The sequence below is a fragment of the Commensalibacter melissae genome, from assembly GCF_009734185.1.
Lineage (GTDB): Bacteria > Pseudomonadota > Alphaproteobacteria > Acetobacterales > Acetobacteraceae > Commensalibacter > Commensalibacter melissae.
Window position 1 is genome coordinate 182,501 of sequence record NZ_CP046393.1, and the last position, 57,500, is coordinate 240,000.

The following is a 57,500-nucleotide window of genomic DNA, read 5'->3' on the forward strand; positions in this document are numbered from 1 at the left end:
AGCCATCCTTGAAATACCACCCTGAGTTTTTTTGATGTCTAACCAGATCCAGTTAGCCTGGATTGGGACCCTGCATGGTGGGCAGTTTGACTGGGGCGGTCGCCTCCCAAAAAGTAACGGAGGCGCGCGATGGTGGGCTCAAGCCGGTCGGACATCGGCTGTTGAGTGCAATGGCATAAGCCCGCCTGACTGCGAGAGTGACAGCTCGAGCAGAGACGAAAGTCGGCCATAGTGATCCGGTGGTTCCACGTGGAAGGGCCATCGCTCAACGGATAAAAGGTACTCTAGGGATAACAGGCTGATCTCCCCCAAGAGTCCACATCGACGGGGAGGTTTGGCACCTCGATGTCGGCTCATCACATCCTGGGGCTGGAGCAGGTCCCAAGGGTTCGGCTGTTCGCCGATTAAAGTGGTACGTGAGCTGGGTTTAGAACGTCGTGAGACAGTTCGGTCCCTATCTGCCGTGGATGTCGAGACTTGAGAGGATTTGCCCCTAGTACGAGAGGACCGGGGTGAACATACCTCTGGTGTACCAGTTGTTGCGCCAGCAGCACCGCTGGGTAGCTAAGTATGGACAGGATAATCGCTGAAAGCATCTAAGCGAGAAACCCCCCTCAAAACCAGGTCTCATTACGGGCCGTGATAGACCATCACGTCAATAGGTCGGGTGTGGAAGTGCAGAAATGCATGCAGCTAACCGATACTAATAGCCCTTGCACTTACTTGATATAACACATATACACTCATATCGGTCATGTTATGCGGTACTGTATGAAACAGGCCGAAATATCCGCTCTTAACCAACCAATCACATACCAATACAACCCTGCAGGGTATATTGGATGACCTGGTGGCAATGGCGGGGTATGAACCACCCGATCCCATCCCGAACTCGGCCGTGAAAAACCCCAGCGCCCATGATACTATGTCTTAAGGCATGGGAAAGTCGGTCGCCGCCAGGTCTTCCAATATACCCCCATGCAATCCCTTGCAATATTCGACAAAAAACTTTCAGTTCCCGCTGAAACATGCACCGCGAGGGAGCGTAGCCTCCAAGTCTGGTCACCACTTGTCATCCTGACATAAGTCCTGGCAGATCACCATACGCCTTGAATACCGTCAGAAAAAGGCATCCTTGTTATACTAGTGCGGGGTGGAGCAGCCCGGTAGCTCGTCAGGCTCATAACCTGAAGGTCAGAGGTTCAAATCCTCTCCCCGCTCCCAATAACTTCCACTCAAAATCGCTATATCATCACGGACAATATCCTGTCGATCCCGTGTTGAGACGCATCATCCTTGTTGCCGATCCTGCTTCCGCGGGCCAGTGGATGAACCCATGTGGTCTGTTGCCTTTGAAAGCAAAAAAAGCCTTTTATCCATGAAACCGTGAAAAAATGCGTCCTGTATGGCAATCTTGGCAAACAACATGGCCACTGGGCAGTCTTTATTCCGAGGCTGGCGTATCACTTGAAAATATCATGAATTGATGCAAACATAAACTTGCAAAACCAACATGAAATCCAGCGCCAAACCCCTCCCATCCCCTCATGCAAAAAATGAATAAACCACTTGTGAATATCGCATGCCCACCTCTCATATAACGTAAAAAACAAAATAAATATCATAACTTAATAAATATAAAAAATTTTTTATAGAATAATTAAATTAGATTGGCTTGTTTTCAGATCAAGATTTATATTTTAACATTAAAATAATTTCAACATATGTAATTTAAAAAATAATATTAAACTGATGTCTATATCCATTTATAAAAAACATTATGTTTTATTAACATCTATTATTACTTTTATTTATTCTATTCCTTTTTTATTGTCTCCTTATGATTTTGTCGATGATATGTATCGGGCATCTAATGGTGACCTTTTTGTATGGTTCCTTAATGTAAGACCGTTTTCTGTTTGGTTGATCTGTTTATTGAACGGAAGTGCAATAGTTCCCGATCCTTATCCTTTTTCATTTATCATTGCTTTCTTAGCTTTGTATTTAATTTTTCTTTATACAACAGATAAAATAATTCGATCAGAAAATTATTTATTAAAATTAACTATATTTATTTTTCTTTTATGCAATCCATTTTTTTTACAAAATTTATCATATAAATATGATTGTATAATCATGACATGCAGTGTTGCATTGGCATGTCTATTTGTATTTAAAGAAAATAATCAAAATGTGTGTATTGATTATATAATTCGTTCATGCCTATTATTTTCTTTATATTGTTTTTATCAATGTGCTTTGACATTAGTTATTGGACTATTGGCTGTAAAACTATTGAATGATAGTGATCAGGTAGCATTTTCCGGATTGTTCAGGGAACTATTTTTAAGATTATGTAATATATTAACTACATTTTTCATTTATAAAATATGCGTTGTAAATTTTTTGATTACCAACGATTATGGTCCATTAGGAAAGATTATTGTTTTAAATGAATATATATTCATTCATCTTATTGAGAATATAAAAATATATCTATTACTGTTTTTATTGTATATTCAGGAAAACTATATAATAGTATCTTTGATTATTTCATCTGTATTTTTTTTATATACAGTGATAAAAGATTTTTTAAAGAAAAATTATAAAAGAATTTATGTTTTATGCCTGTGTTTTCCTTTATTGCTGGTTGCCTTAACGAGTTCAAATATTATATTAAATATACCCAGTGGTAATACACGTGAAATGATGGGTATATCATCCTTTTTCATTTTTATATTTCTGTATGTTCAAAAGGCTGGTTGTCATTCAAAGATAATGCTTTTGGTTCCAATTTGTTATTTATGGACATCTTTACTTTTGTCATCAGCATTATGTAACCTGAAAAGAATAGATCATCAGAAGAATGCATTAATAGTTCAGGAAATTTTACAATCTATTTATCATTTTGGTAATAAGAAAGTGGAGGGGATTACATTTATTCGCGATGATTTGAGGTTTTCTTCTCAACAAACCATTATGAAAACACATCCATTAACAAGGAAAATTTTTGATTTTGTTGGGTTGTCAAACCCTTGGTATGTAAACGGCTTATTAAATGGGGAGTATTACATGCATAAAAATGTTATTGGCAAAGCCTCTCCAGATTTTCCAAAAGATGCTAAAGATATTTTTTCTGGCTGTTATATTCAATCGACTTTATATGGCGTTATTTTGTATGTTAAAACAGGATCTTATTGCGATAGTATTACCAAAAACTATAATCCAGGAACTTTTTAATCCATATATTAAATATGGATAAGGATTGATTGAACAAGGGATATGTCAATTAATCCCTTATTTTAATTCTGTTATTCTTGTGCGAGTGGTTTTTGGTTGATTTGGGTTTCTTGATTGCCCTGAATATTGGTAATTTCCTTTTTCGTGATTTCAACAGCTTGCCGATCAAGTAAGGCGTTATATCTCAATTTAAACTCAACTGTTTTTCCAGCATGAAGTTTTTTAAGTCTATCTTGTTCACGTTCAATTGTCATAGGATAGGCAAAATTGGTTCCTGGTTCTATGCCTGTGACGTATCCCTGTTTTTCGGTATCTGTGTTCTTCCATAAAGTTAGAAAGGGAAGTTGCTTAGTATTGAATTCTATGGAAACTCCTTTATTTTCGCTTTTATTATGCAACGCGGCCATGGTGCTTCCATCTTTTTTGGTATAGGGAATGATATTAAATACCATTTCATCAAAATCTTTGGTAGGTTCACGATAAGTTTGCCAATTATCTAGCCCATTTTGAGCATAGTTGTTAAAAGGACTTATTTCTTTAACAGGGGCGATAAATTTTGCATCTTTTTCTAATAGAGGTTTGCCGAAATTGCTATGGTAAATAATTTGATAGGGATGCGAGTAATCGGCATGATTGGTCAAGCGATCATGAAGGGTAAAACTGTGGGAGCCAGGAATATAGGATAGCTCTGTTAGAACACGTAAATCGGTTTTTTTGAAAGTGTTTTCTTTAATTAAGCCTTTTATCTTGATTTCGTATGGAAATAGAGTATCGATCTCAACAATAACTTCAGACGCTGGTGTATTTCCTGCTTTTCCATGAAGGCTATAAAGCTCACCATTGGTGTCGGTAAAAGGATGCCCTGACCATTCATAACCGCAACGTACCATCATTTCGTTAAAACCCTCTAACCATCCGGTGCCATTGCGACTTTGAAGATTTATAAAAGTGGGGTTGACTATCTCCTTTACAGGTGAATCCCAACCCAGGCGAATGCCAGGAGCTGTTGCTTCAATCACATTCATTCCTCGTGTTGGGCTCAGGGTGATGGTCAATCCATCAGGACATTTAATTATGATCAGTCTGGAACCTTCTTGTTTTCCTCCATGCAGGCAAATTTGCTGAATAGAAAATAAAACATCCTCAATGCCAAGCTGATGATTGCTAATCTCCCAATTGCCTAATTCAATGTTATGAGCTGCGCTGGTTAGTGTAAAAGATTTGGTCTGATTTTGAGATAATGAAAATTCTAGTGTCATTTTATTCTCCCGGATTTACAAACAGCACTCATGCATTATTTTGAAGATTTATATGATTAATGCAATAATAATTGAATTTGTTCCTTAAAATTATTTTCACTGATGTAGGGGGATTGATAATAAAAATCGTTTTTTGATTTAAAATAATTGGATAGATCAAATAAATTCTCTTGATCAATATCTTTTATTACCAAATTTTTCCAGGAAGGGCGTATAAATTGCTCGACAGCTTGTGACAAAGCACATTGATCAATACACCAATTGGTAAAATTATGAGGATCATAAGCCCGTTTTATATAATGTTCGATAAAATGAAGAATTTTAGGGGTGATTTCTGAATGGTTTAGATATGTAATTCCGGCTCCCAAACACCAAGGTGCCCCCACGAGCTGATCACCATTTTTATCAAAAGCAAAAAGTCTCAAACCAAAATCATAATTACTAAATAAAGGGAATTTTTTACTGAAAAAATCCTCTGTAACGGTGAGATCAATATCAAGAATAAAGGTTTTTGTAGGATAACGTTGATAAAGTTTTTCCGCAAAAAGAAAACGTAAACAGGTAAAATAGGCTGCATCCCGATAAAGTGAGGAACCATAACCATAGGTAATATGCATATTAGGAATGGTGTTATGAATAAATTCAGAGATATCCTTTAGAAATTCTTTTTGTTGAGATGATGGATTTTCCAATGCAAGAGCAAGAACGATTTTACTTTGAAAATCTACCCTTTTATGTGCTTTTACAAGAGTAAAGAGAAATTTGGGTAAATATTTTAAATACCGGGAATCACAACCCAGAATGAATAGTAAATCGGCCTGTTGATCTTTTAGATCAGCATATGACCATTGCCATTTTTCCAGATGAAATGGATCATCATGTTTATTAGCCTGTTCAAAATTTTGGTATCTCTTTTCTGTTAACCAACTATATACACCACTATCTTCATTGTCGAAATAAACGGAAGTTTCAGGGGCCAGTTCTTTGGATTTTTGAAAGTGATAATCTGCCGAGGGTCTATTATGGAGAAGCCACTGCAATTTTCCTGCATTTAGATGATACCAGGTTGTATCTCCATTTAATTCATATTCCTCATCCAGTAATCCTTTTAACAGATCTCTAAAATGTTCTTGAAGTCTGTCACAATAATAGCCCAGATAAATTGCATAACGCTGTTGAATCGTTTGATTTGCGTCGTGCATTGAATAAGGAAAAAGATAAAGGTTAAATTCGGAGGTTGGAATTGGCAATTTATATTTCTGTAAGATATTGGGTAAAAAAAACATATAATAATTGGTAATTTCACCTTTTTCCAATTCGGACATGATATCCCTTGTTAAGAGATCAGAAGAACAAATGAAATTGAGATACTTTTCCAGTTTTTCTAAAGAAGCATCTATATTTTTTTTCAAGAAAAGGATAGTTGCCTTAAAAAAATAGTAGTCCTTATTGTTTGAATCTATCTCTATAAGAAAATTTATTAACGCTTCAGCTAATATATAATTTTTAAAAGTAAGGCAATATTGGCAGAGCTCTTTTAATATTGTTTGGTTAGCCAGGTTATTTTTAAAATTTTCAGTAATTTGCGTTATATTTTTCAATCCGGGATATATTTTTGCTGGAATCGGTTTTACTTGATTTTTTTTTATGAAATCTAGAACATGATATTTAAGAATAGCCATTTCCATTGGTTTTAAAATCTTTCTTGTTTTAATAAATTTGTTTAAATGAGTTCGTTCGATATAGATTTTTCAAAAGAGAAAAATTAAATTCAATGATCGTTTAAAAGTTAAATGGTCTTATAAAAAATAAAATTATTATAATTAATTAAAACATGATCTATATTATATAAAGTTTTTTATAAATATTTTATATAATGATAAGCTTTATATGAATGAATTATTTACGTAACTGGAATGGTAATAATGGATATTTTATCTGCTCGATTGAAAAAAATACAGCCTAGTCAGACACTGGTGATTAGTGCAAAGGCGCGTGCCATGAAAAGTAAGGGTCAGGATGTGATCAGCCTTTCGGCTGGTGAACCTGACTTTGATACGCCGATCAATATTAAGAACGCAGGCATAGCAGCCATTCAGTCCGGACAGACAAAATATACAGATGTTGGAGGGACCCCAGCTGTCCGCCAGGCAGTTGCCCAACGTTTGAAAGCCGATTATAATATTGACTACCAACCTGAAGAAATCATGGTTTCCAGTGGTGGAAAACAGGTTATATTCAATGCGATGATGGCCAGTCTTAATCCAGGAGATGAGGTCATTATCCCTTCACCTTGTTGGGTTTCTTATCCCGATATTGTAACATTGGCTGGTGGAACACCAGTTATCATTCCTTGTAAGGAGGAGCACGCAGGTTTCAAGTTGCAGCCCGAACAACTGAGTGCAGCAATTACGTCTAAAACGAAATGGCTGATTTTGAATTCCCCTTGTAATCCCACAGGTGCTGTATACAGTAAAGAAGAATTGCAGGCTTTATGTGATGTCCTGATGCAATATCCAAATGTATGGGTTTTGACGGATGATATTTATTCCAAGCTTGTTTACGATGGGGTGGTTGCCCCAACAGTAGTCCAGGTTGAACCACGCCTTAAAGAACGCACAATTACAATGAACGGTGTTTCAAAAGCCTATTCGATGACGGGATGGCGTATTGGATATGCTGCCGCCCCTGTAGAATTTATCAAGGCAATGATAAAGTTGCAGGGACAGTCCACAACCAATCCCTGTTCCATTAGTCAGGCGGCAACTGTTGAGGCTTTGACTGGTTCACAGGATTCAGTTGCCGATATGGTGGCTACTTATCAAAAAAGGCGAAATCTGGTTTTGGATAACCTAAATGGCGCACCGGGTCTATCCTGTTTAAAACCCATGGGGGCCTTTTACTTGTTTGTTTCAATGAAAAATTGTTTGGGTAAAACAACCAGTAAGGGGACAAAAATTAATAGTGATCAGGATTTCGTAACGGCCTTACTGGAAGAAGAGGGTGTAGCCACAGTTCATGGAGCAGCTTTTATGATGGATGGATATTTCCGTATTTCCTATGCGACAAATACAGAGTTGCTTAAGGAAGCCTGTTTACGGATTAAACATTTCTGCATGAATTTGAGCTAGGGCTAGATATTGGTTATGAATAATGAGGAAATTGCAATTGAACCCGCTCTTGCCTCAAGAATGAGCGGGTTTGAGACTCCTGCAACCATCGCGATGTCAATGCGGGCAAGGGTTCTGAAAGCAGAAGGAAAAAATGTTATTTCCCTGGCCCTGGGACAGCCTGATTTTTTAACACCCAAAATAGCTATTGAGGGAGGTTATCAGGCGGCTTTGGAAGGAAAAACGAAGTATCCTCCTATAGACGGTTTTTTATCGTTGAAAAAGGCCATACAAAAAAAATTCAAGGAAGAAAATGGTGTCGATTATGCATTGGACGAAATTATGGTTGCAAATGGGGTTAAACAGATTTTGTTCAATGCCTTGATGGCGACTTTAGATCCGGAAGATGAGGTCATTATTCCGGCACCCTATTGGACTAGTTATCCAATTATGGTACGATTTCTGGGAGGGAACCCGGTTCATGTTGTTTGTCCTGAAAAAGATAATTTTGTCTTAAAGGCAAGGCAATTAAAAGCCGCTATTACGCCTAAGACCAAATGGCTGATTTTGAATTCCCCCAGCAATCCAACTGGTGCTGTCTGGACAAAAGAAGACTTGCTGGCATTGGTTGAGGTATTGAGGATTAATCCTCAGATATGGATTTTTTCTGATGAAATTTACGAACATTTGATTTTTGATGGGCAACGCCATCATTCATTGGCGGCTTTGGCACCAGAATTAAAAGATCGTATTTTAACGGTGAATGGGGTTTCTAAAACTTTTGCAATGCCAGGTTGGCGTATAGGCTATGCCGGTGGGGTAAAGCGTTTGATTAGAGCGATGCTTAAAATTCAAAGCAATTCAACCTCTGGTGCCTGCAGTGTCAGTCAGGCAGCTGCTACTGCGGCTTTGCAATATGCGCAAAAAGAAGTTGAATCAATGAAACTGGCTTATGATCGACGTCGTAAAAAAATGACGGCCGCCTTTTCAGCAATGAATGGTATAAGCTGTAATATTCCACAGGGGGCCTTTTATATATATCCAGGTATTGCCGGCTGTATTGGAAAAAAAACAGCTCAGGGAAGGTTGATTGCCAATGATCAGGATTTTGCTGAAGCATTATTGGAAGAGACTTATGTTGCGGTTGTTCCCGGATCAGCGTTTGGTTTAAGTCCCTACTTGCGTATAGCTTATGCCGCTGATGATGTCGTTCTTGAAGAGGCCTGTCAAAGAATTTCCCAGTTTGTGCAAGAGTTATCCTGATCGTATTCATTAATACTCCGGTTTTCTTGAGTATTAATGAAGGGGTTGAAAATTATTTAGATTGAATTTTGTCTTTTTCATCAAATAGTTTGGTGAGTTCGTGAATCATTGTCCCCCCCAATTCTTCTGCCTTGGTGATTGTCACGGCATGTTTGTAGTAACGTGTTACATCATGCCCAATTCCAATGGCTACAAGCTCGATTTCAGCACGATTTTCGATTTTGCGAATCATGCGTTTAAGATGATTTTCAAGATATTCTGATCCATTCGTCGATAAAGTGCTATCATCAACAGGTGCTCCATCAGAAATAACCATTAAAATTTTACGTTTTTCTACACGGGTTTTAAGTCTTTGCCACGCCCAAAAAAGAGCCTCTCCATCAATATTCTCTTTTAACAAGCCATCCTTGAGCATAAGGCCTAAATTACGTTTGGCTCGTCGCCATGGCTGGTCGGCAGCTTTATAAATAATATGGCGTAAATCATTTAACCGTCCTGGATTCTGGGGACGTTTGTCAGCCAACCATTTTTCACGACTGCGTCCACCTTTCCAGGTCTGGGTTGTAAAACCGAGGATTTCTACCTTAACGGAACAACGTTCAAGAGTTCTGGCCAGAATATCTCCACACATTGCCGCAATGGAAATAGGGCGTCCTCGCATGGATCCAGAATTATCGATTAACAGTGTTACAATCGTGTCCTTAAAACCGGTTGATTTTTCTTGTTTAAAGCTCAGAGAATTGGTTGGGTTGGTGATTATTCTTGTTAATTTGCTGGCATCGAGAAGTCCTTCCTCCTGATCAAAATTCCAGCTTCTGATTTGTTGCGACATCAATTTGCGTTGTAAACGATTGGCCAGCTTGGATATGATATTCTGTATTTCCTGTAATTGTTGATCAAGCTGGTTTCTTAGGAAGTCTAGCTCGTTTACGTCGCAAATCTGTTCAGCGGTAACTACCTCATCAAATAATTTTGTGTAAATGTGATAGGATGCATCTTCAACATCAGCTAAAGTATCCGGAGGTTGTTGTGAGGGGCCACCAGCTTTTTCAGATTTATCACTTCCCATAGCTGAATCCGGTTTTTCTTGATCCTCCATATTCAGGGGAATTTGTGAAAATTGCTGTTTAAGTTCGCTTTCTTGCTGTTCTTGTTTTTCTTCAGGGTAATCTGGATTGCTATCTTTGTTTTGATCCGCGGTATCTTGAGAGGATTCTTCCTTGCCATTATCGGATTTTTCCTCTTCTCCTTCTAGTAAACGATAGGCTTGAAGCAATTGTTTGGTAGCTTGTGCATAATGATCTTGGTCAGTCAAAGCCTCTTTCATGGCCTTGAGAGCTTTTTCACCCTGGGGTGTTAATTGATTGCGCCATAATTGCAGAATTTTACGAGATGCTTTTGGTACTGTTTTTCCAGTCAATGTTTCATAAACAAGTAAAGAAAGGGCTTTTGCAGGAGATAATTGTTCCGCCTTGTCCATCCTTGCATGCCCTTCTATATGACTGTTATGTTCCATAACTGCCTGCAGATTGGCGGCAACCCCTGCCATCTTCTTGCTTCCTAATGCCTCCACACGGACTTGTTCCAGGGCATTGAAACTATTTTGTGCATCCTCTGATGTTAAGTCTGGTGGTGAAGGAAGATCATTATCATGATATTTTAGATATAGGGCCAGTGCATCAGCTTGTCCCCTAATGAATTGCAGGGTTTTTGCATCTTGTATTTCTGGTGGTTGTGGAAGATGGACGTTTTCCTTGTTGTTTTTGGATTGATATTGACGATTGTTGACCGTGCTTGAACAGAAATTGATATTGGTTGCCGTATAACCACTTAAAGTATGTATGGTACCAATCAGGGCTTGTTTGAAACGTTCAGGATTATAAGCGGTTTGAAAATTGAGTAAATCAGTCTGTCTGTTCTTTTGATTTTTAGGCATTATAATCCTCTTGTTAAATCGGATAATTTAATATTGTTTAAACCGTTTTAGGATCGGTTGTTAAAAGGTCAACATTAAAACAGCGTTGGTAATATTCTGCTACAATTCCGTGTTCTGACAGGTCGCATTTATTTAGGAAGGTTAGGCGGAAAGACAATGCAAGATCATGAAAGATTGTATAGTTTTCAGCCCAGCTGATGACAGTGCGAGGAGACATTACAGTAGACAGTTCCCCTTCGGCAAATCCAATTCGGGTTAAATTGGCCAATGCTACCATTGATTCAATCTGTTTTTTTGTTTCTGCGTCCTGAGGCTGTACATTCATTTTTGCCATGATTATTTTAATTTCTTGTGGAGGGGGTAAATAATTCAGTGCGGCAACAATATTCCAGCGATCCATTTGCCCCTGATTGATTTGTTGAGTACCATGATACAGCCCGGTCGTATCTCCCAATCCAATGGTGTTTGCGGTTGCAAAAAGACGAAAGGATGGATTAGGGCGGATAACTCGATTTTGATCCAGCAAGGTCAGTTTGCCTTCTGTTTCAAGCACACGTTGAATGACAAACATAACATCAGGACGGCCAGCATCATATTCATCAAAAATAAGTGCACATGGATGCTCTAAAGCCCATGGAAGTAAACCCTCTTGAAATTGTGTAACTTGTTTTCCGTCCTTTAGGATGATGGCATCCTTTCCAATCAAGTCAATACGGGAAATATGGCTATCGAGATTGATGCGAATACATGGCCAATTCAGGCGGGCAGCGATTTGTTCGATATGGGAGGATTTTCCCGTACCATGAAATCCCTGTATCATGACCCGTCGATTATATTGAAATCCTGCAAGAATGGCATGAGTGGTATCTAGATCAAAAAAATAGTTTGGATCCAGATCGGGAACCAGTGAGGTTTTTTTTGAAAATCCCTTGACCTCCATATCAAGATCAATATCAAATGTTTTTCTTACGTTAAACAATTTATCTGGTTTTGATAACATAGAAATGTCAGGTAAATCGGTTTTATCGGGATTAGTTAGGTTTGAAGTTGATCTGGACATAGAAATTATCCTGTGTAGAAGAGTTATTTTAATGATCTAAATGATTTTTTATTTTGCTTCAATCATATTTGTCAAATATGTTCGGAGTAGGGAATAAGCTGCATTAATCTTTTTAAATTTTTCTTCCAAATCCGCGTCACCACCATTTGTATCAGGATGATATTTACGGGCAAGCTTGGTATATCTTTTTTTTAAACTGGCCAACGAAAGTGGCCAGCTAATTTCCAGTAATTGCAAAGCTTTTTGTAATTCTTGGGGGATATTGGGTTTCTGTCCGGTATCATGATGTGTTTTTGTTCTTGTTTTTTGAAAAAGCCGTAGCGGATCATGGAATGATTGCTCATTTAAAAGATTTTTTTTTCCTAATCTACCAAGCTTCCATGAAGGTTTATCCCATACAGCGGCGGAACGCATGTGTTCCTCTATTTGCGCAGTATTCATTCCCCTGAAATAGTCCCAGTTTTTGTTATATTCCCGAATATGGCTAAAACAGAACCAATAATAGTCATGTAACTGGTGACGGGATTTTGGTGCCCGATATTCTGCTGGTTCTCTGCATCCTGGCATGTCACAATAACGGTGCGGTGTTGTTTTTGCATTGTTGGGATCAAACATTGTTGCCCATTTCTTTTTAAACATCATAAGTATTTTGATTTCATAAGAAATAGAATAGAAAAGTAAGGAACATTGTTCTTGGAAGAATATCACAAGAATTGGGGAAAAATGAATTATATTCCAAAAAACGGTTATAATTCAAAGGGCATATTAAAGATATTTTATAATTCTGATATAGAATTAATCATCTTGATATAAAGAGGTAAGGCGATGAGAATAGATAAAATTATGAATGGGATATGCAAAAAAATAATATTGCTTTTTCCGTTTATATTAATGGCATGTCAGGCTAATCAGAAAGCAAGACCTACTTGCGAGCTCGTTTCAATTTCAAGGGTTGAAAGTACCCTGAACGATCCAAGGGGATTTGAGGGACAATTCACGCAAATTTGGTCAAATGGTAATCAATCTGAAGGACGTATCGTATATATACCTGGAAAATTACGTTTAAATTATGAAACCCCTTCCACAATGATTGTTGTTGCAAAGGGTAAAAAAATGGTGGCAAAAAATTTTGACGATCATTCTGTTACACATATTGGATTGGCAAGAAACCCTTTGGGATTAATGCTAAATAGCCCTGTTCATTTATCATCACCCATTCTTGTAACGGCAATACAAAAGGGAACACAGGCTTTGCAAATTTCATTGGCAAGCGGGGATAATCCATCCCAAGGTTTGTTAACTCTACGGTTTCAAGATGTAAATGGTCAGTTAACCCTTGATCAGATGCAAGCTATAGATGTGCGTAAACGGCAAACGATTATGAATATTTCAAATGTTCATATGGGTTTAAATGTTAAAAATAATTATTTTAACTATCCTGATCAACCATAAGGTCAGAAGGTGGTGACCGCAATTTTAAAGAATAGACAAACACTTGCTGCCAGGCTTGACAGAGGACTTGGTCTATCGTATCAAATGAAGTATTAATTCCTAGTTCATGCATGCTCGTAATTCCATATTCCTTCAATCCACAGGGGACTATTCCGGAATAATTTTCCAGTTTGGGATTAATATTCAACGCAATTCCATGCCAGCTGATCCAATGGGATAGCTTAATTCCAATTGCGGCAATTTTTTTCTCTTTTTTTGTAACAGGATCGGTAACCCATAATCCGACACGCCCTTCTTTTTTTTCTGCTGCGATATTGAATTGTTGAAGGGTGAGAATGATCCAGTCTTCAAGTTTGTGAATGAATGCGCGAATATCATGATCGGGAAAAGTGGGATGGGGTTTACGTAAATCCATCATTACATAGATGATTCGCATTCCTGGACCATGGTAAGTCCATTGTCCACCCCGATTAGTATGAAAAACAGGAAAATTCTGTGGATTGAACAAATCGCTCTCTTTTGCCGATGTTCCCGCAGTGTAAAGCGGAGGATGTTCCAAAAACCATAGGCATTCTGCCGCTTTCCCATCAAATATTTTTTGAACGTAATTTTTCATCCATTGAATTGCTGTGGGATAGGGAACAACTTTTTTGCTTTTTTGCAAAAATATTGGTGTGATAGCCATTGCTAGAAACTCTTTCATCGGTTATAGAGAAAGCATATTGGATTGAATTATGAAAATCAATCCCGTGCGACCGTGGCGGAATGGTAGACGCGCAAGCTTGAGGTGCTTGTGGGGAAATACCCCGTGGAAGTTCGAGTCTTCTCGGTCGCACCACATTCTTGTTGCGACTTGGATATAGAACCTATTTTCTTTTCATTTGCCTTTGATATATAATTTTACCAATTTTACAAAGATTTATTTGTAAAAATGTCATGATTGCAATGAAGAGGAAATTATGGATCATAAATTTAAGCAAGATGCATTGGATTATCATGAATATCCAACACCAGGGAAATTAACAATAACACCAACAAAAAGAATGGCGACTCAAACTGATTTGTCCTTAGCCTATTCCCCAGGGGTGGCGGCACCATGTTTGGAAATTAAAAGGGATCCTAGTTTGGCTAGCAAATACACGGCCAAAAGTAACCTGGTTGGGGTTATTTCCAATGGTACGGCTGTTTTGGGGTTGGGAAACATCGGGCCCTTGGCGGGAAAACCCGTTATGGAGGGCAAGGCGGTTTTATTCAAGAAATTTGCTGGTATTGATGTTTTTGATATCGAAGTTGATGCCAATGATCCGGAACATTTCTGTAATGTTGTCTCGGCGCTTGAACCAACTTTTGGCGGAATTAATTTGGAGGATATCAAGGCGCCTGAATGTTTTATTATTGAACAGAATCTAAAATGCAGAATGAATATTCCGGTTTTTCATGATGATCAACATGGAACGGCGATTGTCGTAAGTGCGGCTACCATTAATGCCTTGCGAATTCAGAATAAGAAAATTGAAGACGTTAAATTGGTCACTTCTGGGGCAGGGGCGGCAGCTATTGCATGTGTAAATTTATTGGTAACTCTGGGATTAAAACTTGAAAATGTCATTTTAACGGATATTGATGGAGTGGTGTGGAAAGGCCGCGATCCAAATATGCCAGAAAATATGGCACGTTATGCCAAAGACACGCAGGCTCGCCGTTTGGAGGATGTTATAGCGGGTGCGGATATTTTTCTTGGTGTTTCTGTGGCTGGAGTTCTGAAAAAAGAATGGGTGGCAAAAATGGCATCCAATCCTTTGATTCTGGCATTGGCAAATCCGGAACCTGAAATCACTCCAGAAGAGGTTGGCAGTATTCGATCAGATGCGATTATGGCAACAGGTCGTTCTGATCATCCAAATCAGGTTAATAATGTTTTATGTTTCCCTTTTATATTTCGCGGAGCCCTAGATGTTGGGGCAACCGAAATAAACGAGGAGATGAAAAAAGCCGCCGCTTATGCATTAGCAAATCTGGCGACACAAGAAGCCAATGAGGTTGTCGTGGCCGCTTATGGCGGTCAGGCACCTGCTTTTGGTCCTGAATATATTTTGCCAAAACCTTTTGATCCGCGATTAATTTTGGAAATTGCGCCAGCGGTTGCAAAAGCGGCCATGCAAACAGGGGTTGCCTTACGTCCGATTGATGATTTTAATGGATATCTGGAGCATCTGATGCAATTTGTGTTCAGAACCAGTCAGGTTATGCAACCTGTATTTGCAGCTGTTCATCAACATAAAGGACTGCAAAAGGTTGTCTTTTCTGAAGGCGAAAATGATAGGGTTTTACGTGCTATTCAAACTATGGTTAATGAACAGATGGTTTTACCTTATGTTATTGGAGATCAGAAAAGAATTCATGAAAAAATTACTCAATTGGGGTTAAGCTTAAAAATTGGTAAGGATTTAACAGTTTATGACCCCCAAAAGGATAACGCATTTTTACAAACACTGGAAAAACCTTATCAGAGATTGGTTGAAAGAACGGGTGTTCCTCCGTCTTTGGCGTATGAACAGCTCTATAGAAGAAAATCAATTCTAGCAGCGATGCTTTTAAGGGAGGGTCATGTTGATGCAGCACTTGTTGGTGGATTTGGTGAATGGTATCGTCATTTTAAGACATTGAAAAATATTATCCCCAAACAGGATGGAGTAAAGGAATTCCATACTATTTCTGCTATGATTCAGTCAAATGTAGCGCTTTTTATGGGGGATACTTATTTACATCTGGACCCTACGGCTGAGGAAATTGCTGAATTAACTTTATTGGCTTCTGAAATGGTATCTATGTTTGGTATGGTACCAAGAGCCGCTTTATTATCTTATTCTTCTTTTGGAACGGGAAAATCTGAATCAGCATTAAAAATGAAAAAAGCCCTGGCCATAATACGTGAAAAGAATCCTTCATTGGAAATTGACGGGGAAATGCAGGGTGATGCTGCGTTAAGTGAAACCTTGCGTTCGAGATTAATTGATGATTCACCCTTGAGAGGAAATGCCAATTTGTTAATTATGCCCAGTCTTGATGCGGCAAATATTGGATTTTCCTTGAGTCGTGTGGTTGGAAATGGACTGCAGATTGGTCCTATAACGCTTGGCACAACAAAGCCGCTTCATGTTCTTACGGAAAATACAACGGCACGAGGTATCGTGAATCTGACAGCTATTGCCATTCGCCAATCATTAAGAAAAAAACAATAAATTTGATTGCAATATTAGGAAAATATTGTAATCTTGATCAAGATTACTGAATTTACTGTGTATAAAAGAGTGAGATCCATTTTTTCACTCTTTATTTTTTCATCAAAAATTGCATATTTGCGATTGCTTGTAAAACACGCATTAAAATTTTGGATAAAATATAAAAATTATAATTCTACAATTAATTGTTTAACTTCAGGGGAAACAGTTAGAATTAGATTTCCGTAAGGGTTAAATGTGCCTGAATGAGATGGTACATTATAATTGAAATGAAAGTTATTGTCGTGTTTGCGTAATTCGTACAAGTGGCATTTTAAAGATTTGTAGCTATAATAAATTAAAGGAACCGGGGGAAGCGTTAATCCCATTTTTGGATCTTTATACATTGTTTTGAGTCTTTCAAAAAAACCGGAATTTATTTTTTTGATTTCCAATAATATTTTTGAAATTATAGAAGACAACGGGCTTCGTTGAGGTAGATCTATCGTATTTTTATTATTTGCTGGAAGATATTTATTTTCAAATTCATTTATTTTTTTAAATAATGAATCGAAGTCTATGATAGGTAAACGGTTAAAGCCGATTTCATTTTTAATGATCTCAAATATATCTGTTATCTTATTCTTATCTGAAATGTTGCCGCCCTCAAGCAAATTTAATGGGCTCGGTAAGGTGTCAACGGTTAATCCAGAGTGACAAAGTGGAATAACATTGATATTTTTTTGCCATCCTGCCCCACATTCAAAACTGATCCAGGGACGTTGAATACTTTTGGGACTGCAAAATACAATCATGATGGCACTATTTTTTAAATTTTCTTCAATTTCATCAAACCATCTTTGACCCGGTTTTATGGAGAAACTGGACGTGAAAACATGGACTTGTCCAAAAAAACTGTCTTCGATTAATTGTTGAAATATACTTGTAAGTTCTTTTTCTTCTGTAATATGACTTAGGAAAATCGTTTTTTTGATTAATTCTGGCATTTATAAAGTGACCTTGTTATAATCCCTTTTTTAACATTATGAATAATAATGATAAATTTAGGAAAGTATACATTAATATTAACAAAATGAAATAAAATAAATTGATCAAGTGGAAGCTGATAAATTGTGTAATAAAATTATACACATGAATTAATATAAATTTTATAAAATATGATTTTCTTCATATGATCAAAAAATTGGCAAAATATATCCAAGATTTTATACCATATATTGTTTTCACGATAGATTAGCTGTAAAAAGAAAGTATATTTAAATTATTTAAGCTTTTTTTAAATAAATATTATTTAAAAATAATTTAAGTTATTTAAATAGTAATGGTTTTTTAATTAAGTATAATCTTCCAAAGATGTGTATTTTATTCATCTTTGGTTTTTTTTGATTCACATTATATTTAAAAATTATCCAATTAGATAAATTTAATTCGATGTATTTGTAATAGCAATCATTTCTGGGAAGTTTGGAAAAACAAATTTTTCTGTTAAAATTTAGTTTTATTATGGTATCATTATTGCCCGTAAATTATTAGACATAATTTGATTAAGATTTACATATAGGTATTTAATTAAAAGGGAATTCCGCGTTTAATTATTGAATGTGGCCTCTTTATCATAATTTTTACATATTCTTATCAAATTGTGAAATAATATTTGTTTTGTTCTAAATTAGACATTAGCATATTTGTTTTTTATTATTAAATTTCAAGGTAGAGTTCTGTGATTAAACCTTTAAAAAAAGCTGTATTACCTGTCGCTGGCTTAGGAACACGCTTCTTGCCCGCAACAAAATCAATGCCAAAAGAAATGTTGCCTGTTGTTGATCGTCCATTGATTCAATATGCACTGGATGAGGCGCGTGCGGCAGGAATTGAACAGTTTTGTCTGATTACAGGTCGAGGAAAAGATTCTCTAATTGATTATTTTGATGTTGCTTATGAACTTGAGGATACACTGCGACAAAGAGGTAAAAAAGAGTCTCTAGAGGCTCTCTATCCATCTAGTATCGAGGCAGGTTCTTTAACCGCTTTGCGTCAGCAGTCTCCCTTAGGGTTGGGGCATGCAATATGGTGTGCTCGTACATTTGTTGGCGATGATCCATTTGCCATTTTATTACCGGATGATTTGATTATGGCGACGCCAGGATGTTTGGCGCAAATGGTTGAAGTTTATAATGAATATGGCGGAAATGTTGTCGCTGTTACCGAGGTTCCTCGTGAAAAGACATCCAGTTACGGTATTGTGGATATTGAAAAGGATGATGGAAAACTGGTCACGATTTCCGGGGTTGTAGAAAAGCCGGAGCCTGAACAGGCTCCCTCTAATCTTTCAATTATTGGACGTTATATTTTGTCACCTGAAATTATGAAATATCTTTCTAAAATGGAAAAAGGTGCAGGAAATGAAGTTCAATTGACAGATTCTATGGAAAAATTGATTGGACAAATGCCTTTTCATGGGTTGAGATATAATGGGGTTCGGTATGATTGTGGAAGCAAATCTGGATTTCTAGAAGCTCAGGTTGCCTTTGCTTTGAAACGTCCCGACCTAGCTCCGGCCATGCGTAAGATAATACAGAAATATGCCCATGAAGAGGTTAAATAATGGAACATCAACGTGTAATTAATTCGACAATCCTGCGAGAATATGATATTCGCGGCATTTATGAACAGACTTTTTTTGTCGAGGATGCCTATGCGATCGGACGGTCCTTTGGCAGTTTGGTCGCAAGGAAAAATGGAAAAAAAGTTGTTGTTGGTTATGATGGTCGGGTTAGTTCGCCTGATTTAGAGGCCGCTCTGGTAAATGGATTAAAGAAAAGCGGTTTGGAAGTTGTCCGTATCGGTCGTGGTCCGACCCCAATGCTCTATTTTGCTTCAACAGTTATGCAGGCTGATGGTGCTGTTATGGTTACGGCCAGTCATAATCCCAAAGAATATAATGGGATGAAATTCATGCTGGGTGGCAAACCGTTTTTTGGTAAGCAGATTCAGGATTTAGGGGCACAGGTTGCGGCTGGTGATGTGGTTCCAGAGGGTAATGGTACAGTTCGCAAGGTTGATGTTTCAGAAGATTATATTAATCGGCTTTTGGAAGATTTTGGGGGAACTGAACGGAAATTACGTGTTGTCTGGGATAACAGTAATGGGGCTGCTGGTGATATTCTAACCCGTTTGGTTCAGAAGTTGCCCGGTGAACATATTGTTCTGAATGGAACGATAGACGGCGATTTTCCCGCTCATAGTCCAGACCCTACTGTTCCCAAAAACCTTGTTCAGCTTCAGAAAGAGGTGGCCAATCGCAAGGCTGATATTGGTATTGCGTTTGATGGTGATGCCGATCGTATTGGCGTGATTGATGACAAAGGTAATATCCTTTGGGGTGATCAGCTTATGGTTATTTTTAGTCGTGATATTCTTGCCAGCAATCAAGGGGCAACGATTGTTGCTGATGTTAAAGCAAGCAAAATTCTTTTTGATGAAATTCAAAAAGCGGGTGGAAATCCTTTGATGTGGTGTACTGGACATTCCTTGATCAAGGCCAAAATGGCTGAATCAAAGGCTGTTCTCGGTGGGGAAATGTCTGGTCATATTTTCTTTGCAGATAAATGGTACGGGTTTGACGACGCATTATACGTTGCAGTCAGAACGCTTGATATTGTCGCCCGGTTAAAGGGTCCTTTATCAGAAGTAACAGAGTCTTTACCCAAAGCAATTTCTACTCCTGAAATTCGTTTTGATTGTTCCGATGAGCGTAAATTCACCGTTGTCCGTGAAGTGGCTGAACGGTTAAAGGAAGAGAAGGCCAATGTCGTGACGATTGATGGTGTAAGGGTGAATACAGAAGATGGATGGTGGCTTTTAAGGGCTTCCAACACTCAAGCTGCTTTAGTGGCACGAGCGGAGAGTACATCTGATGAGGGATTGGAGCGATTGAAAAATGCTTTAAAAGCCCAGTTGAAGGCTTCTGGTGTGGAATTTCCAGAAGAATAAATTGAGATTAGAATTTTAACTGGTTTCTATTTTTTTATAAAAAGGATACAGTCTAGCGATTGTATCCTTTTTGTTATCTATCAAATGATATATGCCATGAATGTTCCATTATTATTTAACCGTTCTCTTCTGAAATTGCATCGAGATAGATCTGTTTTATATCATTTTGAAATACAGGATATCTTTCAACAATGTACGGATCGGTTACTGGAACGACTTGACGATATAAATCGTTCCTTTGAATTTGCCTTGGAAATCGGAGGGCGAGGGTATGTTTCTTCCTACTTAAAAAATAGAAAAATAAAGGTGATATCGGCAGATTTGTCGGCAGATTTGGTCTCAATGAATGTAAATTCGAAAATCTGTATGGATGAAGAATTCTTGCCTTTTAAATCAGGATGCTTTGATCTGGTTATTGCGAATTTTAACTTGCATTGGGTTAATGATTTGCCTGGTACTTTATTACAAATTCGAAGAATTTTGAAGCCTGATGGTCTTTTCCTGGCGGCAATTCCTATACTTCCGACTCTTTCTTTATTACGAACCGTAATGGCTGAAGTTGAAATGGAATATTGTGGTGCTGTTTTGCCGCATATTTCTCCATTACCTGATTTAAGATCATGTGCAAGTTTGATGCAACGGGCTGGTTTTGCCTTACCCACTATTGATAAGGAGGCGATTGAAATTGTTTATCGCTCTTCATTGGCTTTATTTCGGGATCTGCGTTGGGCAGGGGAAACAAATTCCTTGCTAATGCATCAGGCTTATTTTGCAAAAAAAACTTTATTTGCCGAATTTATTGCACGTTTGGAAACTTTTAAACCTATTAAAGTTGATATAAATTTTGCCATTTTAACAGGTTGGTCTCCCGACGCGTCACAACCTCAACCTTTAAAACCTGGTCAATTCAAAATGTCTTTGGAAGAAGCGTTGCGGAATAAATAGAATCAGTTTTAATTTACGAATAATATAAAATTGTAAAATTTTGAAAAACTTGGGAAAGATTGTTTAATTTAATTGAAAATAAAATTTTTATTTTGGAATTTAATTTTTTAGATTATATGAAAAAAATCTGATTGTTAATTTTTTTAGAATAAGAAAAAGTTCTGCATAATTTTAAATTTATTGATCTATTTATTATTGAACAATAGTTGTAATAATTTAAGTTATATAAATCAAATAGTTATTAAATATACATTTTTATTCATAATATATTTTTTTTAAAATTTTAATTTTAGGGTTCTTGCAAAGAATGATGATTTAAAAAGCTTTATATTGATGATATAACCGATCATAATTATAGAATTTTGATATGAAAAGTAAGCGGTATGGCACATAAGAATGTAAAAAAAGTTGTTCTGGCCTATTCGGGAGGGTTGGATACTTCTGTTATTTTACGGTGGTTACAAAAAACATATGAATGTGAGGTTGTAACCTTTACGGCTGATTTGGGACAAGGGGAAGAATTGGGTCCAGCCCGTAAAAAAGCGGAAATGTTTGGTGTAAAAGAAATTTTTGTCGAGGATTTGCGTGAAGAATTCGTAAGGGATTATGTCTTTCCAATGTTTCGTGCCAACACGCTTTACGAAGGACAATATTTATTGGGAACCTCAATCGCGCGTCCACTTATTTCTAAAAGACAAATTGAAATTGCCGAACAGGTGGGGGCTGATGCCGTTGCGCATGGGGCAACGGGTAAAGGGAATGACCAGGTTCGATTTGAGCTGGCCTATTATGCATTAAAACCCGATGTCACTGTTATTTCCCCTTGGCGTGAATGGGATCTCACTTCTCGTACCCGTTTATTGCAGTTTGCTGAAGAAAATCAGATTCCGGTTACTCATGACAAACGTGGGGAAGCTCCCTTTTCGGTCGATGCCAATCTTTTACATTCATCTTCGGAAGGGAAAATTTTGGAAGATCCTTCTCTTCCTCCTGATGAAGCTGTTTTTCAGCGAACAATTTCACCGGAAGATGCTCCAGATAAGGCGACTGAAATCAGTATTGATTTCAAAGCTGGTGATCCTGTAGCGATTAATGGAATTGTAATGTCCCCGGCAACTATACTGACCCGTTTGAACGAGTTGGGTAAGGCCAATGGTATCGGGCGTCTTGATCTGGTTGAAAATCGTTTTGTTGGCATGAAATCCCGTGGAATTTATGAAACACCGGGTGGAACGATCTTATTATTTGCCCATAGAAACATGGAATCGATCACTCTTGATCGTGAGGCCGGGCATTTAAAGGATAGTATCATGCCTCGTTATGCAGAATTAATTTATAATGGTTTCTGGTTCTCACCAGAGCGCCGAATGCTGCAGGCCCTGATTGATGAAAGTCAGCATTCTGTTACCGGTCGTGTAAAATTGAAGCTATATAAAGGTAATATTATCTTGATGGGACGTGAAAGTCCGAATAGTCTCTACGATATGCGTGTTGTAACATTTGAAGATGATGAAGGTGCATATAATCAAATGGATGCACAGGGCTTCATTAAATTAAATGCGTTACGACTACGTTTGGGAGCACAGGCAGGTCGACGTGGCGGTGCCTTGTAAAATTTGAATTATCAGGAGTTGAAAATGAAAAAGATGCTTTCTTGGATAGTTCCTGCGGTTTTGGCAATTCCCTTGGTTGCTTGCGCCGGTAGTAAAAAGGAGCAATTAACCCCCGAACAGTTTATGCAAAAGGTTGAGGCTGAACCGGGAGTGAAAACATTACCCAGTGGATTGGCTTACCGTATTATCCAGTCTGGAAACCCTAAGGAAGCCTCTCCTGCTCCAGGGGATCTAATTTTGGCGGAATATGAAGGGCGTTTGCCAGACGGTGTCATATTTGATTCATCAGATCGGCATGGTGGTGGTTTAATGCAAATGCCTGTCGAGGGATTAATACCTGGCTGGATGGAAGCCCTGCCTAAAATGCATCCTGGCGATGTTTGGCAGCTTTATGTTCCGCCTAAATTAGGGTATGGAGAAAAATCTATGGGGATTATTCCTTCAAATAGCCCATTAATTTTTAAAATTCATCTTGTTGGGGTAACCAAAAACCAACCGGATAACTAATAAATAAAGGATTAAGGTGATTTATGAGTGTCAAGCCGTCAGGTAAGCGCGTATTTTCAGGAATTCAACCAACTGGTATCCCGCATTTGGGAAATTATCTGGGGGCCATTCAGTACTGGGTTGATATTCAACAGGATAATGAATGTATCTATTGCCTGGTTGATATGCATGCCTTGACGGTTTGGCAGGAACCCGTATCTCTACGAAAACAGACTTTGGAACAGACAGCTGTTTTATTGGCTGCTGGTATTGATCCCAACAAGCATATCTTATTTAATCAATCAGCTGTATCCGCTCATGCGCGTTTGGCGTGGATTTTCAATTGTGTTGCGCGAATTGGCTGGATGAACCGGATGACACAGTTTAAAGATAAGGCGGGCAAAAACAGGGAGGCCAATTCTGTAGGATTGTATGTTTATCCTAATTTAATGGCCGCTGATATTTTGGCATATAAGGCAACGTGTGTACCTGTAGGTGAGGATCAGCGTCAACATCTGGAATTAACAAATGATATTGCCCAGAAATTCAATCATGACTACAAAACTGGTTTCTTTCCTGTTGTCGAGGGATTTATTCCAAAAACAAGCGCCCGTGTAATGAATTTAAGGGATGGTAGTAAAAAAATGTCCAAATCGGATCCTTCCGAACAGGGAAGGATTGAATTACTGGATGAGGATGATGTGATTACGAATAAAATTAAGCGGGCAAAAAGTGATTCTGAACCCTTACCGTCTGAACAGGAAGGGCTTTCACACCGTTTAGAGGCGTTAAATTTAGTGTCAATTTATTCGGTTTTAGCCAAGCAATCGGTTGAACAGGTGCTCCAGGATTTTGGCGGAAAAGGATTTAGTCCGTTTAAATCCGCATTGTCGGATCTTTTAATTCAAAAAATTGCACCAATCAGAGAGGAAACAAAGAAAATGTTGGCAGATAAACAACATCTACAGACAATTTTGAAACAGGGTGCCGAGAAGGCATCAGCAATTGCTGATCCTATTGTGTCTGAAGCGGAATATATCGTGGGGTTTTTAAAATAAAGAATGAAACAGCAGGTTGGTAAATTGAGTGTTAAAACGCAAGGTCAGGGATTAACCATGATTACGGCTGACCTGTCCAGTTGGATTTTGCGATCAGCCATCAATACTGGCCTGTTAACGATATGGTGTAAACATACTTCAGCTTCTTTAACCGTTCAGGAAAATACGGATATTTCGGTAAGAAGTGATATTCTAAATTATTTTAATGATCTCGTTCCAGAAAATCGCTCCTATCAGCATACTGATGAGGGGAGTGACGATATGCCCGCCCATTTAAAAACGATGTTGACCGAAACCTCCTTGTCTATTCCTGTCATTGATCGGAAATTAAGTTTAGGGCCATGGCAGGCCGTTTATTTGTTTGAACATAGAAAAAGGCCACATATTCGAGAACTGGTTTTACATGTAATGGGGAACTAGAGAATAATGATATTAAGAAAATGCTACCGAAAGCTTATCTTGATATAATTGATTTTTTATTTCCGCCACGCTGTATTTTATGCGGTGTTCATATTCAACGATCTGGATATTTATGCTCTGACTGTTTCAAACAGCTTGAATTTATTGTGGAGCCTTGTTGTGAACAATGTGGAACGCCTTTTCTTTCTGATTCAGAGGCGGGAGAGGATCATCTTTGTTTGAGTTGTCGGGAAGAGCCATGTTTATGGGAGAAGGGGCGGGCAGCTTTTGTATATAACGAAGGGATTAAAAAGTTAATTTTACCCTTAAAATATGCAGATCGGTTGAATGGCTTGAACTTTTTAGCAGGTTCTATTTGGAATATTGCCAATCCCTTTTTTGATAATGCTTCATATATAATTCCTGTTCCGTTATACAAGAAACGTTTGCGACATAGAAAATACAATCAATCGGCCCTGCTGGGAAAAAAATTGGCCAAAAGATCAAATATTCCCCTTTTATTATTGGCCTTGAAAAGAATTAGGGATACACAGTCCTTGGGACATTTGAATAAACAGGAACGACAAGATTTACTGGAAAATGCATTTCAGGTTAATCTAGCCTATTCAAAAATTCTTCAGGGTAAGACAATTATATTGGTGGATGATGTTATGACCACGGGTAGTACCCTGATGGCTTGTAGCAGAATATTACTAGAAGCGGGTGTAAAACGCATATTTGTGGTTGTTATTGCAAAAGTAAGTTATTTCTGAAAATAAAATTATTCATTTATAGTTTATAAATTATAGATTATCATAAATAAGATATATTATTTGTAATTAAATGTTTTTGGGAGAAAAACTATGGCAAAAGTTGAAATATATACACAACCAGGATGTCCTTTTTGTCAAAAAGCTTTGACGCTCTTGAATTCAAAAGGCGTGAAATTCAATCAGATTAATGCTCCTAAAGGTACGGCAGAACGAGAAGAGGCAATAAAACGTTCGGGGGGTAAAACTACTGTTCCGCAAATTTTTATAAATGGCCAGTCAGTGGGTGGATGTGATGATTTGTTAAAGATGGAAGAGACCGGGAAGCTTGATGCATTATTGAAATAAATCAATAAATACTGATTTATTTATTAATAAATGGAGATAATTAAGCAAGTGTTAAATAAAAGTAAAGTTATAACCAAGATCTTAGGTGCTGTGATAGGCGGAATGTTCTTATGTTGTCCCTTTTATGAAAATTACGCGCAAAATCTGAATGAAACCAGATTCATGCCAGAAATTGGATTATGGACAACCAAGGCAGAAGACGGTGTTTTTCAGATATATAAATGTGGTGAGGGTCTTTGTGGCAAATTTGTAGGGATGCAATATAAAGGACCTGTTGCTCCCGTGAGTTCTAAAGGAACTTCCCAGTGTAATTTTTTAATGTTGCGTAATTTTATGCGTAAGGAAAAAAGTAAATATTGGGTAGGAAAAATTATCGATCCCCGGAATGAAAAAATTTATGATGCCAAAATCTGGATTGACGATCATGATCAATTAAAAATCCGGGGTTTTATGGGGATCAGCCTATTTGGTGAAACACATGTTTGGCATCGGTATAATCATGTGATCGATAAAGGTTGTAGAATTAAATAATGTTATTTTATTTCTACAAATAATTATTTTTTATTATTTCAATTGTTATCAAGAGCGTAATTAATAAATCGTAATGATTTATAATGGTTACGCTCTTAATTATTATTATATTTTATATTTCGAATAAATTATTATTAAATTAAAGAATAGATTTTATAAATATTCGTTAAATTATATCAATAATAAATAAATCGTATTAAATTAATGATTTATTCTTTGTATTTTTATTGATATTATTAAAGATAAATTTTATTTGTTGAATCAATTACATATTTTTTATCTTATTTAAAAATCTTTTTATATAAAGATTAGGAAACTGATTTTATATAAAAATGGCGAATTAAAAGGAAATATTATGGCCTATGTATTTACCCAGGTTTTTACCGGTAGGGAAAAATGGATAAAGCTTACAAAGGCAATCAAAGAACAAGTTTTGCAACGCATGATTTCAAGTCTATCAACCTTGGCAGGTGAAAATCGGGTCCAGTTAATCGCTATTGGTCAAATAGACGGAAAAGTTCCTCGTGCAGTGGATGCGGAATATTATGTAACCTGGTCTGTACCAATTAATGAGTTGACTTCATATATAGTTAGACATTTTCAAGAAAGTGAATGGAATGAATATTTTGAATTGGTCAATATTGGGGGGAAAGCTTTGACTATCCCTCAATTTGCGGAAGTTATTTTAAGAGAATAATGCCAGATATATTTAACTAGATCATATTAATCAATTGAACAATATTTAAAAATACCATTGACTTTAATTAAGGATGAAATTAATGCAGCCTACACGTGTACAAGATGCAGCCACATTGAGAAGTGGTGAAGATTCAGTTCCCGTATCTGACGATTCTTCAGTAACTTCCTCCTTAATTTCTTCCTCAAGTTTTGATCATACGTCAACGTTTGCCATGCTTCAGCCAATTCCCGGTGCTACAAGCAACTCTATTGAATATGATCCATCTCAGGCGCATCCTGAATGGGGATCGGGTTATGAACCTGATCCTAATGGGTTTAATGATAATACATTTGCCTTTAATTTTACATCTTTGACATTTTCCATGACAGATCCTACCGACATGATGAGCACGATTGCAGCGGCGGCTGGACAAGGCTGGGATTTGTTTGCAAACGCACTTGATCCTGATTCCTCCAGGATTGTTATCAATGATCCGGGTCAAGGTAATGACCTGTTGATAGGTGATGGATTGCAACTTGTTGTTGGAGCCACGCTTAGGGATCTATTAAAAAAGAATGGGGTTGATATCACTAATCCCATCGTTAGAAAACTTATAAAAGAACAGGATTGGGGGCAAAAATTTCTAAGCCAGATTGATAATTTGATCAGTGCCCAGAATGGTCCAGGACACATGATTATCTGGAATAAAACCGGCGTTATGGTTAGTGCGGGTGACAACAAGGCAACCATGGAAGTGAGGGCTGGCAACAAACTTTATGTGGGAGACACAAACAGTTCAGGATATGATGCCTTTGGAACGGGAAATTTACAGTTAGGTTATAATGAAAAAAGTGCAACGGGTTCCGCATCGCTGATCCTAGATGAAGGGTCATATCTAAGTGTTAATGGATTTTTGGGTGGAGCGGCGGATAAATCCTATGCAGGTCAATCCATTGGTTCAGGTATGGAAAATCAAAGAACAGGTGCTGTTTCAACCCAAAATCATGTAAAAATGGATGTTGATGGAAATTGGGGGCTTGTTGGTGATATTCGACCCGATAAACCAGCCAATTGGACACGTGTAGGCAATAATAACAAGATTAATGTCGGAGGTACATTGGGGGTTTATATGTTGGCCTCCATGACAATTGGAAGTGATACAGAGATAAGTGTTGGATCCAATGGTTGGGCCCATACAGGAAGTGGTGTGTTTGTCGGTTCAGGTGGGTATATGTCCACTGGCTTGGGAAACAGGTTTACCATTGCTGGTGGTATGGGTGCCGGTTATATGGATCTGTCCGCTTCGGGGAAGGCGGCGCAGCTGATAATTGGTGATGATAATGTCATTCATCTTACCAACAGAAATGCCGGCATATTTGCAGCTGAGGCAGGGGCATCCGTTACAGTGGGGGATAATTTGACCTTAACAGGGGCTGAAATATCAGTCGGTTATGGTCAAAATAGTATGGACCGAATTATTGATGAGGATTCCAAGTACCGTACTGCCTATATGTCTATCGGTAACGATGCCAATATTTCTCTAGGTTATGAAAATTTGTATCCGATGGCCAATGCTCCATCCTTTGCAGAGGATGGTGTGATAAGATTAGATGCCAGTAATTCACTTTTACAGTTTGGAACAGGACTTGCGCTTGAAGCGAATATAATTTCCCTGGGACATTATTTAAAAGATACTTCCAATTCAAATTTTATAGACAGTGATGGTAATGCCCTGGCTGAATTCAAGGTCGGTTCAAATAATAGCGTTGTCATTGGCTCAGGGGCAAATATCAGTTTGGGTTCTGGTATTGTTATTAATGAAAACCAGGGATATGTTGATTTGCAGGGAGGTGTTCTGAATGCTGGGTACATTCGTATGGGTCGCTATTATATTGAAAATCTGGAAGTTCCCATAAACGGATCCAGTTATATATACCAGAATAATTCAAGTGCGTCGATTCATATTGGGGACGGTTATCAAGTCAGCTTGACCCAAGATATTACCATTGATGGTAGCTTTGATCGGTTAAATATTGGTGATAATGTCGGCATTCAAGGAAACGGGATGTATCTTGGTGATTTTAGAGGGATTGGTTCAGAAACCAATCATCCTACATCAAGATCATTGATTTCTGCCGGCAATCTAACCTCAATGATAATAAGTGGTGACATCAATCTGAATGGTAATGCAAATTCAGTGATGTTGGGGAGCCAATCTTTATTGGAAACCACTGACGGCAATTTAAATATAGATGGAATAAACCAGCTGTTGACTATAGGAAATGGGGGGATTTTATCCGCTGCAAAAACGCTGCTTCAGAATGGTAGTAAAAGCATTATTTCTGTTGGCAATGAAGGTAGGATTGTCGCGAGTGCTATCCAGCTAATAGGTAATGGTGAAACGTTCACTATCGGTGATAATGCTGGTATTTCTGCAGACCGAATTATTATCGGTTATCGTGGGGGTTCTTTAACGATAGGAAAAAATGTTGATTTTGATGTTCATAATTTTGATGTTAATGTATCCCGAACGGTAACATTAGGGGATGGAGCTACAGGATATATAGGTGATACAACCACGGTAGATAAAACGGTTTTCAATACGGGTAATGCGAATAATCTTGAGTTTGGCAATATATCCCTTGGCGATAATAACAAATTTAATGTTTCAGGATCAATCAAGGGAGCTGGTATAAGCCTGGGTAGCAATACATCATTTACAGCTGCAACAAATGCATCGGTTAATTTTGGTAGTGGTAATATCACGTTATCGAATAAAAATAATAGTTTTAAATTAAATGATAATGTTACTTTTACGGCCGGGACGGTTACTGCTGATTTGAATACGAACAATTTTATTCTAGGCTCGAATGATTTTTATGATCTAAGAGGTTGGAATTTATCAAATACGTCAGGCTCTGCCAAAACATTCACTGTCGGGAATGGAGCTACCGGTAATTTTGGTAATGTAAATTTATTGGGTGAAAATGTCACCTTCAATACGGGTAATGCGAATAATCTTGAGTTTGGCAATATATCCCTTGGCGATAATAACAAATTTAATGTTTCAGGATCAATCAAGGGAGCTGGTATAAGCCTGGGTAGCAATACATCATTTACAGCTGCAACGAATGCATCGGTTAATTTTGGTAGTGGTAATGTCATGTTATCAGGTACCGGTAATAATTTTATACTAAATAATAATGTTGCTTTTACGGCCGGGACGGTTACTGCTGATTTGAATACGAACGACTTCACCCTGGGTTCGAATGATATCTATGATGTGAAAGGATGGAACCTATCGAACTCGTCAAGTCTTGCAAAAAACTTTTCCATTAAGGATGGTGCGGCTGGTAATTTTGGTGACGTGAATTTATCGGGAAATATCACGTTCAATACAGGTAATATGAGTAATCTGACCTTTGGCAATGTCACGTTATCAGGTGCCGGTAATAATTTTATACTAAATAGTAATGTTGCTTTTACGGCCGGAACGGTTACTGCTGATTTGAATATGAACGACTTCATCCTGGGTTCGAATGATATCTATGATGTGAAAGGATGGAATCTATCGAATTCATCAAGTCTAGCCAAGACATTTGCTGTCGCGGATGGTGCTACCGGTAATTTTGGTGACGTGAATTTAACGGGAAATATCGCGTTCAATACAGGTAATATGAGTAATCTGACCTTTGGCAATGTCACGTTATCAGGTACCGGTAATAATTTTATACTAAATAATAATGTTGCTTTTACGGCCGGAACGGTTGCTGCTGATTTGAATGCGAACAATTTCACTTTGGGCTTGAATGATATCTATGATGTGAAAGGATGGAATCTATCGAATTCATCAAGTCTAGCCAAAACATTTGCTGTCGCGGATGGTGCTACCGGTAATTTTGGTGACGTGAATTTAACGGGTATGGTTAACTTTTCTACTGGTTTGGCAAATAATCTTATCTTAGATACAGTAATGTTGAACAAGAATGCATCCATTAATCTGGATGGGACGTATGTCACTGTTCATAACCTGGACATGAGTAATGGTGGTGTCGCAAATCTGAATTATAACAGTGCAGAGTCCAATGTTGTTTCTTTATCCAATGTAATATTGAGCGGTAATGGTCGGATAAAAATCGCACAAAATTCTGAAGTTGATATTGGTTCTCTAACAATGGACGGTGTAAATCCGGGTGTTATAGAATTGGATAATGATGCAGTTTTGAATATCCGTTCAATCAATGCCACCAATGTTGGTACAGATATGCCGACAATCATTATTCATAATGGTGCCCGTGTTATCGTTAATGGTCAACAAATAACAAGGTCAAGTTCTTCAAATGATTTGATTGCTGATTTTAATAATGAAGCCAATGGCGTTTACGAATATCATGGTAGCATTGAAGATGTCGATGGTCATTTGGTGATCAAGAATTTTAAACTCGATGATCATCTGTTATTTGAAAATGATACTGGGTCATCGGATGTTAACACTTTTTATACATGTTATAAGGACGGTATTTTATCCATTATTCACAATGATGGAAAAACATCCAAAACTATTGCCTCTTTTCGTTATGATGCAGGGGACAGCAATCAGGCATTGCCTAATGTAAATATTGTTCGGGGTTCTGATGGTAATTCCTATTTTGATATAACAAAATGCTTTCTATTGGGAACAAACATTCTTACATCTAAAGGTGAAAAACCGGTTGAATCTCTTTCCGTTGGTGATGAGGTTGTGGCTATTTGTAATAATGGAAGGATAAACCGTAAAATTGTTTGGATTGGTAAAACGGATATTTCCGTGGATCAAGGTAAAAATAAAAACGATTTGTATCCAGTTTGTATCAAAGCACACGCATTTGGTCTGAATAAACCGCATCGTGATTTATATTTAACCCCTGAACATACCGTGTATATTGATGGTGGTTTGATTCCTGTCCGTATGTTGGTTAATGGCCGTTCGATTGTTATTGATAAATCCCGGGACAAATTCCAGATTTATCATGTTGAAACAGAACAACACTCGATTTTGCTATCAGAAAATCTGATGACTGAATCTTATTTAAATACAGATGATAAGTATCTATTTGATAACGATATTGTTAATTTCGGTCTGGAGTTTAATGAACATGCAGGTCATAAAAGCTGGGAAAATGACGCAGCTGCACCATTGACTGTTTCCAGAAGCAAGGTTGAACCGATTTGGAATCGTTTGGATCGCAGGGCAACTCAGCTGGGGTATAAACCTATCATAAAAAGAGCGATAACCCGTAATCCTGGTTTATGCCTTATTACTGATAAGGGGAAAAAGATTAAGCCTGTTCATTTCAAGGATAATATTTACAGTTTCTTTATTCCTGATGGTACTTATGTTGTAGCCATGAATTCAAAAACATCTTTACCTTCAGATGTTATTGGACCCTTTATAGATGATAGACGGACACTAGGTGTTTTGGTTTCGAAAATTAGCGTGATTTCTAATAGAACCCTGATTATGTTCCCGACTGATATTTCGGAACTTTCAGGTTGGCATAGCATTGAGCCCGATAGAACAGATCGTTGGACAATGGGATTGGCGCAATTGCCAATTGAGATAACAAGATTTGGCACTGGGAAAAAATTGATCCGGGTTGAGCTGACAGATACAGCTTCTTATTTTGTTGAAGATGATATCAATGAAATGATGAAACTGGCATAAAGCAATTTGTTGATTATCCAGTTAAATAGGGTTAATAGAGCTTTCCTTTTATTATAGCTAAAAGGGAAGCTTTTATTTAAGGGAAAAACAGACGTGTTTGATCGCTTCATAGATTATGTTGCAAAAGTTGCACCGGATAAAATTGCTATCCGTTCATTCGAAGGCTCAATTACTTTTGCGGCAATGAATAGAGACATAAATCGGCTTGCACATGCTTTATTGGACGTTATTGATAATAGTTCCGAAATTGTGGCTGTTAATTATAAGCAAGTACATATTCACTGGATGCTTTTAATGGCGCTAAGCCGAATTGGTGTCGCTTCAGCGTCAGTGTCCAGTAATAGCGAGATTGCTGAAAAGGAGATTGCTATATTGCAGCCTGATGCAATTATTAGCGATACGCTTTTTGATATTGATACGGCAGCTAAAATACACGTGCTTGATTTGAATTGGTATGATCAGGCCATGAAGCGTTTCAAACCTGATCCCATTTATACGCTCTATGAACCGGATCGTATTGTACGTGTTTCAATTGCGGCTGGAACGTCTTTCATGCGGCATAGAATTGATTATACAGCCTCAATGATTGAATCATCTGTCATAAGGATGATTACCCAGGAAAAAATCAGCTGGTCTCTTATGTCGGAAATTCCGAGATATCCAACATTGCTACCCACATTAGCTTTTGGCAGTTTTCATGGATTTTTATGCTATCTAAGCATCTGGTCAATCGGCGGGACAATTATTATGGCTGATCGCGAGCAGTATTTTGCCGCTATTGCCATGTTGTCACCTGATTTGATGGTTATTTCGCCTGCACAGCTTCAATTGATTGCAGAAAATTTGCCAGAAGATATACCCAGACAGGATCATTTAAGATTAATTGTCGTTGCTGGTAATTTTCCTAATGGTTTACGTCATTTTGTTCAGCAACGTCTGACAAAAAATCTGAATGTTACCTATGCGACAAGTGAGGCAGGGGTTATCGCTTCGATCAATATTGATCAAATCAACCATGATGACACAGCGGGGTGGATCATGCCATGGATTGATGTGCAGGTTGTTGATGATCAAGACCATCCACTAACATATGGTGAGATAGGTAATATCCGAATTAAAAGTCCAAATATCGTACAGAAATTTTTCCAAAATGTTCAGGATACTCATAAACAGTTTAAAAATGGTTGGTTCTATCCCGGCGATTTAGGAATATTGAATGAGGAAGGTCTTTTAAGGCTGATTGGTCGTGTAGATGAACTTTACAATTTTGGAGGTGATAAATTTTACGCTAATAAAATTGACGCAGTCATTTGCAGTATAGAAGGTATAAAAGATGCGGCTCTGTTTTCCATGCCTGATAACGATGGAATTCAGCAACCCTGGTTAGCTATTGTTCGCGGAGGTAATTTTGATATTGATCAAATTGCTAGGCTATTGGAAAAAGAATTTTATAACCTGCCCGATGTAAGTGTCTTATGGGTCAATTCCATTCCGAGGGATGAAGAGGGACATGTATTGCGCAATCATCTAGAAAAGCTGGCAATGCAATATATTGAAACCATTTAATAAAAATTCGAGATAGAATATTTTATTAATGAGAAAATATAATAAATAATTATAGAAAAAAGAAAGTGTTATTTTATGGGAAGACTAATAAACAAATATAGTAACGAAGAAATTGCAATCGTTGGTATAGGCTGTAGATTCCCAGGAGATATTTTCAATCTTTCAAGTTTTTGGGAGGCTATTTGTCAGAAAAAAGAAACGGTTAGCCGTATTTTGCCTGATCGTTGGAACTGGCGGACGGCCTATGATCAGGATAATTCAGTTATTGCCAAAAGCTTTTTTCTAAATGCCAGTTTTCTGACACAGCCTATAGTTGAATTTGATCCCTTGTTCTTTGGTATGTCTCCTAAAGAGGCTGTACAATGTGATCCACAACAAAGAATATTACTTGAAGTCGCGTGGGAGGCGCTAGAAGAGGGAGGTCTTGTTCCATCATCCTATGCTGGACAAAAAGTGGGCGTATTTATAGGTGTCTTTGCGACGGACTGGTTAACGAAACACTCTGTTAGCGAAGCGAAAGAAGGGGAAATAGAAAGAAATTTTCTTCCTACAACTTTGCCGATTACTATGCTTTCTGCCAGACTTTCTTATTTTTTTGATTTTTGTGGTCCCTCGCTTGTTCTTGATACAGCCTGCTCATCTTCTTTAACCGCAATTCATCTGGCGTGTCAAAGTCTGAGAAATGGCGATAGTGATATGGCCTTGGCCGGCGGCGTTAATTTGATGATCACGGATCAATCCGGTGCTATTGTCGCCAAGGCCAATTTCATGGCCGAAGATGGAAAAAGTAAAAGCTTTGATGCTTCTGCTGACGGATATGGCAGGGGAGAGGGTTGTGGTATTGTTGTTCTTAAACGGCTGAAAGATGCTGTGCGTGATGGAGATAAAATTCATGCAGTCATTAGCGGGGTTGGAATTAACCAGGATGGACATAATGAAGGATTAACCGTTCCAAATGCGCGTGCACAGGAAAAACTAATTCATCAAGTTGCTCAACAGGCCAATGTACAATTGGGAGATATCGTTTATGTTGAGGCGCATGGAACAGGGACACCTGTGGGAGATCCTTTAGAAGCTCAGGCAATCTCCAATACAATTGGCAAAAGCCGACCGAACGGACAACCTGTTATCATAGGATCTGTAAAGGCAAATATCGGGCATTTAGAAGCGGCGGCAGGTGTGGCCGGATTGATTAAGGCTTGTTTGTGTGTCAAGCATAGAGCCGTGCCACCACAGGCAAATTTAAAAGAGCCAAATCCTAATATCCCTTTTGCTGAGATGAATTTACGCCTGATTCAGGATAAAGTTGTTTCATTAAAATCCTTGTCAGATGATTTATATGTTGCGGTTAATTCCTTTGGTTATGGTGGATCAAACGCAAATGTTATTTTACGGGCTCCTCGTCAAAATGAACAATCATCAGATATCTGTGGCAAAACTGCTTGTTTACCTTCAAATCGGTATATTTTATCGTTATCAACGAAACAATTGCCGTCTTTAAAATTGATGGCACAAAGTTATTGTGAGTATTTCGAGCAGGGAACCGATATATCCCTTGCGGATATCTGTTATTCAGTGGGAAAGCATCGTTCATTTTTTCAGAAACATCTGGTTGTTGTTGCAAAAAACAAAGATGAATTTATTCAAAACCTTCAGGATTTTATACAGGATAAGGTAAATTCGGATGTAATAATTGGTAATCAGCAGGTTAAAACACAAAGCAGGCCTGTTTTTGTTTTTTCTGGCATGGGTCCACAATGGTGGGGAATGGGAAAGTGGCTCTTATCGAAGGGGCCTGCTGAATGTATAACAATCGCTGGGAAATGTGATTCTTATTTTAAGAAATTGTCAGGTTGGTCAATTCTTGAAGAGATGCAGAAAATGGAAACTGAATCTCGTATTCATGAAACGGCGGTGGCTCAACCCGCCATTTTTGTAATTCAAGTTTGTATAGCGACAGCCCTGAAAATTTATGGAATTGAACCATCTGCGATTGTAGGACACAGTGTTGGTGAAATTGCTGCCGCCTATATTTCAGGTGCTTTAAGTTTGAAGGATGCCGTTACCGTCATTTACCATCGTAGTCGATTACAACAAAAATTTTCTGGTCAGGGGGCAATGCTGGCCGTCGGTCTGCCACCTTCATCGGCGGTCAATTTAATCGAAAAATATGCCGGAGATGTTACGGTCGCCGCGATTAACAGTACGCGTTCTTTTACTCTATCTGGATCAAAAGAAAATCTAGAAAAAATTGCACTTGAACTTGATAGGCATTCAGAATTCAATCGTTTTCTTAGGGTGGAACTTGCCTATCATAATCCCATCATGGATCAGATCCGGGAAGAATTTGAGGCGTCAGTGCAAGATATTTGTCCACAAATGCCTGTAATCCCCTTGTATTCGACGGTTACGGGGCGTATTTGTGATGACACCTTCTTTCATGATGAGAATTATTGGTATCGTAATTTACGTCAAACAGTTTTGTTTGCCGAGGCGGTATCCTCTCTTATTCATGATGGACACAATCTATTTTTGGAAATAGGTCCTCATCCAGTTTTATCTTCTTCTATCAAAGAATGTGCTGCAACATTAAACAGTTCGATTGCTGTTACTTATAGTTTGCACCGTTCTGAACCTGAAGAAAAAGCCATTATAAAAACGCTTGCCAATCTTTCCGCAATAGGTCTTGATCTTGACTGGGGAAAAATCACGGGTGGAAAACGGGTCGATTTACCTTTTTATCGTTGGGCACGAGAAAGTTACCTTTTTGAGAGTAAACATTCTAAAGCGACACGGTTGGCGGAACGCGTAAATCCAGTTCTAGGCAATGTTGATTGGGCCGCATCACGGGGCTGGTTGTCCGAGATGAATATCAATTTTATGCCATGGTTGCCCGACCATAAGGTTGAAGGGATGATTGTCTTGCCTGGGGCGGCGTATGTTGAGGCCGCGTTGGCAGCTCATGCTCAACTGGCAATTGATGCACCTAAAGAAATGCAGGAGCCTGCCATTATCGAGGATCTGCAATTAAAAAAGGCAATGATTATTGACCAGCATTTTTATCCGTATATGACTTGGTGCCTTGATGATTTAACAGGGCGATTACTTGCTTTTGGGCGAGTCAAAAATGATTCGCATGAATGGGAATTATATGCAACGGTTGCTCTGCGACGTACTATGCCATGGTCGGAAGATAAGGTAATTGATCTCCAGATATTAAAAGGGAAAATGTCTGAAGATATTCAGATTGAGTTCTTTTACCAGAAATTACGTGAGCATGGACTGGAATATGGCCGGGCTTTCCAAACAATTAAGAGATTATATCATAATTCTGATGCCGTATTGGCCTATCTTGAAATTGCTGATACTGAACAGAATAGTATCAAGGATTATTGTATTCATCCAACCTTGTTGGATGGGGCTTTTCAACTGTTTGGAATTTTGTGTGCAAAACAACAAGTAAAAGATACCACTTTCCTTCCTGTCGCTATTGAGCGGGTTATGTATTATGGTCGACATGAGGGCAAGTTATATGCTTATGCCAATAATCCGGTAAGAGATGAAGACTTATTCACTGGTGATATTGATCTTTATACTGAAAAGGGAGAATTGATTGCTTCTATCAAGGGGTTGACTGTTAAAGAAATAGCCAGTCAAAAGCAGAAAGAAGCCAGACAGATGGGATTGCTTTATCATCGTGAATGGCAAAAATCAAAACCTTTATCTCTTCTAGGAGAAATTGCCAAGATTGCGATATTGACAGATAGTGATCAATTTTTTGAACTCCTGAAAAAAGAACTTGAGATGCAGGGGATAACTGTTCTTGTTGGAAAGATTGGTCAGCAGTTTGGAAAAGAGACTGAAGACCTATTTCATATTCGGGAAGGTCAGGTAAAAGATTATCAGGATTTTTTTTCTTTTGTTAATATTCATCAATGTCGTGCGGTTGTTTATTTTTATACCAGAAACAACGAATTTGAAGATAGAATTGGATTGTCTCTGGTACAAGAAGCTCTGGTGCTGTCACATGGATTACCGGTAATTGAAGAAAAGAAAATTTCAGAGAATTTTCGTTTCGTGATAATTACTAATGGATCAGAACAAATTCATGAAAATAATAAATCAATTAATTTGGATCAATCATCATTAAGAGGATTTGCGAGGGCTTTTTCCTTTGAACGTCCTGAACTGAAATTAAAATTGATTGATATTGATGCGGATCTTAAGACAGATTCAGCTATTCTTGCAGCTGAAATCCTGGATGAGGAGATGGAGGATGATGTTGTCTTGCGTGGTCAGGATCGCTACCTATCCCGTCTAACACCAATGACAAGGCGTGAGGAAGTGCAATGTGTTCCTTATGAACAATTTGATTCTCAAAAAATTGGATTTCGGCTTGTTTCTGGTTTTCCGGGTATTTTGGATAAAATCCGTTATGATGCATTTGTGCGTCAACCACCGCCTCCAGGTCATGTAGAACTTGAAATTATTGATGCTTCTTTGAATTTTAAAGATGTATTGAAAGTTATGGGCCTGTTACCGCGTTCTGTCATGAAGGATACATTTCACGGTGATGGACTGGGAATGGAAGCCTCTGCAAAGGTTGTCGCCGTTGGTAAAGGGGCGGAGGAGGCTGGCTTTTATGTTGGAGATCGCCTTGTCATTACGTTTAAGGGATGTTTAACTTCACATGTTACCCTGGCATTGAAGGATATTTACGCGGTCCATTATTCCACGCATTCCTTGTTAAGGGAATCAAAACGATATCAGTTGACCTCTGATGAAATTGATAAAATCAAAGAATATGATCAACATAAAATCCCTGATGCAGAAGCGGCTACTGTGCCCATAGTGTTCTCTACAGCTTATCATACACTGATCAATTTGGCGAATTTACAAAAGGGTCAAATAGTTCTTATTCATGCTGCGGCAGGCGGTTTGGGACTGGCAGCAATTCAAATTGCAAAAATGCGGGGAGCCAGAATTTTTGCAACGGCTGGAAATGAGAAAAAACGTCAGTATTTGCGGGATTTGGGATGTGAACAGGTTTGGAATTCGCGTAATCTTGAATTTGTCGATGGGGTTAAACAGGTAACTTGTGGAAGGGGAGTGGACGTTATCCTGAATTCCCTATCAGGAGAAGCATTACATCACAGTTTGGAACTGCTTGCCCCATTCGGCAGTTTTTGTGAGGTGGGAAAGAAAGATATTGCCGAAGAACGCTGGATGCCAATGAAGGCATTCAATAAAAATATTAATTTCTTTTCTATGGATTTGGATCGGATGGGAGCTGTTTGTCCAGAAAAAGTTCTGGATATTGTGACAAAAATTGTGCGGGATATAATGAATGACAAAATTATTCTGCCACCCTGTAAGGTCTATCCTGCTGCCAAAGCGGTTGAAGCGTTCAGAACATTAGCTTCTGCCCAGCATATCGGTAAAATTGTAATCAATTTTACCGATACAAAAGATGTAATGGTTAATCCTCTTCAAAAAAAAGTTGCCTCGATTGAAGCTAATGCGCTTTATCTGGTGACAGGCGCTTATGGCGGTATGGGGCTTGAATTGGTGCAATGGCTGGCTGAAAAAGGAGCCAAACATCTTGTCTTGATAGGGCGCTCACTTAAGAAAAATGATTCATCAATTCAGAAAATTCTAAGCATCTTACAAGAGAATGAAATCAGTTTGTATCAAATGCAGTGCGACCTTACGGATTTTCATGCCCTACAACAAACAATTGGAAAAGTGCAACAGTTGCCATATCCTCTAAAGGGAATATTTCATTGTGCTGCAATTATTGATGATGGAGTGGTTGAAAATCTTGATAGGGAACGGGTTGCAAAAGTTATGTTACCCAAGGCGCAGGGTGCCTGGTATCTGCATGAGCTGACCAGGGATATTGCGTTGGATCATTTTGTTTTATTTTCATCTGCGACTCATTTGTTTGGCAATATCGGTCAGGCAGCCTATATTTCCGCAAATGCCTTTCTGGATGCTTTGGCGCAATATCGTCAAAGGATTGGTTTGCCTGCTCTATCTATTGAGTGGGGCGCTATTGATGGTGGCAATATGCTGAAAAAGGATAGTCATGTTGTCAAAACATTTCAGAATTTTGGAGTGAATCCTCTACCTGTCAAAAAGGCACTCGATGTAATGCCATTATTATGGAAACTTCACAAACCCTTTTTGGCCGTCCTTGATATTGATTGGTCAAAATGGTTCAGCGCGTTTCCTGTTACGCGAACTTATGGTCGTTTTCAGCCTTTGACCGCATTAGGGATTTCAACAGGTGAACAGACTGAAGTTATGAAACAGTTAAATACCTTGCCTTTAGAGGGGCGTTTACCTTTTGTCATCGAGAATTTAATTCATATTTTGGAAAAAACGTTGCAATTACCAGCAGATACAATTGATGGAAACACTCGGTTAACCGAGCTCGGAATTGATTCTTTGATTGGAGTGGAACTGCAGATTGCGATCAGTAATCAGTTGGGATGTGAAATTTCGTTGCTACAGCTTATGAAAGAGGAAAATCTTCAGGATGTTGGACGGGTATTGCTTAGAAAGTTAAAAGTTCCTTTTGAAAGTAATGAAATTTTAACACTGGAAAATGTCTGAGAATAATTCAAGTAAAAATTTGAACGTATAGATACGAGTGATGGTATTGGTAAAGAAAAGATGGTTTTGATTATCCCGAAAGAGCAGACGGAAGACCGAACTTGTAAGCAACATAACGTTGTTGATTGGCGAAACGATACCCTTGTTGATATGGTGCGGCATCGTGCATGCTCATCACCCTCAATGGTTATTTATACGCTGTTGAATGACCAATGTGATCCTGTTGACACTCTGACGGCCATTCAACTTGATCATCAGGCTTCGGTTATTGCGGCAGGACTGCATCATTTTGGTAAGGAAAAAAACAGGGTTTTGATCTTATGTGAAAATGATTTGAATTATGTTTTGGCATTTTTTGGCTGTATATATGCCAATATGATCCCTGTTTCAGGAATTCATGTTGATGTTATTCGCAGTGATGAACGATTTGCAACGGTTTTAAATGATGCGCAACCAGATTTTGTTATTGGTCCACGTCATTTACTGATCGAATATAAAGATTATTTTCGGAAACTGGATTGTAATCCTGTCTGGATTCCCCTGGAGGTTTTATTAAATGTCAGGGATAAATTAATTAAAAAGGGTGATAATAAGGATGTTGCTCTAATTCAGTACAGTTCAGGGACAACTCGGAATACGAAAGGGATTTTGATTACGCATCGTAACTTGATGTATAATGTGCGACATCAGCCAGCAAGTGAAAAAATTCTTGAAAGTGAATGCAACGGATTGAGTTGGTTACCTTTCGCTCATGATATGGGATTAATCGGGGGGATTATAGTTCCAGTAGGTTTGGGACGAAAAATTTTTTTGTTGCCTCCAAAATATTTTATTGAAAAACCGGTAAGATGGTTACAGGCGATTACCAGATATAAAATACAGGTTTCTGGTGGACCAACATTTGCCTATAATCTTTGTTTAAGGGAAATCACGGAAAATGAGATCAGGAAATTAGATCTATCGTCATGGCAAATAGCAGTGAATGGGGCAGATAATTCTCAGGCTGAAACAATAGAAAAATTTTGCAAGAGATTTTCCTCGGCAGGGTTCAGGGCCAGGCATTTCATTTTTGGATATGGTCTTGCCGAGGCAACGTTAACCGTTACTAACAGCAAGGCAAATGTTTCCCCTAAAATCAGGAATTTTTCACGAAAAGCCCTGATGACAGGTTTCGTTAGGCAGGCTTCTGATGTTAATGATCAACGCATTTTGGTTTCATGTGGTTATTCTTTGGAGGATCAAAAGATTGTTATTGTGAATCCGGAAAACGACCAAATCCTACGAGATGGACGGGTCGGAGAAATTTGCGTTTCTGGACCCAGTGTTGCGAGAGGATATTTCAATCGTCCAGAAGAAACAGAGGATGTATTTCATGCAAAATTATCTGGTTCCAAGGAATTTTATTTACGGACCGGTGATTTGGGGTTCATTTATGAAAATGAATTGTACTTTGCTGGAAGGATCAGCAACGTCATAACATTAGGCAACAAGAAATATGATCCTGGCGATATTAGTGGCACATTGGAAAATTCCTGTCCTGATATCCGCATTAATGGAACAACCTTCTTTCTTGAAAATTTAAAGGATCCAACATCAATAACCATTCTTGCGGAAACCATACGAAATCCCGTCAAGTCATATGAAGAAATTGCCGGATATATTTATGAAAAGGTAACCAAGCTTTATATGATTTGGCCTCGGACAATTGTATTGACACGTCCGGGAGGTGTCTTAAAAACACCCAGTGGCAAAATTCAGATTGCGCGTACGCGAGAGGCTTTTTGCGAGAAGAAACTTCCTGTCATTAAGGAATTTCGATATCAGGTTCCGATCATTACAGCATTTTTGTCTTTTAAAGAGGCATATAATCAAGTAGAAGAATGGATTGGAAATGTAACGAAAGATTGGAGGGGGAATGTAAAGCAATTAACACGCAACAAATTGTTGAACAAAGAGGTTAATTATGACCTTTTGTTAGACTTACGTTATAAATTTGAAGAAAAATTTCACGTTGAGATTGACCCATCTGATTTTATGACCGCATGTCAAACATATACGGATTTATGTCATTTATTAGCAAAGCAAATTTGTAATTCTGAATTATAAAAATAATTTTAATTCTACATTGAAAGGGAACTATCTTGACCCAGAATGATAAGGTGAGAGTAGAAGGGTTTGAAAGAGTTAAATTAAAAGTTAAAGGTGAAGACAATTTATCAAGTTCTCTGGAAAACAAGCAGACTCAGGAAAGTGAATTAATTAACAAAATAAATAATTTATCACAAAACAGACAGGTCCAAGACGCCATTCAAGCATTGGATAAACGATTTTCACCTATGATTGGTGGTGAAGAGGTGAACAATCAAACAGAACAAAAGCCGGCAAATAGCACCAAAAATCTGGTAAATCAATTTATACAGGCTTCTCCTAAGCCTACCCAAAAAGGACCCATGGGTATTTTATACGATTTTAATTTTGGAATACGCGTATATGTTCCAAAACCAGCTGCAGGGGAGGGATGGCGCGTTTGTTTAATGGATCTTGATACAGAGGTTGTCTTGCTGGATCAAACCTGCCAGGATCAGGGATATGCAACCACTGCCAAACATCATTATATGAATGGAAAAATCATTGTTTCAAAGATTCATAGGGATGGAAAGCAAGAAGAGGTTCTTGTTCATGAATATAATGCTCGGGGCAAGGAAGTTTTAATTGCCTTTCCAGTCGGATCCTTGGGGGATTCACTGGGTTGGGTGCCCTATGCAGAAAAATTTAGGAAGAAACATGACTGTAAACTGACATTGGCTTTGGGAAAAAATCTTATTGATTTGTTTGAAAAAGCCTATCCGGAAATCAGATTTGTTGACGCTTCTGTTTATGCTCAACAGAAAATTGAAAACAAATTTTATGCAGGATATTATATAGGCCTGTTTTTTGAGGATGAACAAAATAATTGGCAACCTCGTGATTTCAGGTTGGTAGGATTACATCGAACGGCAGGATATATTTTGGGTGTGGATCCTGAAGAGGTTCCCCCTCGTTTGGTTGCAAGTGAAGATACAAGACCTATTCCAGAACCTTATGTAGTCATTGCTACACAGGCCTCGACACAATGTAAATACTGGAATAATCCTTTTGGATGGCATTATATTATTGATTTTTTGAAAAGCCTTGGATATCGTGTAATTTGTATTGATAGGGACAGGGTTTTCGGAAAGGATCTTGTTTGGAACCATATTCCAAACGGTGCGGAAGATCAAACAGGTCCGCGTCCTTTGACGGAAAGAGTACGCTGGTTAAAATATGCCGAATTTTTTGTCGGATTATCTTCTGGCCTTGCCTGGCTTGCATGGGGTGCTGGTATTCCAGTTGTTGTTATTTCAGGATTTACCAATCCATTAACTGAATTCAATACGCCTTATCGTGTGTTCAATACGCATGTTTGTAATGGATGTTGGAATGATATTCGATATTTATTTGATCATAATAATTTCTTATATTGTCCGAAACATAGCAACACTTCCCGACAGTTCGAATGCACCAAGGCAATTTCTCATCAGCATGTTATCAAAACCATTTTGTCCATTCCAAGTTGTCGTCAGAAACCAGTAAATGAAAAAGGCAAGTAAGGTTTAATAACAGTTGGATGTAAGGGCAACGGGCAAAATTCTTTAAGGGATATGATTAAGTCAATCCAATAATGGTGGAGTGAGAGAAAAAGCTTCTAGTTTTTTCTAAAAGCTTTTTTTAATTTATTTTGTAGTTAACAAATTATGAGTTTGTTAAGCAGGCAATATAATTGATTTTTACATTCTGGGTCAGTTTCCATCCATTTGGATAGAAAGTCATTCCGGCAATAGATTTTATGCGTAATCCGGCAGAATATGCCATTTTGCCCAATTCAGAAGGTGTGATGAATTGTCTCCAGTTATGTGTACCGACAGGCAACTTGCGTGTAATATATTCAGCTGCTACCTTGGCAAATAGAAAGGCTGGTAATGTACGGTTGATTGTTGATACAAAAATTATGCCATTGGTTTGTAACAACTGGGAGATATTATGAATAAAGTTCTGAGGATCATTAACGTGCTCAAGTAGCTCTAGGGCCGTAATGACAGAAAAATGTTGATTTTCGTGAACAAGTTCCTCAATGCTCCCCACCTTGTAGGTTAATGAGCCGCCTTTAGGGAGCAAGGGTGTTGTATCTAGATGATATTGTGCGGCTTTGATAACTTTTTCTCCGGCATCTATTCCCAACACATTGTATCCCATATTTGCCAGGGCTTCACTGGCCAAACCGGCTCCACATCCGATATCCAGAATATTGCCGGATTTGTAATATTGATTATTATGTCTCAAGTTGCGGTTGATCCATTCAATACGAAGATCATTCATGTCATGAAGGGAGCTCATGGGCCCTTTTCGATCCCACCACTGATCTGCGAGCTGATTAAAATGATCAATTTCATTCGTATTAATTGAATTATTTTGCTTATTGGCATTATCTGTAGTATCGATAGGCATTTATTTCACCCTCGGTGGAAGAAAAGTAATAGAAAAGTCAATTATTTGCTTATAAATAATAATTGGGTTAATTATTGAATGATATTAGAAAAATGAGATTTATGCTTCATTATATCATATTTAAATGCTGAAAATAATAGTTGTGGAGTTTATTTTTTATGTCTTGTGATATTCCCCGGATCGTAATGAAGTTTGGTGGGACGTCGGTTGCTGATTTGGATAGGATTCGTAAGGTCGCTCAAACAGTCAAAAAACAAGTTGGCGCAGGATGTGAAGTAGCCGTGGTTGTGTCAGCTATGTCAGGGGTCACAAATCAGCTGGTTGAATATTGTCAAACCCTCAATCCCCTATATGATCCTTGCGAATATGATTCAATTGTAGCGACAGGTGAACAGGTAACCAGCGGGCTTTTGGCTATTGCTTTGCAAACAATGGGGATTAAAGCACGTTCATGGTCAGGTTGGCAAATTCCCATAATTACAGATGATGCGCATGGTAGGGCCAGAATTAAACAGATTGAATCAGCAGCCCTGATAGAATGCATGCAGGCTGGAGTTGTGCCTGTTATTGCCGGATTTCAGGGAATAGATGAAAATAAGCGTATATCAACTTTGGGACGGGGTGGATCCGATACTTCGGCGGTTGCGTTGGCTGCAAGCTTGAATGCTACAAGATGTGATATTTACACGGATGTAGATGGAATTTACACAACTGATCCTAGAATAGTAAAAAAGGCAAAACGAATAAAGGCAATCGCATATGAAGAGATGTTGGAATTAGCCTCTGTCGGTGCAAAGGTCTTGCAAACCAGAAGTGTAGAATTGGCCATGAAGGAACAGGTGCGTGTTCAGGTTCTTTCAAGTTTTGAAGATCATGACCCGTCAAGGGAGGGGTCTTTGCCAGGTTCTTTAGTTGTTAGTGAGGATGAAATTGTGGAAAAAGAACAAGTAACAGGAATCGCTTATTCCTTGAATGAAGCAAAGGTGGTTGTAAAAGGTATTCCCGACTTTCCTGGAGTGGCATCTTCTATTTTCAGGCCCTTGGCAGAGGCCAATATCAATGTTGATATGATCGTGCAGAGTAGCGGGACAAATCAAACCACAGATATGACATTTACAGTGCCTAAAACGGATTTGTTACAGGTTCAACAGCTTTTGGAGCAGGCAAAAGATACAATTAAATTCTCACAATTGCTGACCGATGAGGATGTTGTAAAAATCAGTGTGGTTGGAATTGGGATGCGTTCTCATACTGGTGTCGCAAATATTATGTTTAAAACATTGGCGGAACGTTCTATAAATGTTCAAGTGATTTCCACAAGTGAAATTAAGGTTTCTGTTATTGTTGCTGCGGAGTATGTGGAATTGGCTGTACGTGCTTTACATACAGCTTATGGATTGGACCAAATGAATGACTGATAAAATGAATATGGATTTAGTTTCATATGATCAAGCAAAAAGGGAATTGAAGCGTCTGTGGAAACGTGGCACTGATTTTTTGGGAAGTGAGGTTGCCATTCTTGGCGGAGCTATGTCCTGGGTCAGTGAGCATCATCTGGTTTCAGCCATTTCCAATGCCGGGGGTTTTGGCGTGATTGCATGTGGAGCAATGGAACCCGAAATGCTAGCTGTCGAAATCGAGGCCACTCAGGCACTGACAAAAAAGCCTTTTGGGGTAAATCTGATTACGATGCATCCTAAATTGTCTGAATTGATTGATGTCTGTCTGCGTCTAAAGGTTCATTATATTGTGTTGGCAGGGGGTATTCCTTCGAGTACAGCAATCAGGCAAATTAAAGATGGGGGAGCTAGGGTTATTGCGTTTGCTCCAGCCTTGATTTTGGCAAAACGCTTGCTTAAAATGGGTGTTGATGCACTGGTGATAGAAGGGGCAGAAGCAGGGGGACATATAGGTCCTGTTTCTTTGACTGTACTTGCTCAAGAAATTTTACCTGTTATCCGTGAAATACCTGTTTTTGTTGCAGGTGGACTGGGTCGTGGCGATGCCATTGTTTCATTTCTTGAATTGGGGGCCTCTGGCGCACAGTTGGGCACGATGTTTGCTGCAGCGGTAGAAAGTCAAGCCCACGAGAGGTTTAAAAAAGCGTTTATTCACGCTTCGGCACGGGATGCAGTCGCTTCAGTACAGTTGGATGATAGTTTTCCAGTTATTCCCGTGCGTGGTCTTTCCAATCCAGGGACAAAAGCGTTCATGAAGCATCAAGCCGCCGTAATTCAAAAATATCGTAATGGTGAATTAAGTAAAGAAGATGCCCAACTGGACATTGAACATTTTTGGGCGGGGGCTTTGCGTCGTGCGGTAAAGGAAGGTGATGTGGAATATGGCTCGGTTATGGCCGGTCAATCCGTGGGAATGGTAAAGGAAATTTTACCTGTTGCCGATATCTTTCATACACTTATGCAACAGGCAATTGAGGCTTTGGTAAGACGACAACAACGTATATCAGATATGTGAACATTCTATATAATGGGTTTTAAGCAAATGAGTAATGGACCTGAACAATATGCGAATAAACAATCTATTGGCGAAATGCTTCGTTCAAGAAGAGAAGAATTGCACTTGAGTTTGGAGGATATTTCTCAGAGGCTGAGAATCCGGTTGGTTTTTTTAAAGGCTCTGGAGGATGGGCAGATCGATCAGTTGCCCGGTATAGCCTATGCAGCCGGTTTTTTGCGTTCTTATGCAGAGTTTCTGGGACTGAATGTTGACGAGGTAATCAAGCGCTTTCGTTTTGAGCATCAGGGAACAGAATATAAACAGAAATTACTGTTTCCTGCTCCTGTCCCTCAATCTGGCGTTCCTGCCGCTGTAATTATTTTTGCAGGTTTACTGATTATTGCCGGGGGATATGTTGGCTGGTACAAAATGACTGATCATCGAAAGGTTCCTGCCGAAACTATTCCATCCATTATGGATAAAAATGGTAAAGATCAGGCGCAGGAAAAAATTTCACCACAGATTGCATCTGTTATGCCTTCTCAAAATGTAAATAATGCAAAACCGGATCAAAATGTTTCCAATGCTATCTATAAACTTGAATCACAGATAGCCCAGTCTCAAAAAACAAATGAACCGGCTTCGAAACCGGCAAATTATTCGCAGGGTGATAAAAACAATTCTTTACAAGAAAATAAATTGTCTTCACAAAATTCATCTATAGACAACCAACAGAAACCACAGGAACCTTCTTCTATTCAAACCAGTAAAGCATCTGACTCATCAGGTAAAGTTGATCAACAATATCCTGATTCGGTAAAAAATATTGAAAGCAAAGATAATGAGACAACAGAAAAAGTTGATAACAATATCATTATCAGGACATCCGGAGCCAGTTGGTTAAAAGTTCAGGATCAACAGGGTCGTATTTTATTGCAAAAAACATTACAAAAAGGTGAAAGCTGGGCTGTTCCATCAGATCATGCAAGGGTTGTTATGACCATTGGTAATGCCGGGGCTGTCATTATTGAAAATAATGGGAAGCAGTCAAGGCCTTTGGGTGAAAGGGGAAAGGTTTTACGGCATTTTGTTATAACGCCTGAGTTATTGGAAAAGATTGTTACAGAACCTGTAGATTATAATTCGGATGCAATGCCTGCAAAAAATAAGAAGAAAATGGTCAATGAGAATGGCTTGAATTTAAATAATGATCAGGAAAAGACTGAAGGATCTGATAATCGTTAGGACAAATATTTTATGTTTAAGTGGTTATATATTGCATATTTTAATGGGGTTGGTTAGTTAAAAGAAGATGGTGTAAAATTGATCTTTTAAGATTGTTTCTTTTAAGATTAAAGGTATTACCATAATTAACTTGGAGAAAAATTAATGAGTTTACGCCCATATCAGCAAATTATTCGTCGCAAAAGTCGACAAATTAATGTGGGGTCTGTTCCTGTTGGCGGGGATGCACCGATTAGTGTTCAAACAATGACAAATACGCTGACCAGTGATGCACAGGCAACGGTTGCACAAATTAAAAAAGCTGAAAAGGTGGGGGTTGATATTGTTCGGGTTTCCTGTCCTGATGAGGATAGTACCAGGGCGCTGAAAGAGATTGTCCGTAATGTGGAAGTTCCAATTGTTGCGGATATTCATTTTCATTATAAGAGGGCGATTGAAGCTGCACAGGCAGGCGCTGCTTGTTTAAGGATTAATCCAGGAAATATTGGTAATGCGGATCGTGTTCGGGATGTAATTAAGGCGGCAAAAGATTATAACTGTTCAATTCGTATCGGGGTTAATGCGGGTTCTCTTGAAAAACATCTTTTGGAAAAATACGGAGAGCCTAATCCTGAGGCTTTATTGGAAAGTGCGATGGAGCACGCGAAAATCCTAGAAGATAATGATTTTCGCGAATTCAAAATTAGTGTTAAAGCTTCAGATGTTTTTTTGGCGGTTGAAGCTTATCGTTTATTATCTGAAGCTTGTGACTATCCATTGCATATCGGTATTACTGAAGCGGGCGGGAAAAGAGCGGGAACTGTAAAATCCTCCATTGGATTAGGTTCACTTTTATGGGCAGGTATTGGGGATACAATGCGCGTTTCCTTATCGGCTGAACCTGAAGAGGAAGTCGTTGTAGGCTGGGATATACTGAAAACGCTTGGTTTGCGTCATCGGGGGGTAAGGGTTGTTTCCTGTCCTTCCTGTGCGCGTCAAGGTTTTAAGGTCATTCCAACGGTTGCAACATTGGAAGAACGTTTGGCTCATATTGAAACGCCAATTACGCTTTCTGTCATTGGTTGCGTTGTTAATGGTCCAGGTGAAGCCACCATGACGGATGTGGGTGTTACCGGGGGTGGGTCAGGACGTCATATGGTCTATGTTGGTGGAAAGCAGGATCATACGATTCCGGCTGAAGAAATGATTAATCATATTGTGCAATTGGTTGAACAAAAAGCCGCACAGATTGAAGCGGAAAAAACTGCTCAAAAAAAAGAAAAGAATTAATTTTAAAATATAATTTCAAACATAGGATAGTTTAAAGTGAGTGTGGTTAAACCCGTTCGTGGAACCCATGATTTGATTGGTGACGAGGCAAAAAATCATCAATATGTCATGCAAACCGCAAAAAATATTACTTCATTATATGGGTTTGAAGAATGGATAACACCGGTTTTTGAAGAAACAGGTGTTTTTGCGCGCTCTTTAGGGGATACGTCGGATATTGTTTCCAAGGAAATGTATACATTCCAGGATCGTGGTGGGGATTCTCTCACCCTGCGTCCCGAAGGAACAGCTGGAATTTGCCGTGCCTTGGTTACAAATGCTTTGACCCAAACCCTTCCTCAAAAGGTTTTTTATGCCGGCCCAATGTTTCGTTATGAGCGTCCTCAAAAAGGCCGTTATCGGCAGTTTCATCAGATTGGTGCAGAATTGCTGGGTACGACAACCCCTTTTGCAGATGCGGAAATGATTGCAATGGGGCAGCATATTCTTAATGCCCTGGGTATTTCAGATAATGTTGTTCTTGAATTGAACACGCTGGGGGATCTGGCCAGCCGTCAAGCATGGCGAGAAGCTTTAATTGCCTATTTCAAAACCGTTAAATCTGAATTATCAGAAGATAGTCAAAATCGGTTGGAGAAAAATCCCTTGCGTATTTTGGACAGTAAGGCCGCACAGGATAGAGCGTTATTGGATCATGCTCCGTTAATGAAAGATTATATGACTCCAACAGCACTGGAATTCTGGGATAGATTACGAAAAGCACTGGATCAGTTTAAAATTCCATTTAGAGAAAATCATTATATTGTTCGTGGATTGGATTATTATAGTCATACGGTTTTTGAATTTGTAACGACAAAGCTTGGATCACAGGGTACCGTTCTGGCGGGCGGACGATATGAGGGGCTGGTTGCAGAAATGGGTGGACCTTCTGTTCCTGCTATTGGATGGGCAGCTGGGGTTGAAAGATTGGCTCTTTTATTGAATTCGATACCCGTCCAACCTAAATCTGTAGCAATCATTGTATTTTCTGATGCGGTTCATGAAATGGCATTTACGGTTTTACAGCTATTAAGAACGCATAAAATTGCTGCTGAAATGACCTATAAAGGGAATTTCCGTAAACAAATGGAGTGGGCTAATAAAAGGAAAGCGTCTATTGCATTGCTTATTGGTGAGGATGAGGCGACCAAACAAGTTGTTCAGTTGAAAGATTTGAATTCTGGTGAACAAGTCGAGGTTGCCTTGCATGATTTGGTTTCTCAGCTTATTTTGAAATTGGCGAAATAATTTATGTCTTCTGAAGAATTTTCTGCAAGTTTTAATGATCGTCTGGATAAAATCATAGCTCGGTCAGAAGAATTACAACACTTGTTATCCACTGAGATATCCGGGGATGAATTTATTGAGGCTTCACGTGAATATGCTGAATTGAATCCGCTTGTAGCCTTGATTGAATCTTTAAGGACGGCAGAAAAGGATTATCAGGCTGTTCAGGAAATGCTTGATGATCCTGAAATGAAAGATTTGGCGCAGGTCGAGTTACAGGGGTTGCATGAAAAACTTCCGGAAATAAGACATAAGATTCGTTTGGCAATGTTACCAAAGGACAAGGCTGATGAACGAAGTGCAATTTTAGAGCTACGTCCAGCGGCTGGGGGTGATGAGGCGGGTCTGTTTGCGGCAGAACTTTTCTCCGCTTATCAACGTTACGCGGAATCTCGAGGCTGGCGCTTTGAAATTCTGGAATATGGTGATACTGGATTGGGCGGTCTTAAAGAAGGGATTGCTTCAATCACGGGAACGGGAGTTTTTGCACGTTTGAAATATGAATCGGGTGTTCATCGCGTGCAACGTGTTCCAGCTACCGAAAGTCAGGGGCGTGTTCATACTTCAACAGTAACCGTTGCAGTATTGCCTGAGGCAGAGGAAGTGGATGTCACAATTGATGAAAGTGATCTGCGGATTGATGTCTATCGTGCTTCTGGGGCTGGTGGACAGCATGTTAACAAAACGGAAAGTGCGGTGCGGATCACTCATATTCCGACAGGTGTGGTCGTGGCGATGCAGGAGGAAAAAAGTCAGCACAAAAATAAGGCGAAAGCCATGAAGATCCTGCGTGCACGTTTATATGAACAACAGCGGTTGGCCGCTCATGAAAATCGTGCGGCAGACCGTCGTTCTCAGGTGGGGACAGGAGATCGTTCTGAACGTATTCGTACATATAACTTTCCACAAGGACGTGTTACCGATCATCGGGTAAATTTGACGTTGCATAAGATTGATCGTGTTATGTTGGGGGAATTTGATGAGATTATCGATTATTTAATCCAGGAAGAACAATCCCGACTGTTGGCTTCTGAAGAGAATACCTAGGAAAAAAATCTGGTTTTGCCTTTTATTTCTGTCTAATGCCTTAGTTATATTATCGTTTAAAAGCATTAGTTGTTTTTATATTTGGATAAATTGATTTTTACTGGATTACATGGATAATAGTGTACAAATATCGTTGGCTTCATTAATTCAGGAAGGCGAGATGCTTTTTCAAAAGGCAGGAATTGAAGCACCGCGACGAGAGGTAATGTTATTAATAGCTGCGGCGTTAAAAAAAAGCAGAACCGAATTATTCTTGATGGATAAAACAGAATTGATCGATCCTGTCCTAATTCGTTCATATTTTTATAGACGAAGTCAGCATGAACCTTTCGCTTATATTGTGAGGGAAAAAGGATTCTGGTCGTTAAATTTGGAAGTGTCAGAAGCCACTTTAATTCCTCGCGCTGATAGCGAGACTTTGATCGAGGTTTTGTTGAAATTGTTTCCGAAACGCCAAACTCGTTATAATTTTCTGGATCTGGGAACTGGCACAGGTTGCCTGTTGCTTGCCGCTTTGTCTGAATACACGAAAAGTTTTGGAATTGGGGTCGATTATAAAGAACAGGCTGTTAGATTGGCAAGGAAAAATGCGGAAAAATGCAAATTGGCGGACCGATCTATATTTTATACAGGTTATTGGGGTAATGCCTTAAAGGGAGAATTTGATATTATTTTATCCAATCCACCTTACATTCGTGAACATGAATTATTAAATTTAATGCCAGAGGTCAAAAACTATGAACCCATGTCAGCTTTGGATGGGGGAAGGGACGGCCTTGATGCATATCGTTTAATCTGTTATCAAGCCGCGGATTTATTAACGGAACAGGGAGTTTTGATTTTAGAACTAGGAATTGAACAGGAAGAGCATGTTACAGAGATTGGAAGGGATATAGGGCTGTATGTTGTGCAAAAACAACAGGATTTAAATGGTTATACAAGAGCCCTTGTTTTTTCTAATATAAAATTGTAAAAGCTTATCATATAATTTTATTTTAATTATAGTAAGAGAAGCTACTAACTCAATATAATGATTAATAGCTGTATAAATTATAGTATTAAATTGCAATTTATTTATTTCATTTAGTTTACTTGTTTCATATTAATCATTATCTATCAACCAATCAAAATGTAACCTTAGTTTCATATTTACTAATAGGAAAGTATAACAATAACTTATGAATACAAAACGTATGCGAGGTCGTTATTACCGGTCAGGCAATAACGGGGGGGCACGGCATCAAAACGGACAGGTTTCTTTTAATCGAAATCATGTGTTTGAAAGTAACGGTCCTAATGGACGTATTCGTGGAACTGCTCAACAATTACATGAAAAATATCTTCAACAGGGACGGGATGCCATAAGTTCAGGGGATCGGGTCAATGCTGAAAGTTTTTTTCAGTATGCAGAACATTATTCTCGTATTGTTAATATGATTAACCAGTCTAATCAACAAAGACATCGTCCCAATAATTTTCAGGAAACGGCAAATAATACAGAGCCTGTAAAAATGATAGAGGATGAACCGGAAACAACCGAGGCTGTCGAAATTAAGATTGATGAAACTGCAAATGAAACTCCTGTTGTTCAGGAGATAGAGGCTGAACAGCCCGCACCGGTTCGTGTGCCCCGTAGAGGAAGGCCTCCTAGAGCGCTGTCAGCAGGAAAAAAAAAGCTTTCGGAAGAAAATAGTTAAAATATTATAGAAGATGAGTGAAAAATACTTGACTTTGTCATTTAAATAAGGGTAATTAAACTCGTCTTTCAATAATTGATAAGGCGGCGTAGCTCAGTGGTAGAGCAGGGGAATCATAATCCCTTGGTCGGTGGTTCAAATCCGCCCGTCGCTACCATCTTTAAAATTTGGTTTAAATCTACAGATGGTTGTTAAAATTCAAAATCCTTAAAATCGAATAATTCTTAACAACTTATTTTTAATTTTGTTTTTAAGTTGGTATTTTGTGATTTGATTGTAATTTTATTATGATCAGACTGATGGTATGATTATTGTTGAAGTAATCAGAGTCATTGAATATGAAAATATATTTTGTTGGGAATGGAAAAACAGAACGATCTTGTAAAAATTTTTTAATAATTTAACGAGATTAGATGTGATATATTAAATTGTCATACATAATCAGAAATGGTGCTGCTGGCGAGGATTGAACTCGCGACCTCTCCCTTACCAAGGGAGTGCTCTACCACTGAGCTACAGCAGCTTCGATTTGCTTTATTTAGTAGCTTTTCATTCAAAATGATGCAACAAAAAAAATTTATCTTTTTGCATATTTTTTATATGGCTTGCAAATCAAGGATAAATTGTTCAAAAGTTAGATGAAATATTTACATCAAATCCAAAATTCAGTTCGATTAATATTATTTTTGTCTTCTATGTAAATTCATCAAAGCGTATCTTAAATAGTATTAAAGAACCATCATGGTTCGAAATGAAAACGCCCGTTTAATGCTGTATATTAAAATAGGATATCAGGTTGTAACTATGAAATATAGCTTTTGTTTTTTATCACTTTCCTTTTTGAGTATTGCATTGACCAGTTGTGCGGTTGGACCTGATTTTAAAAAACAGACACCTTGGTACCCTTCAAAATGGTATCCAAACCATAATTCAATCCACGGTAATGTTACAAGTCAAATCAGTAAGAATAAACTGGATCCAAATTGGTGGGAATGTTTTCATGATCCGATATTATCTGATCTGGAACGTCGTACTATCGTAAATAACCTTGATATTCAAATGGCTACACAGCGAATGATTGCTAGTCGTGCCCAGTTAATCATAACAGGATCGGCACGCTTTCCCACCTTGAATGCAATGGGTAGTTACAGCCGAGCACAACATAGTAGTAAAATGGCACGTCGAATTATTAACCGTGTCGAGAATCAGAAACCTGAGTTAGGTAAAATCGTTGACCCCAAGGATATTGATATTCCCACTTTTAATGAATGGGCTGATGCTCTGGATTCAAGTTGGGAAGCTGATATTTGGGGGCGTGTTCGTCGTCAGTACGAGGCTGGTAAAGCTTTATGGCAAGTTTCCGAAGAGGAGCGACGAGATATTTTAACCCTCCAGTTGGCTGAAGTTGCCAATGATTATATAACTCTACGTGGATTGCAGACACAACTGGATATTGTTCGAAAAAATGCGAAAATTGCTCAGGATTCACTTGATTTAGCTCAAAAACGTTATACGGGGGGATTGGTAACAGAATTGGATGTTCACGATGCCCGTGCTCAACTGGAACAGACAAATGCACAGATCCCACAATTGGAAGAGCAGGTCATTAATTATATGAATGCCCTTGCATTGTTAATAGGGGAACCACCCCGCGCCTTGGATCAAACTTTGTCACAACAAAAACCAATTCCTCCAGTTCCCCCGCAGATTCCTGTTGGTTTGCCCTCTGAATTGCTGCAACGTCGTCCAGATGTAAGAGAGGCTGAAGCCGCCTTACATGTTGCAACTGCAGAGGTTGGTGTGGCAGAAGGGGATTTTTATCCAAAAGTAACCGTGGATGCAAAAATGGGCTTTCAATCTTTATCGATCAAGGATTTGGGATTTTGGTCAGCACGAGCATGGAATGTTGGACCGACAATATCAATTCCCATTTTTGAAGGGGGGAAATTAAAGGGTCAATTACAATTAAAAAAGGCGCAGCAGAAAGAAGCGGCTCTCGCTTATCGTAAAACTGTTTTGCGTGCTTGGCAGGAGGTTGATAACGCTCTGTCTGCTTATCAAGCCGAACAGTTAAGAAATGATAAATTAAGGGAAACTGTCAATTCAAACCAGCAATCTGTTTTTTTGGCACAGGAACAATATCGTGAGGGGTTACAAACTTTTATCAATGTTCTGGATGCAGAACGTCGACTATTGCAATCTCAGGATGATTTGGTAAAAAGTACAACACGTATTTCAACCAATTTAGTACAACTGTATAAAGCACTTGGTGGAGGATGGGAAACAACCTTTCCCGAACATACTGAATCGCTTCAAAAGAAAAGTTGATTATAAAATTGCTAGCGCATAATCAGAATAGTTGATCATTACGGTCAAATTATTTATTTCCTTATAAATAATTTATATTTTGGAGCCGTATTATTGCTAAGGAAATTTTATACCCTTCAAATGTTAAGAGGGCTTGCCGCTTTATCAGTTTGTTGGGCGCATTTTTTATCGATTAAAATAGAAGTTAAACCCATATTTGCAACGATATATACGTTTTCTGGACCTTTTGTGCGATATGGGGTGGATCTATTTTTTGTTATAAGTGGTTTTGTCATTGCGTTGAACGTTCTTGAAAACCATGAAAAAGCATCATTTAAGGAAGGATTGAAATTTTT

Annotated in this window: 39 protein-coding genes, 4 tRNA genes, 2 rRNA genes and 1 pseudogene (2 of these 46 running past the window's edge); 37 read left to right on the forward strand and 9 right to left on the reverse strand. The window is 38.5% G+C overall.

The features are described 5' to 3' along the window. The 5 genes and pseudogenes from GN303_RS00800 to GN303_RS08910 all read left to right on the forward strand — a co-directional run. A 23S ribosomal RNA gene (locus GN303_RS00800) occupies window positions 1-726 on the forward strand; it begins 2,014 nt to the left of the window's first position. Window positions 727-846: 120 nt separating this feature from the next. Then, window positions 847-962, forward strand: a 5S ribosomal RNA gene (rrf, locus tag GN303_RS00805). A 185-nt stretch (window positions 963-1,147) separates the two neighbouring features. Next, a tRNA-Met gene (locus GN303_RS00810) sits at window positions 1,148-1,224 on the forward strand. 633 nt (window positions 1,225-1,857) lie between these two features. Beyond that, a pseudogene (locus GN303_RS08905) lies at window positions 1,858-2,691 on the forward strand (glucosyltransferase domain-containing protein); the annotation flags it as partial. A gap of 15 nt (window positions 2,692-2,706) precedes the next feature. Beyond that, on the forward strand, window positions 2,707-3,240 hold the full coding sequence (locus GN303_RS08910; protein WP_231504041.1) for a hypothetical protein: 534 nt from the start codon (window positions 2,707-2,709) through the stop codon (window positions 3,238-3,240). Window positions 3,241-3,311: 71 nt separating this feature from the next. Here the strand turns inward: GN303_RS08910 and GN303_RS00820 are convergent, their stop codons facing one another. Next, window positions 3,312-4,499 (reverse strand): aldose 1-epimerase family protein, encoded by a 1,188-nt coding sequence (locus tag GN303_RS00820; RefSeq protein ID WP_110439506.1) that lies wholly within the window; start codon window positions 4,497-4,499, stop codon window positions 3,312-3,314. A gap of 56 nt (window positions 4,500-4,555) precedes the next feature. Then, window positions 4,556-5,824 (reverse strand): hypothetical protein, encoded by a 1,269-nt coding sequence (locus GN303_RS00825; protein ID WP_146206671.1) that lies wholly within the window; start codon window positions 5,822-5,824, stop codon window positions 4,556-4,558. Window positions 5,825-6,424: 600 nt separating this feature from the next. On the opposite strand from GN303_RS00825, the gene GN303_RS00830 reads away from it, so the two are divergent. Together GN303_RS00830 and GN303_RS00835 are read left to right on the forward strand one after the other, a co-directional pair. Then, window positions 6,425-7,630: a pyridoxal phosphate-dependent aminotransferase gene (locus GN303_RS00830; protein WP_110439508.1), complete on the forward strand. Its 1,206-nt coding sequence runs from the start codon at window positions 6,425-6,427 to the stop codon at window positions 7,628-7,630. Window positions 7,631-7,645: 15 nt separating this feature from the next. Next, window positions 7,646-8,872 carry a pyridoxal phosphate-dependent aminotransferase gene (locus GN303_RS00835; RefSeq protein ID WP_231504042.1) on the forward strand — a complete coding sequence of 409 codons (1,227 nt, stop codon included), beginning with the start codon at window positions 7,646-7,648 and terminating at the stop codon, window positions 8,870-8,872. Window positions 8,873-8,924: 52 nt separating this feature from the next. On the opposite strand, the gene GN303_RS00840 is transcribed toward GN303_RS00835, so the two are convergent. Genes GN303_RS00840 through GN303_RS00850 form a run of 3 tightly spaced genes read right to left on the reverse strand, consistent with a single transcriptional unit; the run spans window position 8,925 to window position 12,510 of the window. Beyond that, on the reverse strand, window positions 8,925-10,808 hold the full coding sequence (locus tag GN303_RS00840) for a cobaltochelatase CobT-related protein (RefSeq protein ID WP_110439509.1): 1,884 nt from the start codon (window positions 10,806-10,808) through the stop codon (window positions 8,925-8,927). 37 nt (window positions 10,809-10,845) lie between these two features. Next, complete coding sequence (locus tag GN303_RS00845; RefSeq protein ID WP_110439510.1) at window positions 10,846-11,868, reverse strand: AAA family ATPase; 1,023 nt, start codon at window positions 11,866-11,868, stop codon at window positions 10,846-10,848. Between the two features lie 48 nt (window positions 11,869-11,916). Continuing rightward, on the reverse strand, window positions 11,917-12,510 hold the full coding sequence (locus GN303_RS00850; RefSeq protein ID WP_110439511.1) for a J domain-containing protein: 594 nt from the start codon (window positions 12,508-12,510) through the stop codon (window positions 11,917-11,919). 183 nt (window positions 12,511-12,693) lie between these two features. Between GN303_RS00850 and GN303_RS00855 the strand changes: the two genes are divergently transcribed. Further along, window positions 12,694-13,320, forward strand: a complete 627-nt coding sequence (locus GN303_RS00855) for a LolA family protein (protein WP_110439512.1) — start codon at window positions 12,694-12,696, stop codon at window positions 13,318-13,320. Here GN303_RS00855 and lipB read toward each other — a convergent pair. Next, the gene (lipB, locus tag GN303_RS00860; RefSeq protein ID WP_110439513.1) at window positions 13,298-14,005 is read right to left on the reverse strand and encodes a lipoyl(octanoyl) transferase LipB; all 708 of its coding nucleotides are present in this window, start codon (window positions 14,003-14,005) and stop codon (window positions 13,298-13,300) included. The two genes, GN303_RS00855 and lipB, sit on opposite strands and share 23 nt — an antisense overlap. Before the next feature lie 66 nt (window positions 14,006-14,071). Here lipB and GN303_RS00865 point away from each other — a divergent pair. After that, window positions 14,072-14,158: transfer RNA gene (locus GN303_RS00865), tRNA-Leu, on the forward strand. Window positions 14,159-14,279: 121 nt separating this feature from the next. After that, window positions 14,280-16,562, forward strand: a complete 2,283-nt coding sequence (locus tag GN303_RS00870; protein ID WP_110439514.1) for an NADP-dependent malic enzyme — start codon at window positions 14,280-14,282, stop codon at window positions 16,560-16,562. 167 nt (window positions 16,563-16,729) lie between these two features. Here GN303_RS00870 and GN303_RS00875 read toward each other — a convergent pair whose 3' ends face one another. Next, on the reverse strand, window positions 16,730-17,548 hold the full coding sequence (locus GN303_RS00875; protein WP_110439515.1) for a toll/interleukin-1 receptor domain-containing protein: 819 nt from the start codon (window positions 17,546-17,548) through the stop codon (window positions 16,730-16,732). A 734-nt stretch (window positions 17,549-18,282) separates the two neighbouring features. On the opposite strand from GN303_RS00875, the gene galU reads away from it, so the two are divergent. The 16 genes from galU to GN303_RS00955 all read left to right on the forward strand — a co-directional run bounded on the left by galU (window position 18,283) and on the right by GN303_RS00955 (window position 44,901). Further along, window positions 18,283-19,167, forward strand: coding sequence for a UTP--glucose-1-phosphate uridylyltransferase GalU (galU, locus tag GN303_RS00880; protein WP_110439516.1), 885 nt, complete (start codon window positions 18,283-18,285; stop codon window positions 19,165-19,167). Continuing rightward, window positions 19,167-20,555, forward strand: coding sequence for a phosphoglucomutase/phosphomannomutase PgmG (pgmG, locus tag GN303_RS00885; RefSeq protein WP_110439517.1), 1,389 nt, complete (start codon window positions 19,167-19,169; stop codon window positions 20,553-20,555). Before galU ends, pgmG begins: the two co-directional genes overlap by 1 nt. 96 nt (window positions 20,556-20,651) lie before the next feature. After that, entirely contained in the window at window positions 20,652-21,500 is an 849-nt protein-coding gene (locus tag GN303_RS00890; protein WP_197037459.1) for a methyltransferase domain-containing protein, read from the forward strand. A gap of 383 nt (window positions 21,501-21,883) precedes the next feature. Continuing rightward, on the forward strand, window positions 21,884-23,113 hold the full coding sequence (locus GN303_RS00895) for an argininosuccinate synthase (RefSeq protein WP_110439518.1): 1,230 nt from the start codon (window positions 21,884-21,886) through the stop codon (window positions 23,111-23,113). A 24-nt stretch (window positions 23,114-23,137) separates the two neighbouring features. Beyond that, complete coding sequence (locus GN303_RS00900) at window positions 23,138-23,620, forward strand: FKBP-type peptidyl-prolyl cis-trans isomerase (RefSeq protein WP_110439519.1); 483 nt, start codon at window positions 23,138-23,140, stop codon at window positions 23,618-23,620. Between the two features lie 23 nt (window positions 23,621-23,643). Next, window positions 23,644-24,657 carry a tryptophan--tRNA ligase gene (gene trpS / locus GN303_RS00905; protein WP_110439520.1) on the forward strand — a complete coding sequence of 338 codons (1,014 nt, stop codon included), beginning with the start codon at window positions 23,644-23,646 and terminating at the stop codon, window positions 24,655-24,657. A gap of 3 nt (window positions 24,658-24,660) precedes the next feature. Beyond that, entirely contained in the window at window positions 24,661-25,077 is a 417-nt protein-coding gene (locus GN303_RS00910; RefSeq protein ID WP_110439521.1) for a secondary thiamine-phosphate synthase enzyme YjbQ, read from the forward strand. A 20-nt stretch (window positions 25,078-25,097) separates the two neighbouring features. Beyond that, entirely contained in the window at window positions 25,098-25,829 is a 732-nt protein-coding gene (locus tag GN303_RS00915) for a ComF family protein (protein ID WP_110439522.1), read from the forward strand. Between the two features lie 90 nt (window positions 25,830-25,919). Then, a complete protein-coding gene (gene grxC, locus GN303_RS00920) occupies window positions 25,920-26,174 on the forward strand; it encodes a glutaredoxin 3 (protein WP_110439523.1) in 255 nt (84 codons plus the stop codon). Window positions 26,175-26,222: 48 nt separating this feature from the next. Next, window positions 26,223-26,705: a DUF2147 domain-containing protein gene (locus GN303_RS00925; RefSeq protein ID WP_158523900.1), complete on the forward strand. Its 483-nt coding sequence runs from the start codon at window positions 26,223-26,225 to the stop codon at window positions 26,703-26,705. Between the two features lie 355 nt (window positions 26,706-27,060). After that, window positions 27,061-27,402, forward strand: coding sequence for a DUF6616 family protein (locus tag GN303_RS00930; RefSeq protein ID WP_110439525.1), 342 nt, complete (start codon window positions 27,061-27,063; stop codon window positions 27,400-27,402). A gap of 82 nt (window positions 27,403-27,484) precedes the next feature. Then, a complete protein-coding gene (locus GN303_RS00935; RefSeq protein ID WP_158523901.1) occupies window positions 27,485-33,088 on the forward strand; it encodes a Hint domain-containing protein in 5,604 nt (1,867 codons plus the stop codon). A 93-nt stretch (window positions 33,089-33,181) separates the two neighbouring features. Further along, on the forward strand, window positions 33,182-34,654 hold the full coding sequence (locus GN303_RS00940; RefSeq protein ID WP_110439527.1) for an AMP-binding protein: 1,473 nt from the start codon (window positions 33,182-33,184) through the stop codon (window positions 34,652-34,654). Window positions 34,655-34,729: 75 nt separating this feature from the next. Further along, entirely contained in the window at window positions 34,730-41,272 is a 6,543-nt protein-coding gene (locus GN303_RS00945) for a type I polyketide synthase (RefSeq protein ID WP_110439528.1), read from the forward strand. A 60-nt stretch (window positions 41,273-41,332) separates the two neighbouring features. Further along, window positions 41,333-43,378: an AMP-binding protein gene (locus tag GN303_RS00950; protein ID WP_110439529.1), complete on the forward strand. Its 2,046-nt coding sequence runs from the start codon at window positions 41,333-41,335 to the stop codon at window positions 43,376-43,378. Between the two features lie 230 nt (window positions 43,379-43,608). Then, window positions 43,609-44,901, forward strand: coding sequence for an autotransporter strand-loop-strand O-heptosyltransferase (locus GN303_RS00955; RefSeq protein WP_408735545.1), 1,293 nt, complete (start codon window positions 43,609-43,611; stop codon window positions 44,899-44,901). Between the two features lie 142 nt (window positions 44,902-45,043). Here the strand turns inward: GN303_RS00955 and ubiG are convergent, their stop codons facing one another. After that, window positions 45,044-45,796 carry a bifunctional 2-polyprenyl-6-hydroxyphenol methylase/3-demethylubiquinol 3-O-methyltransferase UbiG gene (gene ubiG, locus GN303_RS00960; protein WP_110439531.1) on the reverse strand — a complete coding sequence of 251 codons (753 nt, stop codon included), beginning with the start codon at window positions 45,794-45,796 and terminating at the stop codon, window positions 45,044-45,046. A 158-nt stretch (window positions 45,797-45,954) separates the two neighbouring features. Here ubiG and GN303_RS00965 point away from each other — a divergent pair, with 158 nt between their 5' ends. The 9 genes from GN303_RS00965 to GN303_RS01005 all read left to right on the forward strand — a co-directional run bounded on the left by GN303_RS00965 (window position 45,955) and on the right by GN303_RS01005 (window position 54,994). After that, on the forward strand, window positions 45,955-47,214 hold the full coding sequence (locus GN303_RS00965; RefSeq protein WP_110439532.1) for an aspartate kinase: 1,260 nt from the start codon (window positions 45,955-45,957) through the stop codon (window positions 47,212-47,214). Next, a complete protein-coding gene (locus tag GN303_RS00970) occupies window positions 47,207-48,271 on the forward strand; it encodes an NAD(P)H-dependent flavin oxidoreductase (protein WP_110439533.1) in 1,065 nt (354 codons plus the stop codon). Before GN303_RS00965 ends, GN303_RS00970 begins: the two co-directional genes overlap by 8 nt. Window positions 48,272-48,298: 27 nt before the next feature. Further along, the gene (locus GN303_RS00975) at window positions 48,299-49,498 is read left to right on the forward strand and encodes a helix-turn-helix domain-containing protein (RefSeq protein WP_158523902.1); all 1,200 of its coding nucleotides are present in this window, start codon (window positions 48,299-48,301) and stop codon (window positions 49,496-49,498) included. 144 nt (window positions 49,499-49,642) lie between these two features. Next, the gene (gene ispG, locus GN303_RS00980) at window positions 49,643-50,767 is read left to right on the forward strand and encodes a flavodoxin-dependent (E)-4-hydroxy-3-methylbut-2-enyl-diphosphate synthase (protein WP_110439535.1); all 1,125 of its coding nucleotides are present in this window, start codon (window positions 49,643-49,645) and stop codon (window positions 50,765-50,767) included. Window positions 50,768-50,803: 36 nt separating this feature from the next. Beyond that, complete coding sequence (gene hisS, locus GN303_RS00985) at window positions 50,804-52,054, forward strand: histidine--tRNA ligase (RefSeq protein WP_110439536.1); 1,251 nt, start codon at window positions 50,804-50,806, stop codon at window positions 52,052-52,054. Window positions 52,055-52,057: 3 nt separating this feature from the next. After that, a complete protein-coding gene (gene prfA / locus GN303_RS00990; RefSeq protein ID WP_110439537.1) occupies window positions 52,058-53,140 on the forward strand; it encodes a peptide chain release factor 1 in 1,083 nt (360 codons plus the stop codon). 109 nt (window positions 53,141-53,249) lie between these two features. Then, window positions 53,250-54,113 carry a peptide chain release factor N(5)-glutamine methyltransferase gene (prmC, locus tag GN303_RS00995; RefSeq protein WP_110439538.1) on the forward strand — a complete coding sequence of 288 codons (864 nt, stop codon included), beginning with the start codon at window positions 53,250-53,252 and terminating at the stop codon, window positions 54,111-54,113. Window positions 54,114-54,318: 205 nt separating this feature from the next. Beyond that, window positions 54,319-54,837, forward strand: a complete 519-nt coding sequence (locus GN303_RS01000; RefSeq protein WP_110439539.1) for a DUF4167 domain-containing protein — start codon at window positions 54,319-54,321, stop codon at window positions 54,835-54,837. An 82-nt stretch (window positions 54,838-54,919) separates the two neighbouring features. Then, a tRNA-Met gene (locus GN303_RS01005) sits at window positions 54,920-54,994 on the forward strand. 291 nt (window positions 54,995-55,285) lie between these two features. On the opposite strand, the gene GN303_RS01010 is transcribed toward GN303_RS01005, so the two are convergent. Continuing rightward, window positions 55,286-55,360: transfer RNA gene (locus GN303_RS01010), tRNA-Thr, on the reverse strand. A 218-nt stretch (window positions 55,361-55,578) separates the two neighbouring features. Here GN303_RS01010 and GN303_RS01015 point away from each other — a divergent pair. Further along, window positions 55,579-57,165, forward strand: a complete 1,587-nt coding sequence (locus GN303_RS01015; RefSeq protein ID WP_231504043.1) for an efflux transporter outer membrane subunit — start codon at window positions 55,579-55,581, stop codon at window positions 57,163-57,165. A gap of 93 nt (window positions 57,166-57,258) precedes the next feature. Beyond that, window positions 57,259-57,500, forward strand: the beginning of a protein-coding gene (locus GN303_RS01020) for an acyltransferase family protein (protein WP_146206672.1). It continues 826 nt past the right edge of the window; 242 of the gene's 1,068 nt are visible here — the first part of the coding sequence; its start codon is at window positions 57,259-57,261; its stop codon lies off the right edge, out of view.

Coding starts and splice junctions, on each gene's coding strand:
- prfA (WP_110439537.1), top strand. CDS start 52,058: ATGTCTTCTGAAGAATTTTCTGCAAGTTTTAATGATCGTCTGGATAAA.
- GN303_RS00965 (WP_110439532.1), top strand. CDS start 45,955: ATGTCTTGTGATATTCCCCGGATCGTAATGAAGTTTGGTGGGACGTCG.
- prmC (WP_110439538.1), top strand. CDS start 53,250: ATGGATAATAGTGTACAAATATCGTTGGCTTCATTAATTCAGGAAGGC.
- GN303_RS00900 (WP_110439519.1), top strand. CDS start 23,138: ATGAAAAAGATGCTTTCTTGGATAGTTCCTGCGGTTTTGGCAATTCCC.
- GN303_RS00970 (WP_110439533.1), top strand. CDS start 47,207: ATGACTGATAAAATGAATATGGATTTAGTTTCATATGATCAAGCAAAA.
- GN303_RS01000 (WP_110439539.1), top strand. CDS start 54,319: ATGAATACAAAACGTATGCGAGGTCGTTATTACCGGTCAGGCAATAAC.
- GN303_RS00845 (WP_110439510.1), bottom strand. CDS start 11,868: ATGTCCAGATCAACTTCAAACCTAACTAATCCCGATAAAACCGATTTA.
- GN303_RS00950 (WP_110439529.1), top strand. CDS start 41,333: ATGGTTTTGATTATCCCGAAAGAGCAGACGGAAGACCGAACTTGTAAG.
- GN303_RS00830 (WP_110439508.1), top strand. CDS start 6,425: ATGGATATTTTATCTGCTCGATTGAAAAAAATACAGCCTAGTCAGACA.
- ubiG (WP_110439531.1), bottom strand. CDS start 45,796: ATGCCTATCGATACTACAGATAATGCCAATAAGCAAAATAATTCAATT.
- GN303_RS00935 (WP_158523901.1), top strand. CDS start 27,485: ATGCAGCCTACACGTGTACAAGATGCAGCCACATTGAGAAGTGGTGAA.
- GN303_RS00835 (WP_231504042.1), top strand. CDS start 7,646: ATGAATAATGAGGAAATTGCAATTGAACCCGCTCTTGCCTCAAGAATG.
- GN303_RS00840 (WP_110439509.1), bottom strand. CDS start 10,808: ATGCCTAAAAATCAAAAGAACAGACAGACTGATTTACTCAATTTTCAA.
- GN303_RS00890 (WP_197037459.1), top strand. CDS start 20,652: ATGAATGTTCCATTATTATTTAACCGTTCTCTTCTGAAATTGCATCGA.
- GN303_RS00930 (WP_110439525.1), top strand. CDS start 27,061: ATGGCCTATGTATTTACCCAGGTTTTTACCGGTAGGGAAAAATGGATA.
- GN303_RS00850 (WP_110439511.1), bottom strand. CDS start 12,510: ATGATGTTTAAAAAGAAATGGGCAACAATGTTTGATCCCAACAATGCA.
- pgmG (WP_110439517.1), top strand. CDS start 19,167: ATGGAACATCAACGTGTAATTAATTCGACAATCCTGCGAGAATATGAT.
- GN303_RS00875 (WP_110439515.1), bottom strand. CDS start 17,548: ATGCCAGAATTAATCAAAAAAACGATTTTCCTAAGTCATATTACAGAA.
- GN303_RS00855 (WP_110439512.1), top strand. CDS start 12,694: ATGAGAATAGATAAAATTATGAATGGGATATGCAAAAAAATAATATTG.
- grxC (WP_110439523.1), top strand. CDS start 25,920: ATGGCAAAAGTTGAAATATATACACAACCAGGATGTCCTTTTTGTCAA.
- GN303_RS00915 (WP_110439522.1), top strand. CDS start 25,098: ATGCTACCGAAAGCTTATCTTGATATAATTGATTTTTTATTTCCGCCA.
- GN303_RS01015 (WP_231504043.1), top strand. CDS start 55,579: ATGGTTCGAAATGAAAACGCCCGTTTAATGCTGTATATTAAAATAGGA.
- GN303_RS00895 (WP_110439518.1), top strand. CDS start 21,884: ATGGCACATAAGAATGTAAAAAAAGTTGTTCTGGCCTATTCGGGAGGG.
- GN303_RS00825 (WP_146206671.1), bottom strand. CDS start 5,824: ATGTCCGAATTGGAAAAAGGTGAAATTACCAATTATTATATGTTTTTT.
- GN303_RS00910 (WP_110439521.1), top strand. CDS start 24,661: ATGAAACAGCAGGTTGGTAAATTGAGTGTTAAAACGCAAGGTCAGGGA.
- GN303_RS00955 (WP_408735545.1), top strand. CDS start 43,609: ATGATTGGTGGTGAAGAGGTGAACAATCAAACAGAACAAAAGCCGGCA.
- GN303_RS00870 (WP_110439514.1), top strand. CDS start 14,280: ATGGATCATAAATTTAAGCAAGATGCATTGGATTATCATGAATATCCA.
- lipB (WP_110439513.1), bottom strand. CDS start 14,005: ATGGCTATCACACCAATATTTTTGCAAAAAAGCAAAAAAGTTGTTCCC.
- trpS (WP_110439520.1), top strand. CDS start 23,644: ATGAGTGTCAAGCCGTCAGGTAAGCGCGTATTTTCAGGAATTCAACCA.
- ispG (WP_110439535.1), top strand. CDS start 49,643: ATGAGTTTACGCCCATATCAGCAAATTATTCGTCGCAAAAGTCGACAA.
- GN303_RS08910 (WP_231504041.1), top strand. CDS start 2,707: ATGATGGGTATATCATCCTTTTTCATTTTTATATTTCTGTATGTTCAA.
- GN303_RS00945 (WP_110439528.1), top strand. CDS start 34,730: ATGGGAAGACTAATAAACAAATATAGTAACGAAGAAATTGCAATCGTT.
- GN303_RS00975 (WP_158523902.1), top strand. CDS start 48,299: ATGAGTAATGGACCTGAACAATATGCGAATAAACAATCTATTGGCGAA.
- GN303_RS00820 (WP_110439506.1), bottom strand. CDS start 4,499: ATGACACTAGAATTTTCATTATCTCAAAATCAGACCAAATCTTTTACA.